This window comes from Tabrizicola thermarum (assembly GCF_003574395.1).
In the GTDB taxonomy this organism is placed as follows: Bacteria; Pseudomonadota; Alphaproteobacteria; order Rhodobacterales; family Rhodobacteraceae; genus Tabrizicola; species Tabrizicola thermarum.
The window spans coordinates 1-54,652 of sequence record NZ_KZ984534.1; the positions used below are offsets into that span (position 1 = coordinate 1).

Annotated in this window: 56 protein-coding genes and 2 pseudogenes (1 of these 58 cut by a window edge); 31 read left to right on the forward strand and 27 right to left on the reverse strand. The window is 66.8% G+C overall.

Translation table 11 applies throughout. The features are described from left to right. Positions 1-73 precede the first annotated feature (73 nt). Together D5084_RS00110 and D5084_RS00115 are read right to left on the reverse strand one after the other, a co-directional pair. Positions 74-356: pseudogene (locus tag D5084_RS00110) on the reverse strand (IS21 family transposase); the annotation flags it as partial. A 267-nt stretch (positions 357-623) separates the two neighbouring features. After that, positions 624-1,520 carry a DNA adenine methylase gene (locus D5084_RS00115; RefSeq protein WP_128513491.1) on the reverse strand — a complete coding sequence of 299 codons (897 nt, stop codon included), beginning with the start codon at positions 1,518-1,520 and terminating at the stop codon, positions 624-626. 21 nt (positions 1,521-1,541) lie between these two features. Here D5084_RS00115 and D5084_RS00120 point away from each other — a divergent pair. Beyond that, a pseudogene (locus D5084_RS00120) lies at positions 1,542-1,640 on the forward strand (IS5/IS1182 family transposase); the annotation flags it as partial. Positions 1,641-1,718: 78 nt separating this feature from the next. Here the strand turns inward: D5084_RS00120 and lepA are convergent. Further along, positions 1,719-3,518 (reverse strand): translation elongation factor 4, encoded by a 1,800-nt coding sequence (gene lepA / locus D5084_RS00125; RefSeq protein WP_128513492.1) that lies wholly within the window; start codon positions 3,516-3,518, stop codon positions 1,719-1,721. A gap of 252 nt (positions 3,519-3,770) precedes the next feature. Here lepA and D5084_RS00130 point away from each other — a divergent pair, with 252 nt between their 5' ends. Continuing rightward, positions 3,771-4,169 carry a hypothetical protein gene (locus tag D5084_RS00130; protein ID WP_238382461.1) on the forward strand — a complete coding sequence of 133 codons (399 nt, stop codon included), beginning with the start codon at positions 3,771-3,773 and terminating at the stop codon, positions 4,167-4,169. A gap of 155 nt (positions 4,170-4,324) precedes the next feature. Here D5084_RS00130 and rpmB read toward each other — a convergent pair whose 3' ends face one another. Together rpmB and meaB are read right to left on the reverse strand one after the other, a co-directional pair. Further along, positions 4,325-4,612, reverse strand: coding sequence for a 50S ribosomal protein L28 (rpmB, locus tag D5084_RS00135; RefSeq protein WP_128513493.1), 288 nt, complete (start codon positions 4,610-4,612; stop codon positions 4,325-4,327). A gap of 184 nt (positions 4,613-4,796) precedes the next feature. Further along, entirely contained in the window at positions 4,797-5,774 is a 978-nt protein-coding gene (gene meaB, locus D5084_RS00140) for a methylmalonyl Co-A mutase-associated GTPase MeaB (RefSeq protein WP_128513494.1), read from the reverse strand. Positions 5,775-5,869: 95 nt separating this feature from the next. Between meaB and hrpB the strand changes: the two genes are divergently transcribed. Then, positions 5,870-8,407 carry an ATP-dependent helicase HrpB gene (gene hrpB, locus D5084_RS00145; protein WP_128513495.1) on the forward strand — a complete coding sequence of 846 codons (2,538 nt, stop codon included), beginning with the start codon at positions 5,870-5,872 and terminating at the stop codon, positions 8,405-8,407. Positions 8,408-8,768: 361 nt separating this feature from the next. Then, positions 8,769-9,971, forward strand: coding sequence for an MFS transporter (locus tag D5084_RS00150; protein WP_238382462.1), 1,203 nt, complete (start codon positions 8,769-8,771; stop codon positions 9,969-9,971). 6 nt (positions 9,972-9,977) lie between these two features. Here D5084_RS00150 and D5084_RS00155 read toward each other — a convergent pair whose 3' ends face one another. The 3 genes from D5084_RS00155 to D5084_RS00165 form a co-directional block, all read right to left on the reverse strand. Further along, complete coding sequence (locus D5084_RS00155; RefSeq protein WP_128513496.1) at positions 9,978-10,472, reverse strand: DUF1993 domain-containing protein; 495 nt, start codon at positions 10,470-10,472, stop codon at positions 9,978-9,980. 138 nt (positions 10,473-10,610) lie between these two features. Continuing rightward, the gene (gene argF / locus D5084_RS00160) at positions 10,611-11,537 is read right to left on the reverse strand and encodes an ornithine carbamoyltransferase (RefSeq protein ID WP_128513497.1); all 927 of its coding nucleotides are present in this window, start codon (positions 11,535-11,537) and stop codon (positions 10,611-10,613) included. A gap of 80 nt (positions 11,538-11,617) precedes the next feature. Beyond that, positions 11,618-12,808 carry an aspartate aminotransferase family protein gene (locus D5084_RS00165; RefSeq protein WP_128513498.1) on the reverse strand — a complete coding sequence of 397 codons (1,191 nt, stop codon included), beginning with the start codon at positions 12,806-12,808 and terminating at the stop codon, positions 11,618-11,620. A gap of 349 nt (positions 12,809-13,157) precedes the next feature. Between D5084_RS00165 and D5084_RS00170 the strand changes: the two genes are divergently transcribed. Beyond that, on the forward strand, positions 13,158-14,093 hold the full coding sequence (locus D5084_RS00170) for a Hint domain-containing protein (protein ID WP_128513499.1): 936 nt from the start codon (positions 13,158-13,160) through the stop codon (positions 14,091-14,093). A 5-nt stretch (positions 14,094-14,098) separates the two neighbouring features. On the opposite strand, the gene D5084_RS00175 is transcribed toward D5084_RS00170, so the two are convergent. After that, the gene (locus D5084_RS00175) at positions 14,099-15,238 is read right to left on the reverse strand and encodes a serine hydrolase domain-containing protein (RefSeq protein WP_128513500.1); all 1,140 of its coding nucleotides are present in this window, start codon (positions 15,236-15,238) and stop codon (positions 14,099-14,101) included. Positions 15,239-15,493: 255 nt separating this feature from the next. Here D5084_RS00175 and D5084_RS00180 point away from each other — a divergent pair, with 255 nt between their 5' ends. The 4 genes from D5084_RS00180 to D5084_RS00195 all read left to right on the forward strand — a co-directional run bounded on the left by D5084_RS00180 (position 15,494) and on the right by D5084_RS00195 (position 17,838). Then, entirely contained in the window at positions 15,494-16,090 is a 597-nt protein-coding gene (locus D5084_RS00180; protein WP_128513501.1) for a GcrA family cell cycle regulator, read from the forward strand. Between the two features lie 103 nt (positions 16,091-16,193). Continuing rightward, complete coding sequence (locus tag D5084_RS00185; RefSeq protein WP_128513502.1) at positions 16,194-16,781, forward strand: DUF1285 domain-containing protein; 588 nt, start codon at positions 16,194-16,196, stop codon at positions 16,779-16,781. A 5-nt stretch (positions 16,782-16,786) separates the two neighbouring features. Then, the gene (locus D5084_RS00190; protein WP_128513503.1) at positions 16,787-17,566 is read left to right on the forward strand and encodes a hydroxypyruvate isomerase family protein; all 780 of its coding nucleotides are present in this window, start codon (positions 16,787-16,789) and stop codon (positions 17,564-17,566) included. Between the two features lie 86 nt (positions 17,567-17,652). Continuing rightward, entirely contained in the window at positions 17,653-17,838 is a 186-nt protein-coding gene (locus D5084_RS00195) for a zinc-finger domain-containing protein (protein WP_128513504.1), read from the forward strand. Here D5084_RS00195 and D5084_RS00200 read toward each other — a convergent pair. Both D5084_RS00200 and D5084_RS00205 read right to left on the reverse strand, forming a co-directional pair. Next, on the reverse strand, positions 17,835-18,161 hold the full coding sequence (locus D5084_RS00200) for a cupin domain-containing protein (RefSeq protein ID WP_128513505.1): 327 nt from the start codon (positions 18,159-18,161) through the stop codon (positions 17,835-17,837). The genes D5084_RS00195 and D5084_RS00200 overlap by 4 nt on opposite strands. Positions 18,162-18,325: 164 nt before the next feature. Further along, positions 18,326-18,787 carry a GNAT family N-acetyltransferase gene (locus D5084_RS00205; protein WP_128513506.1) on the reverse strand — a complete coding sequence of 154 codons (462 nt, stop codon included), beginning with the start codon at positions 18,785-18,787 and terminating at the stop codon, positions 18,326-18,328. A gap of 292 nt (positions 18,788-19,079) precedes the next feature. Here D5084_RS00205 and polA point away from each other — a divergent pair, with 292 nt between their 5' ends. Next, positions 19,080-21,911, forward strand: a complete 2,832-nt coding sequence (polA, locus tag D5084_RS00210; RefSeq protein ID WP_128513507.1) for a DNA polymerase I — start codon at positions 19,080-19,082, stop codon at positions 21,909-21,911. Beyond that, positions 21,911-22,270, forward strand: coding sequence for an MmcQ/YjbR family DNA-binding protein (locus D5084_RS00215; RefSeq protein WP_128513508.1), 360 nt, complete (start codon positions 21,911-21,913; stop codon positions 22,268-22,270). Before polA ends, D5084_RS00215 begins: the two co-directional genes overlap by 1 nt. A 174-nt stretch (positions 22,271-22,444) precedes the next feature. On the opposite strand, the gene D5084_RS00220 is transcribed toward D5084_RS00215, so the two are convergent. From D5084_RS00220 to D5084_RS00230, 3 genes are all read right to left on the reverse strand, one after another. Beyond that, on the reverse strand, positions 22,445-22,900 hold the full coding sequence (locus tag D5084_RS00220; protein ID WP_128513509.1) for a DUF1203 domain-containing protein: 456 nt from the start codon (positions 22,898-22,900) through the stop codon (positions 22,445-22,447). A gap of 83 nt (positions 22,901-22,983) precedes the next feature. Then, positions 22,984-23,355, reverse strand: coding sequence for an HIT domain-containing protein (locus D5084_RS00225; protein WP_128513510.1), 372 nt, complete (start codon positions 23,353-23,355; stop codon positions 22,984-22,986). A 5-nt stretch (positions 23,356-23,360) separates the two neighbouring features. Beyond that, positions 23,361-24,938, reverse strand: a complete 1,578-nt coding sequence (locus D5084_RS00230) for a DUF5928 domain-containing protein (protein WP_128513511.1) — start codon at positions 24,936-24,938, stop codon at positions 23,361-23,363. Between the two features lie 148 nt (positions 24,939-25,086). Between D5084_RS00230 and D5084_RS00235 the strand changes: the two genes are divergently transcribed. Both D5084_RS00235 and D5084_RS00240 read left to right on the forward strand, forming a co-directional pair. Next, positions 25,087-25,905, forward strand: a complete 819-nt coding sequence (locus D5084_RS00235) for a sulfotransferase family protein (protein WP_128513512.1) — start codon at positions 25,087-25,089, stop codon at positions 25,903-25,905. Between the two features lie 80 nt (positions 25,906-25,985). Next, complete coding sequence (locus D5084_RS00240; protein WP_128513513.1) at positions 25,986-26,387, forward strand: GFA family protein; 402 nt, start codon at positions 25,986-25,988, stop codon at positions 26,385-26,387. A 48-nt stretch (positions 26,388-26,435) separates the two neighbouring features. Here D5084_RS00240 and D5084_RS00245 read toward each other — a convergent pair whose 3' ends face one another. After that, positions 26,436-27,668 carry a urate hydroxylase PuuD gene (locus D5084_RS00245; protein WP_128513514.1) on the reverse strand — a complete coding sequence of 411 codons (1,233 nt, stop codon included), beginning with the start codon at positions 27,666-27,668 and terminating at the stop codon, positions 26,436-26,438. A 94-nt stretch (positions 27,669-27,762) separates the two neighbouring features. Between D5084_RS00245 and D5084_RS00250 the strand changes: the two genes are divergently transcribed. Further along, positions 27,763-28,674 carry a LysR family transcriptional regulator gene (locus tag D5084_RS00250; protein WP_128513515.1) on the forward strand — a complete coding sequence of 304 codons (912 nt, stop codon included), beginning with the start codon at positions 27,763-27,765 and terminating at the stop codon, positions 28,672-28,674. Between the two features lie 69 nt (positions 28,675-28,743). Here D5084_RS00250 and D5084_RS00255 read toward each other — a convergent pair whose 3' ends face one another. Together D5084_RS00255 and uraH are read right to left on the reverse strand one after the other, a co-directional pair. Further along, a complete protein-coding gene (locus D5084_RS00255) occupies positions 28,744-30,240 on the reverse strand; it encodes a DUF2125 domain-containing protein (protein WP_128513516.1) in 1,497 nt (498 codons plus the stop codon). A gap of 104 nt (positions 30,241-30,344) precedes the next feature. Next, positions 30,345-30,698, reverse strand: a complete 354-nt coding sequence (gene uraH / locus D5084_RS00260; RefSeq protein WP_128513517.1) for a hydroxyisourate hydrolase — start codon at positions 30,696-30,698, stop codon at positions 30,345-30,347. A 145-nt stretch (positions 30,699-30,843) separates the two neighbouring features. Here uraH and puuE point away from each other — a divergent pair, with 145 nt between their 5' ends. The 7 genes from puuE to D5084_RS00295 all read left to right on the forward strand — a co-directional run bounded on the left by puuE (position 30,844) and on the right by D5084_RS00295 (position 38,397). Beyond that, complete coding sequence (puuE, locus tag D5084_RS00265; protein WP_128513518.1) at positions 30,844-32,259, forward strand: allantoinase PuuE; 1,416 nt, start codon at positions 30,844-30,846, stop codon at positions 32,257-32,259. Continuing rightward, a complete protein-coding gene (locus D5084_RS00270) occupies positions 32,256-33,110 on the forward strand; it encodes a bifunctional allantoicase/(S)-ureidoglycine aminohydrolase (protein WP_128513519.1) in 855 nt (284 codons plus the stop codon). Before puuE ends, D5084_RS00270 begins: the two co-directional genes overlap by 4 nt. Before the next feature lie 82 nt (positions 33,111-33,192). Then, positions 33,193-33,669, forward strand: coding sequence for an ureidoglycolate lyase (locus D5084_RS00275; RefSeq protein ID WP_128513520.1), 477 nt, complete (start codon positions 33,193-33,195; stop codon positions 33,667-33,669). 84 nt (positions 33,670-33,753) lie between these two features. Next, positions 33,754-35,238 carry a nucleobase:cation symporter-2 family protein gene (locus D5084_RS00280; RefSeq protein WP_128513521.1) on the forward strand — a complete coding sequence of 495 codons (1,485 nt, stop codon included), beginning with the start codon at positions 33,754-33,756 and terminating at the stop codon, positions 35,236-35,238. A gap of 100 nt (positions 35,239-35,338) precedes the next feature. Then, the gene (locus D5084_RS00285; RefSeq protein WP_128513522.1) at positions 35,339-36,115 is read left to right on the forward strand and encodes an ion channel; all 777 of its coding nucleotides are present in this window, start codon (positions 35,339-35,341) and stop codon (positions 36,113-36,115) included. A 113-nt stretch (positions 36,116-36,228) separates the two neighbouring features. After that, positions 36,229-37,407, forward strand: coding sequence for a T6SS phospholipase effector Tle1-like catalytic domain-containing protein (locus D5084_RS00290; protein WP_128513523.1), 1,179 nt, complete (start codon positions 36,229-36,231; stop codon positions 37,405-37,407). Between the two features lie 117 nt (positions 37,408-37,524). Then, positions 37,525-38,397 (forward strand): SH3 domain-containing protein, encoded by an 873-nt coding sequence (locus D5084_RS00295; RefSeq protein ID WP_162302346.1) that lies wholly within the window; start codon positions 37,525-37,527, stop codon positions 38,395-38,397. Positions 38,398-38,429: 32 nt separating this feature from the next. On the opposite strand, the gene D5084_RS00300 is transcribed toward D5084_RS00295, so the two are convergent. Further along, positions 38,430-38,783: a cupin domain-containing protein gene (locus D5084_RS00300; RefSeq protein WP_128513525.1), complete on the reverse strand. Its 354-nt coding sequence runs from the start codon at positions 38,781-38,783 to the stop codon at positions 38,430-38,432. A gap of 143 nt (positions 38,784-38,926) precedes the next feature. Here D5084_RS00300 and D5084_RS00305 point away from each other — a divergent pair, with 143 nt between their 5' ends. Beyond that, positions 38,927-39,499 (forward strand): GNAT family N-acetyltransferase, encoded by a 573-nt coding sequence (locus D5084_RS00305; protein WP_162302347.1) that lies wholly within the window; start codon positions 38,927-38,929, stop codon positions 39,497-39,499. A gap of 168 nt (positions 39,500-39,667) precedes the next feature. Here D5084_RS00305 and D5084_RS00310 read toward each other — a convergent pair whose 3' ends face one another. Beyond that, positions 39,668-40,642 carry a type I glyceraldehyde-3-phosphate dehydrogenase gene (locus D5084_RS00310; protein ID WP_128513561.1) on the reverse strand — a complete coding sequence of 325 codons (975 nt, stop codon included), beginning with the start codon at positions 40,640-40,642 and terminating at the stop codon, positions 39,668-39,670. Positions 40,643-40,764: 122 nt separating this feature from the next. Next, positions 40,765-42,780, reverse strand: a complete 2,016-nt coding sequence (locus D5084_RS00315) for an AsmA family protein (RefSeq protein WP_128513527.1) — start codon at positions 42,778-42,780, stop codon at positions 40,765-40,767. Between the two features lie 151 nt (positions 42,781-42,931). Here D5084_RS00315 and rimO point away from each other — a divergent pair, with 151 nt between their 5' ends. After that, entirely contained in the window at positions 42,932-44,311 is a 1,380-nt protein-coding gene (gene rimO, locus D5084_RS00320; protein ID WP_128513528.1) for a 30S ribosomal protein S12 methylthiotransferase RimO, read from the forward strand. Positions 44,312-44,363: 52 nt separating this feature from the next. Beyond that, a complete protein-coding gene (locus tag D5084_RS00325; RefSeq protein ID WP_128513529.1) occupies positions 44,364-44,723 on the forward strand; it encodes a thiol-disulfide oxidoreductase DCC family protein in 360 nt (119 codons plus the stop codon). A gap of 1 nt (position 44,724) precedes the next feature. Here D5084_RS00325 and D5084_RS00330 read toward each other — a convergent pair whose 3' ends face one another. The 4 genes from D5084_RS00330 to D5084_RS00345 are packed head-to-tail and all read right to left on the reverse strand — an operon-like array spanning position 44,725 to position 46,592. Continuing rightward, on the reverse strand, positions 44,725-45,087 hold the full coding sequence (locus D5084_RS00330; RefSeq protein WP_128513530.1) for a diacylglycerol kinase: 363 nt from the start codon (positions 45,085-45,087) through the stop codon (positions 44,725-44,727). 55 nt (positions 45,088-45,142) lie between these two features. Further along, on the reverse strand, positions 45,143-45,499 hold the full coding sequence (locus D5084_RS00335) for a YigZ family protein (protein WP_128513531.1): 357 nt from the start codon (positions 45,497-45,499) through the stop codon (positions 45,143-45,145). 58 nt (positions 45,500-45,557) lie between these two features. After that, on the reverse strand, positions 45,558-45,833 hold the full coding sequence (locus tag D5084_RS00340) for a DUF6455 family protein (RefSeq protein WP_238382463.1): 276 nt from the start codon (positions 45,831-45,833) through the stop codon (positions 45,558-45,560). Positions 45,834-45,869: 36 nt separating this feature from the next. Continuing rightward, entirely contained in the window at positions 45,870-46,592 is a 723-nt protein-coding gene (locus D5084_RS00345) for a M48 family metallopeptidase (RefSeq protein WP_128513532.1), read from the reverse strand. Positions 46,593-46,715: 123 nt separating this feature from the next. On the opposite strand from D5084_RS00345, the gene D5084_RS00350 reads away from it, so the two are divergent. From D5084_RS00350 to yihA, 4 genes are all read left to right on the forward strand, one after another. Then, positions 46,716-46,955: a DUF8831 family protein gene (locus D5084_RS00350; protein WP_128513533.1), complete on the forward strand. Its 240-nt coding sequence runs from the start codon at positions 46,716-46,718 to the stop codon at positions 46,953-46,955. Positions 46,956-47,092: 137 nt separating this feature from the next. After that, complete coding sequence (gene yidC / locus D5084_RS00355) at positions 47,093-48,967, forward strand: membrane protein insertase YidC (RefSeq protein WP_128513534.1); 1,875 nt, start codon at positions 47,093-47,095, stop codon at positions 48,965-48,967. Next, positions 48,964-49,725 (forward strand): MOSC domain-containing protein, encoded by a 762-nt coding sequence (locus D5084_RS00360; protein ID WP_238382464.1) that lies wholly within the window; start codon positions 48,964-48,966, stop codon positions 49,723-49,725. The genes yidC and D5084_RS00360 overlap by 4 nt, the downstream gene beginning before the upstream one ends. Next, complete coding sequence (yihA, locus tag D5084_RS00365) at positions 49,725-50,375, forward strand: ribosome biogenesis GTP-binding protein YihA/YsxC (protein WP_128513535.1); 651 nt, start codon at positions 49,725-49,727, stop codon at positions 50,373-50,375. Before D5084_RS00360 ends, yihA begins: the two co-directional genes overlap by 1 nt. Positions 50,376-50,430: 55 nt before the next feature. Here the strand turns inward: yihA and yidD are convergent, their stop codons facing one another. The 3 genes from yidD to rpmH are packed head-to-tail and all read right to left on the reverse strand — an operon-like array spanning position 50,431 to position 51,248. Then, positions 50,431-50,679, reverse strand: coding sequence for a membrane protein insertion efficiency factor YidD (gene yidD, locus D5084_RS00370; protein WP_128513536.1), 249 nt, complete (start codon positions 50,677-50,679; stop codon positions 50,431-50,433). Continuing rightward, positions 50,676-51,083, reverse strand: a complete 408-nt coding sequence (gene rnpA, locus D5084_RS00375) for a ribonuclease P protein component (RefSeq protein ID WP_128513537.1) — start codon at positions 51,081-51,083, stop codon at positions 50,676-50,678. The genes yidD and rnpA overlap by 4 nt, the downstream gene beginning before the upstream one ends. A 30-nt stretch (positions 51,084-51,113) precedes the next feature. After that, the gene (rpmH, locus tag D5084_RS00380) at positions 51,114-51,248 is read right to left on the reverse strand and encodes a 50S ribosomal protein L34 (RefSeq protein ID WP_103259146.1); all 135 of its coding nucleotides are present in this window, start codon (positions 51,246-51,248) and stop codon (positions 51,114-51,116) included. 248 nt (positions 51,249-51,496) lie between these two features. Here rpmH and D5084_RS00385 point away from each other — a divergent pair, with 248 nt between their 5' ends. From D5084_RS00385 to D5084_RS00395, 3 genes are all read left to right on the forward strand, one after another. Then, positions 51,497-52,231, forward strand: a complete 735-nt coding sequence (locus D5084_RS00385; RefSeq protein ID WP_435532649.1) for a TVP38/TMEM64 family protein — start codon at positions 51,497-51,499, stop codon at positions 52,229-52,231. Continuing rightward, positions 52,232-53,647 (forward strand): dihydrolipoyl dehydrogenase family protein, encoded by a 1,416-nt coding sequence (locus D5084_RS00390; RefSeq protein WP_128513539.1) that lies wholly within the window; start codon positions 52,232-52,234, stop codon positions 53,645-53,647. A gap of 95 nt (positions 53,648-53,742) precedes the next feature. Next, a protein-coding gene (locus D5084_RS00395) for a sensor histidine kinase (RefSeq protein ID WP_128513564.1) crosses the window boundary here: on the forward strand, positions 53,743-54,652 show its 5' portion. 449 nt of this gene lie beyond the right edge of the window; only the first 910 of its 1,359 coding nucleotides appear in the window; the start codon lies at positions 53,743-53,745; its stop codon lies off the right edge, out of view.

Below are 54,652 nucleotides of genomic sequence, written 5' to 3' on the forward strand. Positions count from 1 at the left end.
GGTATCGAGAGCGCGCTCTCGATACCCGTTGCGCCAGGTCGTGCGTTCGCCGCTGCGCTCGTGCCGTCCAGCGCCGATGATAGGCACGGACGAAGAACATCCGGCTGTGGCAGAGCCGGACATGGGCTACCTTCACCGTCACGGTGACGCCGTCGATCAGCACCACCTCATGGCTCCAGTCGAACTGGTAGGCCTCTCCCGGCGCGAAGGTCAGCGGCACGAAGGCGGCTGCCGTGCCCGATCCCTGTGCCTGCTTCCAGGTCGAGGCATAGCGCCGAACGGCATCGTAGCCGCCCTCATACCCGTGCCCCCGAAGCTCTTCGAAAAGTTGCATCACGGTCAGCCGCTCACGGCTGNGACCGAAGTGCAGGCGCCTGATCTTCGCTATCGTCTCCACAACCAGCATCCCGCAAGACGTCCCCCGAATGTTCCCCGGGCAGACTATGGACCCATGCCACGCAGGAGGGGTCCCTTTTGGACGCCGATCACCCCGGTAGCGGGGTCAATATTGCGCGCCGATCAACATTATCGGGGTTCACAGCACGGTGTGTGAATCCCTTTTGTCAACACGGCCTAAGCCAATTGGCTGCCGAGCGCCCGACTTCGTGTCTCAGGTCGCAGGATCAATAAGTCAGCAGCAGCCTGTCTCTGACTTCCTCAGCCTCGCAGGTCTGCCCGCCCATTTGAAACCGCTTGAGCATTGACCGGCCTACGTTGACCATCAGCTCTCGCTCAAACAGGCCTTCCGGCAAGTCAATGTCACAGTAGTGGTTGCCGCTTTTCTTGGTCCCGTCGATGCTGAGCACGACATGGACGCCCCGGCGCTTGCAGTCCTCAATGGCTTCCATCAACTTCGCCAGGCTGAAACTCTGCGCCCCGTAAAGGATCGCCTGCGAGTGCGAATAGGGTGGGTCACAGTATACCAGATCGCCAGGTTTGGCCCGCGCCATCGCTTCGGCATAGTCGAGCTGGTGGAACTTCGCGCCTTTGAGCCGGTGGTGCCAGGTATCGACTCGCTTCGAAAAGGCGTCAGGGCTGATGGGTTGATGCGCCCCGATTGGCGTGGACATATACCCGTCATTCTTTCGGAACCGGACCACGCCGCCAAAGCATGACCGGGTAAGGAACAGGAAGTCAGCCCCGTTCGGGTTGGCGTTGTAGGATGCTTTGATCTTCTCGTATTGTTCTACCCGGTCGCCGGCCTGGAATGTCTCCCACCTGGAGGCATACCAGTGCTTCAATTCATCTGGACGTTCGGCAAGGGCAGCCCATATTTCAATTAACGGGGCAAAGACATCCGAGCCATATCCTTCGCCTGGCGCCAGGGTTGCCATTACACCACCAGCCCCGAGAAATGGCTCGTAATAGGCGCCGAATTGCGCTGGAAAGTGGCCAATGATCTCGTGGGCGAATTTCTGTTTATTGCCAATCCATTTCAAAAGCTGCGTTCTGAATGGTGCGGGCGAGCGCATCTTCACCGGTTCCGCGCGGTCTGACCCCGCAAGACGTGCATACTGCATCTGGTCCCTCTCTTGCCCTTCTTCGGCAGGCTGAAGGACTGGCGCAGAGTTGCCACCCGCTACGACAGAGGCGCAAAGATCTGCCTCTCCGCCGTCGCCCTCGCTGCCACCGTCATGTTCCGGCCTTGCCGATCCGCGAGTCCGGAGCCTGAAACATGTCAACAGGCAACGCTGGATGCTCAAACGTCCTGATTGCCCTCACCCATCCATCTTCAGCGCCGCGATGAACGCCTCCTGCGGGATCTCGACCTTGCCGAACTGGCGCATCCTCTTCTTGCCCGCCTTCTGCTTTTCCAGAAGCTTCTTCTTCCGGGTCGCGTCGCCGCCGTAGCACTTGGCGGTCACGTCCTTGCGCATGGCGGACAGCGTCTCGCGGGCGATCACCCTGCCCCCGATCGCGGCCTGGATCGGGATCTTGAACATGTGGCGGGGGATCAGGTCCTTCAGTTTCTCGACCATCGCCCGGCCGCGCGCCTCGGCCCGGTCGCGGTGGACCATCATCGACAGGGCATCCACCGGTTCCTCGTTCACCAGAATGGACATCTTCACCAGATTGTCCTCGCGGTATTCGCTGATCTGGTAGTCGAAGCTGGCGTAGCCCTTGGTCACGCTCTTCAGCCGGTCGTAGAAGTCGAACACGACCTCGGCCAGCGGCAGGTCATATTCGACCATCGCGCGGTTGCCGGCGTAGGTCAGGTTCAGCTGGATGCCGCGGCGGTCCTGGCAGAGCTTCAGAATGTCGCCGAGGTATTCATCGGGCACCATGATCGTAGCCTTGATCCGTGGCTCCTCGATATGGTCGACGTAGGTGAGATCCGGCATGTCGGCGGGGTTGTGCAGGTCGCGGACCTCGCCGTCCTTCATGTAGAGGCGGAACACGACCGAGGGCGCGGTGGTGATGAGGTCGAGGTCGTATTCGCGTTCCAGCCGGTCGCGGACCACCTCGAGGTGCAGAAGGCCGAGGAAGCCCATGCGGAAGCCGAAGCCCAGGGCCGCGCTGGTCTCCATCTCGTAGGTGAAGGAGGCGTCGTTCAGGGCGAGTTTCTCGATGGCGTCGCGCAGCGCCTCGAAGTCGTTGGCATCGACCGGGAAGAGCCCGCAGAAGACGACGGGAACCGAGGGTTTGAAACCCGGCAGCGGCTGGTCGCAGGGTTTCCTCTCGTGGGTGATGGTGTCGCCCACGCGGGTGTCGCGGACCTGCTTGATCGAGGCGGTGAATACGCCGATCTCGCCGGGGCCGAGTTCCGGGATGTCGACCATCTGCGGTTTCAGGACAGCCAGCTTGTCGATGCCGTAGACGGCGCCGGTCTGCATCATCTTGATGCGGTCGCCTTTCCGGACCACGCCGTCGACCACGCGGATCATGACGACGACGCCGAGGTAGGCGTCATACCAGCTGTCGACCAGCATCGCCTTCAGCGGCGCGTCGCGGTCACCCTTGGGCGGGGGCAGGCGGTGGACGATTGCCTCCAGCACGTCGGGGATGCCGAGGCCGGTCTTGGCGCTGATCGGGATCGCGTCACTGGCGTCGAGGCCGATCACGTCCTCGATGTTCTGCTTCACCCGTTCGGGGTCTGCCGCCGGAAGGTCGATCTTGTTCAGGACGGGGACGATCTCGTGGCCCGCGTCCAGCGCCTGATAGACGTTGGCAAGCGTCTGCGCCTCGACGCCCTGGCTGGCATCCACCACCAGCAGCGAACCTTCGACGGCGCGCATCGACCGGGAGACCTCATAGGCAAAGTCGACGTGGCCGGGGGTGTCGATCAGGTTCAGCACATAGGCCTTGCCGTCCTTGGCGACATAGTCGATGCGGACGGTGTTGGCCTTGATGGTGATGCCGCGTTCGCGCTCGATGTCCATCGAGTCCAGCAGCTGGGCCTGCATGTCGCGTTCGGCGACCGTGCCCGTCGACTGGATCAGCCGGTCGGCCAGGGTGGATTTGCCGTGGTCGATATGCGCCACGATGGAGAAATTGCGGATGCGGTCGAGCGTGATCATGGCGGCGCATATACCTTGTGCGGCGGGGGGCGGGAAGGGCTTATGCGGCGGGGAATGCCGTGGTTTCGCCTGCAACCGGGACAGCAGGCCTGTGGCGCCGGCCCAAGGTCTGCGGCACTTGTCTCACGTTTTCGTGGGTCGGCGCATTGCCGCGGCTGCGACCACAGCATCTTGTGGCGCCTCCGCATCCGGGCAGCGAGGTGTTGCGCGATTCGGCAAGAATCCGCCAAACCCCTGAACCACTTGAAAAAAATGCTTGGACGCGGCATGATGAAGGCCGGAAAACGACTGGCGAGGGAGATTGCATCGCGCAATCCCCGGACCGGCAAAGAGGCAGAGCAGATGAAATCCTTCCTGTTTGCGGCCGCAACGGCTGCGTCTTTCGTGGTGGTCCCGGGTGTGGCGGCAGCCGGTCCGATCGAGCGGGCCTGCATGGCCTCGGACCGGGGCGGCAACCGATCCTTGTGCGGCTGCATCCAGCAGGCGGCGGACATGACGCTGTCGGGCGGCGACCAGAAGCGGGCAGCGAAGTTCTTCAAGGACCCCGAGGCCGCACATGCCACCTGGGTGTCGCAGTCGAAATCCGACGATGCCTTCTGGGAGCGCTACAAGAGCTTTGGCCAGACTGCCGAAGCCTATTGCGGCGGCTGAGCAACGACCGGGCGGTCGGCGGATCGCCCGCCCGGTGGGCGCAAGCAGGGTGAGCAATCTGCCCACTCGCCCGCTGAAAACGCAAAAGGCCCTGCCGTCTTGACGAAGGCAGGGCCTTTTTCACATGTGTCGCAGTTCACAAGGCTCGCAGACGGTCAGGCGGCTGCCTGGGCCTTGGCGATGTCCTTCTTGATCTTCAGCGCGGCGGCGGACAGTTCCTCGTCCTTGGCCTTGGCCAGGTAGGCGTCAAGGCCCCCGCGGTGGTCGACCGAACGCAGCGCGGCTGCGGTCACGCGCAGCTTGAACGACTGGCCGAGCACGTCGGAGATCAGGGTCACTTCGTTCAGGTTCGGAAGGAACCGGCGACGTGACTTGTTGTTGGCATGGCTGACGGTGTTGCCGGACATCGGCCCCTTGCCGGTAAGTTCGCAGACGCGCGACATTCTGGTGTTCCTTCGATTCGTCCAAAGCGGGGGAAGGCGGGGAATCCCCAGCCCTCGAATTCGATTGGGGGCGTGTAAGGGGAATCCCCGGCGGCGTCAAGCGGTCTGGGCAGCGGCAGGACGGAGGCGTGGGCAGATTGCCCACCCTACGGACGCGCGGCCTGGGGTGGGCAATCTGCCCGGGTCATGACGCGCGCCCGAGCAGGCGCAGCATTTCGGCGGCGGCGGCCTCGGGGGTCAGGTCGCCGGCGGCCACGCGGTCGCCGAGGCTGGCCATCAGCCCCTTCTGCGGTTCGCGGGCCAACGCGGCCAGAAGGCCCTGGCGCACCTCTTCCTCGAACCAGTGGCGGGCCTGCGCGGCGCGGGTGCGGGCCCAGTGGCCGTGCCGGCGGCGCCAGGCGACCAGGGCCTGCATCTCCTCCCAGGCCCGGGTCAGGCCTTCGTCGGCCAGGGCCGAGACGGGCAGCGCCTTCGGAAAGCCCTCGGGGTCCTGCGGGCGGCGGCGCAGAAGTTGCAGCGCGCCCGCGTAGTCAGCCACGGTGCGCAGCGCGGCGGGCTTCAGGTCGCCGTCGGCCTTGTTCACCAGGATCAGGTCGGCCATCTCCATGATGCCGCGCTTCACGCCTTGCAACTCGTCTCCGCCGGCGGGGGCGAGGAGGAGGAGGAAAAGGTCGCTGAGTTCCGCCACGACGGTTTCGGACTGCCCGACGCCGACGGTTTCGATCAGCACCACGTCGAATCCTGCGGCCTCGCACAGGGTGACGGCCTCGCGGGTGCGGCGGGCAACGCCGCCGAGCTGGCTCTGGCTGGGCGAGGGGCGGATGAAGGCTGCGGGGTCGCGCGAGAGGCGTTCCATCCGGGTCTTGTCGCCAAGGATCGAGCCGCCGGAGCGGGCCGAGGAGGGATCGACGGCCAGGACGGCGACTTTCAGGCCCTGCCCGGTCAGCATCAGACCGAAGGCTTCGATGAAGGTGGATTTGCCGACGCCCGGCGTGCCCGACAGCCCGATGCGCAGGGCCTGCGGCGCATCACGCAGCGCGTCCAGAAGCGCCAGCGCTTCGGCACGATGGTCGGGGCGTGCGCTTTCGACAAGGGTTATGGCGCGGGCGAGGGCCCGGCGGTCTCCGGCACGGATGAGGGCGGCGCGTTCGGTCGTGTCCATGCCAAACTTGTGCCGGATCGGGGCAGCCTTGGCGAGAGGCCGGGCGAAAATTCTTGGGGCTTCCGGTTGGGCGGGCTGCGCGCGATAAGCGGGGCATGACCCCTCTGCCCGTCTCCCATGTCCTGCCCGAGCTTGCCCAGGCGCTGGCCTTGCGCGGGGTGGCGGTGTTGCAGGCGCCGCCCGGTGCGGGCAAGACGACGCTGGTGCCGCTGGATCTGCTGGCGCGGGGGGTGGTGGCGGGCCGCATCGTGATGCTGGAGCCGCGCAGGCTGGCGGCGCGGGCAGCGGCCGAGCGGATGGCGGAAACCCTGGGCGAACCTGTGGGGCGGACGGTAGGCTACCGCATAAGGGGCGAGGCGAAAGTCTCGGCGGCCACACGGATCGAGGTGGTGACGGAAGGCATCCTGACCCGGATGATCCAGTCGGACCCGGAGCTTGCGGGCGTCGGTCTGGTGATCTTCGACGAGTTCCACGAGCGGTCCCTGAACGCCGATCTGGGTCTGGCGCTGTGTCTGGAAGTGCGCGGCGCGCTGCGCGAGGACCTGCGGATTCTGGTGATGTCGGCGACCCTGGACGCGGGGCCGGTGGCCGCTCTGATGGGGGGCGCGCCGGTGGTGACGTCCGAGGGCCGGGCCTACCCGGTCGAGACGCGGTGGTTGCCGCGCCCGCCCGACCCGAGCCTGCGGTTCGAGGCGGTGGTCGCGGGCGCGGTCAAGGCTGCGCTGGAGGAGACCGCCAGGAATTTCGGCGGCGGGATCCTGGTCTTTCTGCCGGGCGAGGGGGAAATCCGGCGGGTCGAGGGATTTTTGCAGGGCGTGCCAGGGGTGGTGGTGCGGCCTCTGTTCGGGGCGATGGACTTTGCGGCGCAGCGGGCGGCGCTGGCCCCGGTCGAGGGGCGCAAGGTGGTGCTGGCGACCTCGATTGCCGAAACCTCGCTGACCCTGCCGGACATCCGCGTCGTGGTGGATTCGGGCCGCGCGCGAAGGGCGCGGTTCGATCCGAACTCGGGCATGTCGCGGCTAGTGACCGAACGGGTGACGAAGGCCGAAGCCGAGCAGCGCCGCGGTCGGGCGGGGCGGGTGGCGGAAGGGGTCTGCTACAGGCTGTGGACCAGGGGAGAGGAGGGCGGTCTGGCCCCCTACCCGCCCGCCGAGATCGAGGTGGCGGATCTGGCGGGCCTTGCGCTGGAGCTGGCGCTGTGGGGGGGTGCGGACCTGCCCTTCCTGACTCCGCCCCCGGCGGGGCCCCTGGCCGAGGCGCGCAGCCTTCTCATGGACCTTGGGGCGCTGGACGAGAAGGGCCACATCACCGCGCATGGGCGCGTGCTGGCCGGGCTGCCCCTGCACCCCCGGCTGGGGCACATGCTGGCGGTGGCCGGGCCGGAGGCGGCGGAGCTGGCCGCGCTTCTGGCCGAGCGCGACCCGCTGCGCGGGGCGGGGCCGGATCTGGCGCTGCGGATGGCGGCGATCCGGCGCCCGGGGCCGGAGGCCGACCGGGGGGTGGTCGAGCGCATCCGGGCCGAGGCAAGGCGGCTGGCGGCGGCGGCGAAGGCTCTGGCAGGAAGCCCCCCACCCCCATCCCCTCCCCACGGGGGGGAGGGGAAGCGCGATGCGGAGACGTCGGGCAAGGGTGGACCCCTTCCCCCTGGTGGGGGAGGGATGGGGAGGGGGGGCCATGCCGGCGCCTTTTCGCTGGCCGAGATGGCGGCGCTGGCCTATCCCGACCGGATCGGCCTGCGCCGCAAGGGCGAGGCGCCGCGCTGGGTTTTGTCGGGCGGCAAGGGGGCAGCGATGGCGCCGGTGCTGCCGCTGTCGGGCGCGCGGCTGATCGTGGCCACGGACCTCGATGGCGATGCGCGCGAAGCGACCGTGCGGCAGGCAGTGGCCATTTCCGAGGCCGAGGTGCGCGGGCTTCATGCCGACCGCATCGCCTGGGTCGAGGTCTGCGAATGGTCGCGGCGCGAGGGGCGGGTCGTCTCGCGCCGGCAGGAACGTCTGGGGGCTCTGGTGCTGGAGGACCGCCATTGGGACGCCCCTGCAGAGGCGGTGGCGAAGGCGGCGCTGGAAGGCGTGCGGGCGCTGGGGCTGCCGTGGTCTCCGGCAGCGCGGCGGCTGCGCGCGCGGGCGCGGCTGGCGCGGGGCGAGGGCTGGCCTGGGGTGGAGGATGCCGAGCTTCTGGCCACGGCCGAGGACTGGCTGCTGCCGCATCTGACGGGGATCAGGACCGAGGACGACATCCGGGGTTTCGACCTCGTGCCCGCGCTTCAGGGCCTTCTGGGCTGGGACCGGCTGGCCGAGATGGACCGGCTGGTGCCGGGAAGTTTCGAGACTCCGCTGGGTCGGAAGATTCCGATCGACTACGAGGGCGAGGTGCCCGCGATCGAGGTCAGGTTGCAGGAAATGTTCGGGGTCACACAGCATCCGGTGGTCGGGGCGGCGCGGATGCCGGTCAGAGTGACGCTTCTGTCCCCGGCCCGGGCCCCGGTCCAGGTGACGACCGACCTGCCTCGGTTCTGGGCGACCTCCTATGCCGATGTCCGCAAGGACATGCGCGGGGCCTATCCGCGGCATCCCTGGCCCGAGGATCCCACGGTGGCCGAACCCACGCTGCGGGCAAAGCCCCGGGGGACCTGAGGGCACGCCTCCGGCCGACATGGGGCGTGAGGGTGCCCCCTCTCCCGCAGCCGGCCCGAATCCTGAACGATGGCGAAGCAGGCTTCCCGGCCCTGGAGTCTTCGCAGACAGGGCAACCCAGGGCATCGGTCTTCATGGCATGGCAAATGGCGCGCGGGCGCTGGGGCACAAGCTGGTGGTGAAGATCGACGGCGAGGTCGCGGCCGGGGCGAAGGAAGCCTGTTGCGCAAGGGCAGGCCGAACCGGCTTGTCATCTCCGGCGGCGCGGAAATCCTTTCAACGCTGCAACACGGATTGATTGCCGGGTCCTTCCTGTCGCTCTGCGCCCGATCTATGACCGGCGCCAGCAATCGAGGGGCGGATGATGCAGGTCGATGAACAGGCCCGGCGCGCGCGGTGGGCAGTGGCGGCGATGTTCCTGGCCAACGGCTTTGTCATGGGGGCCTGGGCGCCGCAGATCCCGCTTCTGATGCCGCGCCATGCGGTCGCCGAGTCGGCCCTGGGTCTTCTGATCCTGGTGCTGGGTCTGGGGGCAGTGACCGCCATGCTGTTTGCCGGGCGGCTGATCGGGCGCTTTGGCGGACGACGGGTGCTGTCCCTGTTCTCGCTGGCGCTGATCCCCGCGCTGCCGATGGTGGTCTTTTCGCCCAACCTCTGGCTTCTGGCGCTGTTCATGGCGGTGTTCGGCGCGATGGCAGGCTGCATGGACGTGGCGATGAACGCGCAGGCCGTGGTGATCGAGCAGCGGCTGAACCGGGCGATCATGTCGTCCTCGCACGGGTTCTGGAGCCTTGGCGGCTTCGTCGGTGGCTCGTTCGGGGCCTGGGTCATCGCGCATTGGGGATCTGAGGTGCAATCGCTGCTGACCGCCGGAGTGGTCGCGGTGATCGTGATATCGGCCATGCCGTTCCTGCTGCCGGAAGAGCCGAAGCCCGTGGTGGTTGACGCGGCGCCCGCCCCCAGGACCAGGCTTTTCCCGAAGGACGTTCACGTCTGGCTGCTGGGCTTCCTCGCGCTGGCCTCGATGGTGCCCGAAGGGGCGGTGCTCGACTGGGCGGCGATCTACATGCAGAAGGAACTCGGCTCGGATGTCTTCGTCTCGGGCCTGGGCTTCGCCCTCTTTGCCGGAGCCATGGCGCTGATGCGATTTCTGGGCGACACGGTGCGCAACCGGTTTGGCGCGGTGCGGACGCTGCGGATTTCGGGTTGGCTCGGAGCGGCGGGCATGATGGGCGGCGCGGTGGCGACGGAAAGCTGGATGGTGATCGTCAGTTTCTTCGTCGCGGGCCTCGGCATCGCCAACATGGTGCCGATCCTGTTCTCGGCGGCCGGAAACCACCCGCGCCTGCCCTCGGCCAGTGCGATTTCCATCGTCACGATGGTCGGATATTGCGGCATCCTGGTCGCGCCTTCGACCATCGGCTTCGTGGCCGAGCATTTCGGCTTCCGGCCGACCTATGCCGGTCTGTCGCTGGTGCTTGTCCTCGTGGTGCTGCTGGCGGCGCGGGCGGCGGATGCGGACGGGGCCAGATCGGTCGAGCCTGTGGGCGCAAAGGTCGCCTGACGGACCCTACGGCGCGCCCATGTAGTCGCGCTTGCCAAGCTCCACCCCGTTCGCGCGCAGGATGTCATAAGCGGTGGTCAGGTGGAAGAAGAACTGCGGCAGGGTGTAGAAGGACAGGAATTCCTCCCCCTTCAGCACCATGTCGCGGCCCCCGGCCTTGAAATGGATGTCGCGGGTGTCGGCATGGGCGAAGTCTGCAGCCTGGAACGACCCCATGTAGCCCCGCGCGGCACTGATGCGGTCCTTCAGCTCGGCGAAGGTCGTCTCGGTGTCGGGAAAACTCTTCGGCTCGACCCCCGCCAACCGGGCGGTGCCGCGGGTGGCGAAATCGCAGGCCAGCTGGACCTGACGGGTGAAGGAGAACATGTCGGGGAAAAGCCGGGCGGCAAGGATCACCTCGGGCTTGATCTTCCTGGCCTCGCAATGCGCCTCGGCCTTGTCGAGGATGGCGGAAAGGGCGGACAGGAAACGGTCGAAGACGGCGACGGAACGGCGATGCATGGGGGGTCTCCTTTCCGGCACAGGCTCGGAACTACCGGTGCCTCTGTCAAGCCATCGGCAGGGTCTGGGGGCGGAATTCGACGCGAATTCCGGCCCGGTTTCCGGGTCGGAAACCGGCGTCGCATCAATTGGCGCGCGTCAGACCCCGAGGCACCAGCGCATGATGGCCTTCTGCGCGTGCAGGCGGTTTTCGGCCTCGTCGAAGATCACCGAATGGGGACCGTCCATCACCGCACTCGTCGCCTCGTCGTTGCGATGCGCGGGCAGGCAATGCATGAACAGCGCGTCGGGCCTGGCGCGGCTCATCAATTGTTCGTTCACCTGATAGGGGCGCAGCTGGTTGTGACGGCGTTCCTTGGCGCTTTCGGGATCGTGCATCGACACCCAGGTGTCGGTGACCACCAGATCGGCGCCTTCGACAGCCGTAAAGGGGTCGCGCTGGATGGTGACCTTGGAGCCCTTGTCGCGGGCGAACTGGACGAACTTCTCTTCGGGGTCCAGCGTTTCGGGGCCGGTGAAGGTGAAATCGAACCCGAACTGGCCCGCCGCGTGCAGAAAGCTGGCGCAGACGTTGTTGCCGTCGCCGCACCAGACCACCTTTTTCCCTGCGATGGGCCCGCGCTGTTCCTCATAGGTCATGACGTCGGCCATGATCTGGCAGGGATGGGTCCGGTTAGTCAGGCCGTTGATGACCGGGACCGTGGCATGTTCGGCCATTTCCAGAAGCGTCGCCTCCTCGAAGGTGCGGATCATGATGAGGTCCACATAGCGCGACAGGACGCGGGCGGTGTCGGCAATCGTCTCGCCGTGACCCAGCTGCATTTCCTTGCCGGACAGCACCATGGTCTCGCCGCCCATCTGGCGCACGCCCACGTCGAAGGACACGCGGGTGCGGGTCGAGGGTTTCTCGAAGATCAGCGCGACCATGTGGCCCTTCAGGGGCTGCTCGTCATCGGGCGCGCCTTTCGGGCGACCGTTCCGCGCGGTCTTCATCGCCTGGGCGCTGTCGATCATGGCCCGCAGCTGGGCGGGGTCGGTCTTGTGGATGTCGAGGAAGTGGTTCATGGCGTTTCGCTTCTTGGCTCCGGTCGGACCGGGGGTTTCACACCCCCGGACCCCCGTGGAGTATTTGGAAAAAGAGCAGGTCAGGCGGCCTTTTCAAGGGTCGTGGCGGCCTGGTCGAGGCGGGTGAGCGCCTCGGCGATGTCGGCGTCGGGGATGTTCAGCGCGGGCAGCAGGCGCAGGACGTTGTCGGCGGCGGCGACGGTCAGCACGCCGGCCTCGTAGCCCGCCTTCACCACGTCTGCCGGGGCGGGCTTGCATTTCAGGCCCAGCATCAGGCCCTCGCCCCGGACGGCCTCGAACACCTGCGGGTGGCGGGCGACGAGGGATTCGAGGCCCTGGCGCATGAGGGCGCCCTTGCGGGCCACCTCGGCCAGGAAGGCAGGGTCGGAGATCAGTTCGACGACCTTGGCACCCACCGCACAGCCCAGGGGATTGCCGCCGTAGGTCGAGCCGTGAGTGCCCGCCGTCATGCCGGAGGCGGCGCGTTCGGTGGCCAGCACCGCGCCCAGCGGGAAGCCGCCGCCGATGCCCTTGGCGACCATCATGATGTCCGGCGTGACGCCCGCCCATTCATGCGCGAACAGGCGCCCCGTGCGGCCCATGCCGCATTGCACCTCGTCGAAGATCAGAAGGGTGCCGGTCTGGTCGCAAAGGTCGCGCAGGCCCTTCAGGCACTGGTCGGGGACCACGCGGATGCCGCCTTCGCCCTGGATCGGCTCGACGATCACCGCGCAGGTCTTGTCGGTGATGGCAGCGCGGATGGCAGCGTGATCCTCGTCCGAGGTCGGCCATTTCAGATGCCTGAAGCCGGGCATCAGCGGGCCGAAGCCCTTGACCATCTTCTCCGACCCCGCCGCCGCGATGGCACCTGTGGAGCGGCCGTGGAAGGCGCCCTCGAAGGCGACGATCTCGATCCGTTCGGGGTGGCCCGCGTCGTAATGGTGCTTGCGCGCCATCTTGATCGCCAGCTCGGCCGTTTCGGTGCCCGAGTTGGTGAAGAAGACGGTATCGGCGAAGCTGTTTTCCGTCAGCAGCCGCGCCAACCGCTCCTGTTCGGGGATCGTGTAGACGTTCGAGACGTGCCAGAGCTTCTGCGCCTGATCCGTCAGGGTCTGCACCAGCGCCGGATGCGCGTGGCCCAGCGCGTTCACCGCGATGCCCGAGCCGAGGTCCAGATATCGGTGGCCGTCCTCGGCGATCAGCCAGCTGCCCTCGCCCTTCACGAAGGACAGGGGCGCGCGGTTGTAGGTCGGCAGGACGGAGGGGATCATGGAACGGGGTCCTTCGTGTGAAAGCCAATGGGTGCCCGAGGGCTGGCCGTGTGTCAACGTGGGGAAGGAATGGCGCGGGGGCGCGCACGGGACGGCAGGACAGGCTTCAGACGCGGCGAAGTCGGCGCGAAGCGGGGGTGCGATGGGGTCCAGCGGTCATGCCGGGCGGCATAGCGGGAATGTGACCCCCGGTAAAGCGGATTTCTGCGGGTCCGGGGTCTGGCCCGGCATTCTGCAGATTTTCGCTGGAAATGACCTGTAAACGCTGGCAAGGCAGAATGGGGAGAGGCGGGGGCGCACAAGACCTGCGCAAGACTGGCCGACGAGAAGCCGAGGATCCGGTACAGGTATGAGTGCACCGCGCATCACTGTCAGCGTCTTTGCGCTGGACCAGTTGCTGCTGCCGAAGGCCGCAGGGGCGAAGGGCTGGTCCGCCCGCCTGGCCGAAGCCACTCCGCGTCTGATCCCAGGCGCCCTGCCATGCACTCTTTGCCTTGCCGACGGACCCGAGGGCCTGACCCTTGCGAGCCCGGTGGTGCTGTCGGGGACAACCTGGGAGACGGGCAGCAAGGCACAGATCGAATCGGTGCCGCGCCACCGCGGGTTGTATCTGGTGCGGATCGGGGGCAAGCCCGCGGCTCTGGCATGTGACGACACCTGGGTCGAGGGGGACATCCCCGCGCCGGACCGGCCCGAGGCGCCCGAGGCGCTGGCGGCCTATGCTGCGGAGACACTGATCGACACGCCGGACGGGCCAAGACCTGCCGGCAGTCTGGTGGCCGGCGACCTGATCACGACATTGGCCAATGGCTCGCGCCCCCTGCGCTGGGTCGGGCGGCGGGCGGTCACTGCGCTGGACCTGCTGGCGCATCCCGGACTGCGCCCGGTGGAATTCGCGCCGGGGACCATCGGCAACGACCGGCCGCTCGTCGTGTCGCCGCAGCAGCGGATGCTGATCGACGACTGGCGGGCGGCAGTCTATTTCGGCGAGGACCAGGTGCTGGTCTCGGCTCAGGCGCTGGTCGATGACCACGGTGCGCGGCTGGTGCTGCCCGAGGCGGGACTCGACTATGTGATCCTCCTGTGCGACCGGCATGAGGTCCTGCTGGCCGAAGGGGCCTTGTCGGAAAGCTTTCATCCCGGGCCGACGGGCCTTGCCGGGCTGACCAGGGCCGAGCGGGCGGCTCTCGCCGATGCGGTGCCGGAAGGCGACCTGATCCGGCGGCGCGCGGCCTTTCCCATCGTCCGCAATGCCGAGGCGCGGGCCTTGCGGTTGCAGGGTTAGGGGCCTCAGCGACCAGCGCAGATCCCGGTCAGCATGGCAATGACGGGCGGATACCAGTCCGGGTCAAAGCCATGCGCGTCCTGCAGGACCGACAGGAAGCAGGCGACGCGGCCCGTCTCGGGGTTCGCCACCAGATACTGCCCGCCATAGCCCCCGTGCCCGACCCAGGTGCCATCGGTGTTGGTCTGGTTCGAATAGTGCAGCCGGTCGCGCGGGGCAGGCATCGGGACGCCGCCCTTCAGGGTCCGGTCCAGAAACGCGGCCGAACCGAAGGCGGCGCCGTTCACCCCCTGTCCCCTGCGGGCGAAAAGCGCGCCATAGCGGCAAAGGTCGCGCGCCGTCAGGCAAAGCCCGGCCGAGAAGATCGGCGTGCCCGCCCGGTCCGAGCCCATGTGCAGCACGCCCTCGACGCCCGCCGCATCGGCAAGGTCCGCAACCCAGGCCCGCAGGGGCCGCCCGCCCCGCGCCAGGGCCGCCTGCATCAGGACATCGGTATTGGCGCTTTTGTACAGGCTCGCGCCGCTGCGGTTGACCGTGTCCGATGCGCCCGGCGCCAGGCCGATCCCGGCCAGAAGCTCGACCATCAACGGCTCGCGACCCTCCGGCAATCGCATCCCCATTGCCACCTCGTGCTGGAAGACGGTGGTGTGCGGGTCGGTGTAATCCTCGTTGAAACCGTTCTGGACGTTCATGTCCAGGATGTCCTGGATCCGGGCCGCCTGATAGCCCGGGCCGATCCAGGGCAGGATCTCGCCCATCGGCTGGTCGAGGTCCAGCAGACCATCCTCCCACAGCCGCCCGACGATCAGGTTCGCGGTCATCTTGGTGATCGACATGATCGCATGTGGCTGATCGGGGCCGAAATCCGGGGCATAGGCCTCGAACAGAAGCCGGTTGCCCTCGGTCACCGCCATGGCCGAGAACCAGGGGCTGGTGGTCAGCCGCTGCACATCCTCGCGCGCCGCGATCGCGGGGTCGGCGTCGGGCCGCAGGTCCAGCACCGAGGCCGCGCGGAAGGTCTGGGTGTAGCGGGCGATCCGGTGCAGGTGGTGGAACCCCTGCCGACGATGCGCGGGGCTGTTCCAGCGCGGATGCAGGTCGGGACCGACGGTCAGGTCGGGATTGGGATGGACAGTCAGAGGCATCGAGAACTCCTTTGCCAAAGGGTAGGCCGAGGCGGGAGGGGCGCAAGTCAGGCAAACCCCCCGCCTCAGGCCCCCCACCTCGCCCTGGGCCGGGCCAGACTGATCGGGCCCGGAGTCGGCAGGATGACAGGGGCCGCCCCCCGGCCACGGGACGCGGGCGCAAACAGCGATCGGCAACGCCGAAGTCAGCCGCCCTTGCGGCCCCCCGTCCCGAACGGATAGAATGGCGCGGCAATCAGACAGGCGGAGAACGGGATGTCCTGGACGGACGAGCGGGTCGAGACGCTCAAGCGCATGTGGAACGAGGGCCAGTCGGCCAGCCAGATCGCCAAGGAGCTGGGCGGTGTCACCCGCAACGCGGTGATCGGCAAGGTGCACCGGCTGGGCCTGTCGAACCGCGTCGGCAAGGAAGAGGAGGAGGAGGCGACTTCAACCCCTGCACCGGTCGCCGCTGCCAAGCCCGAGCCCGCAGCCCGCCCCGACCCCGCCCCACGGGCCGAGGCTCCGCGCCAGGCCGCCCCGGCCGCGCCTGCTGCGGCACCCTCCTCGAACGTGACCCCCCTGCCCGTGCGCAAGGCGATCATCCCGGCGGGCCAGCCCCTGCCGCCGCAGCCCAGCCTGAACGAGATCAGCCCCGAGGCGCTGGCCTCGGTCCGCGAGGTGGAAAAGCGCGCGCGCAAGCTGACGCTGATGGAACTGACCGAACGCACCTGCAAATGGCCGATCGGCGACCCCGCGACCGACGATTTCTGGTTCTGCGGCCTGCCCTCGCTGCCCGGCAAACCCTATTGCGAGGCGCATGTCGGCGTGGCCTTCCAGCCGATGAGCGCCCGGCGCGACCGCCGCCGCTAGCGGGCCGCCCGGGTCCCTCGACCACAGGCCGGGCGGACGGGGTTGACCCGGCCCCGGCCAGGTGCCCAGCTTCTCGCGGACCCCCGCCACCGGAGTATCGCCGATGCCCGCACCCACCGCCGATACCCTTGCCGCCGCCGCCAGGGCCGCAAGCGGCAAGGGACTGCCCCCCGTGCATCTGTGGAACCCGCCCTTCTGCGGCGACATCGACATGCGCATCGCCCGGGACGGGACCTGGTTCTACCTCGGCACTCCCATCGGCCGGGCGCCGCTGGTCAAGCTCTTCTCCTCGATTCTCCGGCGCGAAGGCGACGACTACTTTCTCGTCACCCCGGTCGAGAAAGTCGGGATCAAGGTCGACGATGCCCCCCTGCTGGCGCAGGACTTCGACGTCACGGGCACGGGCCGCGACCAGACCCTGACCTTCACCACCAGGACCGAGGACGTGGCCGTGCTCGGCCCCGACCATCCCCTGCGCATCGAACGCGATCCGGTCACGGGCGAACCTTCGCCCTACATCCTGATCCGCAGCAATCTCTGGGCGCGGATCGACCGGAAATCCTTCTACCGGCTGATCGATCTCTGTTGCCATCACGACCACGAAGGGCAAAGGTGGTTCGGCCTGTGGTCCTCGGGGCAGTTCTTCCCGGTCATCCTGTCGGCCGAATTGCCTAACCCGGAAATGCCCTGATCGACATGCCCCGCTTCGCCGCCAATCTGACCTACCTCTTCACCGAAGTCCCGATGCTCGACCGCCCCGACTGGGCGGCACGCTGTGGCTTTGACGGGGTCGAGGTGCTGTTTCCCTACGACCAGCCGATGGCAGATTGGGAGCGCGCGCTGAACGGCATCCCGCTGGCTCTCATCAACACGCCGCCGGGCGACTGGGCCAGCGGCGACCGCGGTTTCGCCGCCGTCCCGGGAATGGAGTTGCGCTTCCGTGACAGCTTTCTGCGCGCCGCCGAATATGCGACCCGGCTGAACGCGGCTTCCGTCCATGTGATGGCGGGGGTCGCCAAGGGCCCGCAAGCCGAACAGGCCTATGTCGAGAACCTGTCCTGGGCCCTGGCCCAGGCGCCGGAGCTGTCGCTGACCATCGAGCCGCTCAATCCCGACGACATGCCGGGCTATTTCCTGAACGACTACGACGATGCGGCGCGCATTCTGGACGACATCGCCAATCCCCGGATCGGCATCCAGTTCGACCTCTGGCATGCCGCCCGGCTGCACGGCGATGCAGCCCAGGTCTGGCAGACGCATTGCCACCGGATCAGCCATGTCCAGATCTCCGGCTTCCCGGGCCGCAACGAACCGGGTGGAGGCGGCTTCTCGCTGCCCGATCTCTGCGATGCCGTCGATGCCCGGTTCCCCGACCTGTGGATCTCCGCTGAGTACCGCCCGGCCAAGGGCACAGCGCAGGGGCTCGGCTGGCTGACCGCGCTGAAATCGCGCGGGGCGCTGCTGATAGGCGGATAGGCTGCGGCAGCCCCCCTCGCACGCCCTCTTGTGTCGCCCGCCCCTCGCCCGCTAAAAGGCAACCAAGCCAGCACAGGAAGCCACCCATGCCGATCGAAGCACCGGAAACCCAAGTTGTCACCACCTGGAAAGTGGCCTGCGACGGGGGTGAAGGCGCCCTTGGCCATCCCCGCGTCTGGCTGACCATTCCGCGCGACACGGGCTGGGTCGAATGCGGCTATTGCGACAAGCGGTATGTCATCGACCGCGAGCACGCCCACGACGACCACTAGGCAAGCGACGGCCTTACCACCTGCATCCCGTGCCTCGACGACAGCTCGGCAAAGGCGAAAGGGGTCAGTGGGCCAAGCCGGCTGCCTTCGACGAAGAAGTCTTCCATCGTGCCCGCAGGCTGAAATGCCAAAAGAATCCGACCGGTCCCGGTCGTATTGCGGAAGGCGTGCGGGATACCGCGCGGCGCCAGAAGGCTGTCACCCGGCATCAGCCGGTGCAGCACCTCGCCGACCCTGATCTCGAACTCGCCGTCGGAGACCAGAAACCACTCGTCCCGAGCGGCATGGACATGCATCGCCGGCCCGCCCGGCGCGCTGCGCACCGTGTCGTAGATGCACAGACCACCCCGTCATGGCAGCGGACAGCTTGAGATGGAACGTCCCGTTCAGGAACCCGAAGGAATGGCCATCCAGCGCAGTATCGTTCCGCACCACGGACGGTGGGCGGCCAGTCACCCTTGCGCAAGGCCCGACCCCAGGCTTCCGTTCATTCGGCCGCAAAGCGCGGCCGGGCCGCGTCCATCTCCAGCCCCAGCGCCCGGTAGCCCAGGGCCGACCCGTCGGTCTCGGGGCGGCTGCTGACGGTCACTCCCGCACAGCCCGCCGCCAGCGCCTCGGCGCGCGCGGCGGCCAGAAGCGCCCGGCCGATGCCCTGCCCCCGGTCCGGCGCCTGGACATAAAGCTGTTCGACAAAGCCCCAGGTCGCGCCCGCCACCATGTTGCGCCCCAGGATCAACAGGGCATGGCCCACGGGATGGCGCTGCGGGCTGTCGGTCCGGTGCGCGACCAGAAGCCGCGCCGCGGGCCCGTCCAGCGCGATCCGGGCCAGGACCCGCGGGGTCAGCGTGGCAGGCAACCCATGCTGCGCGCCAAGCGCGATCATCATGCGGTGGGTTTCTGGCAGGTCCTCTGCCGTGGCGCGGCGGATCGTGACAGTGGGGGTCGACATCTTCGGTTTCCTTCGCTGGGGCGGCCCGGCGAGGGGAACCTTGTGAACCAACCGGCCTGACCCTCGCGGGCGGCTTTCTGGGGTTTGCTTCGGTTGTGAAACGCTGCCCGGCCGCCTATGTGGCGTCGGTCCAATAAAACGACTGGTAGGTCATCTGGCACAGCATGGCGTGACATTGCACCGCCCTTTCGCCCGGGTCAAGCCCGCCTGTGCCCCCCGCAGCATGCCGTACCGGGTGGCCCTTTCGTCGGCCTTCTGCCAATAATCCTCTCCAGGCGACGGGAGACGACCCATGACTTTCGGCAAAGGCCACCATCTGCATCTCATCGACGGCTCGGCCTATATCTTCCGCGCCTATCACGCGCTGCCGCCGCTCACCCGCAAGTCCGACGGGCTGCCGGTGGGTGCCGTCGCGGGCTTCTGCAACATCCTGTGGAACGAACTTTCCCGCGCCACCTCGAACGGCAAGGCCGCGACGCATCTTGCCGTGGTCTTCGACCATTCGGCCGAGACCTTCCGCAACGCGATCTACCCGGACTACAAGGCCAACCGCCCCGAGCTACCCGAGGACCTGCGCCCGCAATTCCCGCTGACCCGCGAAGCCACCCGCGCCTTCAACGTCGCCTGTCTGGAAACGGAAGGGTTCGAGGCCGACGACATCATTGCCACCCTGGCGAAACAGGCGGTCGAGGCGGGCGGGACCTGCACCATCATCTCCTCGGACAAGGACCTGATGCAGCTGATCCGCCCCGGGGTGGACATGTTCGACCCGATGAAATCCCGCGTCATCGGCCCCGAGGAGGTGATCGAGAAATTCGGCGTCCCCCCCGAAAAGGTGATCGACGTGCAGGCCCTTGCGGGCGACAGCGTGGACAACGTCCCCGGCGCGCCGGGCATCGGCCTCAAGACCGCCGCGCTGCTCATCAACGAATACGGCGACCTCGACACACTTCTGGCCCACGCCTCCGAGATCAAGCAGCCCAAACGCCGCGAGGCGCTGGTCGAGAATGCCGAGAAGATCCGCATCTCCCGCGAGCTTGTCACGCTGAAGGACGACACGCCGCTGGACGTGACGCTGGACGATCTGGAAATCCGCCTGCCCGAACCCGACAAGCTGATGGAGTTCCTTACGAAAATGGAATTCCGCACCCTGACGAAACGTGTCGCGGAAAAACTCGGCATCACCACCCCCGCCCTGCCAGAGGTCTCGCAGCTCACCGTCGCCCGCGAGGAGAAGCCACAGCCGCAGGCCGAACAGCCCCCCTTCGACCACGCCGCCTACGAATGCATCCGCACCCGCGACGCCCTCGACCGCTGGATCGCCCGCATCCGCGATCTGGGCCATGTCGCCATCGACACCGAAACGACAAGCCTGAACGAGATGCAGGCCGATCTCGTCGGCATCTCGCTGTCGGTCGATGCCGGGAAGGCGGCCTACATCCCTGTCGGCCACACCACGGGCGGCGGCGATCTGTTCGGGGCCAAGGCCCTTGCCCCCGAACAACTGCCGCTGGACGAGGTTCTGGCCGCGCTGAAGCCGATCCTCGAGGATCCCGCGATCCTCAAGATCGGCCAGAACATGAAATACGACTGGAAGATCTTCGCCCGTCCGGGGCTGCGCATCGCCCCCATCGACGACACGATGCTCATGTCCTACGCGATGCACGCAGGGCTCCACAACCACGGCATGGACGAGCTTTCCGACCGCTACCTCGGCCACCAGCCGATCCCGATCAAGTCCCTCCTCGGATCGGGCAAATCCCAGATCACCTTCGACAAGGTCGCCATAGACGACGCCGTGAAATATGCCGCCGAGGACGCCGATGTGACTCTACGCCTCTGGCAGACCTTGAAGCCGCGCCTGCACCGGGCGAAGGTCACCACCGTCTACGAGACGCTCGAACGCCCCCTCGTCCCCGTCCTCGCCGACATGGAGATGACCGGCATCAAGGTCGACCGCGACGTCCTGCGCGGCATGTCCAACGTCTTTGCGCAGAAGCTGGTCCAGCTCGAAGAGGAAATCCAGGACATCGCCGGCGAGAAGTTCAACGTGGGCTCCCCCAAGCAGCTGGGCGAGATCCTGTTCGATCGCCTGGGCGTTCCCGGCGGCGAAAAGGGCAAGACCGGGGCCTATGGCACCGGCGCCGACATCCTCGAGGACATCACCACGCTGGAGGACAGCCACCCGCAGGGCGCGCGCCTCGCCGCGCGCATCCTCGACTGGCGGCAGATCGCCAAGCTGAAATCCACCTACACCGACGCGTTGCAAGAGGCGATCAACCCCGAAACGGGCCGCGTCCACACCTCCTACTCCATCGCGGGGGCCAACACCGGCCGCCTCGCCTCGACCGACCCCAACCTCCAGAACATCCCCGTCCGCACCGAGGAAGGCCGCCGCATCCGCGAGGCCTTCGTCGCCCCCGAAGGCCGGGTCCTGGTCAGCCTCGACTATTCCCAGATCGAACTGCGCATCCTTGCCCATATCGCCGACATCCCCGAGCTGCGCCGCGCCTTCGAAGAGGGGATCGACATCCACGCCCTGACCGCGTCCGAGATGTTCAACGTGCCCCTGGACCAGATGACCCCCGACATCCGCCGCAAGGCCAAGGCGATCAACTTCGGGGTGATCTACGGGATTTCCGGCTTCGGCCTCGCCCGGAACCTCCGTATTCCGCGGGCCGAAGCGCAGGGTTTCATCGACCGCTATTTCGAGCGATTTCCCGGCATCAAGGGCTATATGTCCGATACTGTAAAGTTCGCTCAGGAAAACGGGTACGTTCAGACGCTTTTCGGTCGGAAAATTCATACTCCCGAAATCAACGCCAAGGGCCCCGGCGCCGGTTTCGCCAAGCGCGCCGCGATCAACGCACCCATCCAGGGCACCGCTGCCGACGTCATCCGCCGGGCGATGATCCGGATGCCGAAGGCCATCGAGGGGCTGGACGCGAAGATGCTGCTGCAGGTCCACGACGAACTTCTGTTCGAGGTGGCAGAAGCCGACGCCGACCGCCTGATCCCCATCGCCAGGGAGGTGATGGAACAGGCTTCCGCCCCCGCCGTCGCCCTGAACGTCCACCTCGCGGTGGAAGCCGGACAGGGCAAGACCTGGGCCGAGGCGCATTGATGATCATGACCTACGCCGAGTTGAAAGCCCTCGCCCTTGGCCTCAACCTGCCCGAGGTCACGGACACCACGGCCTGGGGCAACCCCTGCCTCAAGGCGCATGGCAAGATGTGGTGCTGGTGGTCGCCTTACGTCGATGCTGCCGTCTTCAAATGCGGCAAGGACGAACGCGAGATGCTCTTGGCCGCAGACCCCAAGACCTTCGCCCTCCATCCGCATTACGAACCCCACAACCTGATCCTCGTCCGCGCAGGCCGCATCGACGAAGCCTGGGCCACTGCCCGCCTCATCCGACACTGGCGCGACGCCGCACCGAAACGCTGGCTCAGGGCCTGGGATGCGATCAACCCGCCAGCCTGATCCAGACCTGTCTCTTCCCCCCGGATATCCCGGGGTGGCCGAATGGCATCGCCACTGGTCCGAAAGGCCATCGGGATGGAAGGGGCAGCACCCCGCCTCAGCCGGGGATGAGGCGAAGGCCGACGACAAGACAAAAGACCCGCGCGTCCGCGCCCATCTGAAAACCGCCCCGCTCTAGCGGTCGATCCGGCATTGATAGCAGTTGTTCCGCGCCGATCGGACATGCACATAGGCCACCCGCGCATCGCCGAACACCTCGCCCGCCCGCGCCAGGATCGCCCCCGTTGCGACCACCCCGCCGGTGCCATAGACGATCCGGTCGTCAGGCCCATAGCCGCGAACGATGTAATCGGGCGAGTCCAGAACCTCGGGCAGCGCCTCACCACCGCCCGCTTCGCAAGGGTCCGCACACAGGAAGATCGGCCCCACCTCGGCATAGGGCTGCAGGTTTGGAAAGGGTCGGTGCGCCAACACCAGCATTCCTGCGCCCGCGGGGATCATCTTCAGGCAATGCCTGCAAGGATTGCCGCCCCCGTCCGAGACCATCCGCTCGGGCACCTGCCCATTCGCGTCCGGCCCCCCGGCCTGATAGCCCCGCACCACCGTCGTCGGTATCGCCACAAATCGCATGTCATCCTCCGCCTTTCCCGGAAGATGCCAGCGACCAGGGCCCCGCACGACCCGAAGCTTGCGGTTTCAGGCGCGCCCCGACTTCACGTCCGCTCGACCAGACGCCCCAGAGGACGACCGCCCAGGATGTGCAGGTGGAAATGCGGCACTTCCTGATGCCCATGCGCCCCGGCATTGGTGATCGCGCGGAACCCTTCCGGCCCGGTCAGCCCCAGGATCTCGCAGGTCTTGGCGACGGTGCGGTGGAAATCGACCAGTTCCTCGGCCGAGGCTTCGGCTGCGAAATGGTCGAACGAGACATAGGCCCCCTTCGGCACCGCCAGCACATGCACCGGGGCTTGCGGGTGGATGTCGTGGAACACCAGCGTATGCGGCGTATCCATCACCGTCTTGTTCGGAATCTCTCCGCGCAGGATGCGGGCGAAGATGTTGGTGGGGTCGTAAGTCCAGCTCATGCGTCTCAATCCACGAATAGGTACTCGGTTGCGGCAATCTCCCGCGCGGTCTCGACCGGGATCTGAAGGAACCCCGCCAGGGCGGCCGCGTTTTCCGCGATACCGGCAGTCTGGCGCATCCGGTAATGCGCCGCCAGATCAAGATCGCGCAGCCGGTCGCTTTCGAACCTCACATCGTAGCGGATCGTCGGCAACAGCTGCTCCACCGCGCTGACCGGGGTGTGCGGCCCGGCCAGACCGACACGCCGCGCATGGCCGATCAGATAGTCGTCGGTGAACTGGCAGTCGATCTCCAGAAGCCGCAGATGCGACTTGTCGTTGCCGAAGTCCTGGATCAGCTCGATGCTGCCGGGATCGACGCAGACCACCAGCCGGTCGGTCTGCCAATGGTCGAACAGCATCCTGACCAGCGCCCGGCGGTGGCGCATCCGCTTGTCCAGCCGCGATTCGATGCCGCCCAGATCGGGCAGCGGCGTCGCTTCCTCGTTGAAAAGGTATTCCACCGCCGGAACCCCGGTCACGCTGCGCAGCCGTTCCACCAGCCGCTTGGCGACATGCCATTTCTTGCAGGCCACCATCAAGAGCGTCCGGTTGCGGCCAAGGCTCGTCTCCGCCTCCCAGAACCGCCGGGCAAAGCGCCGCCCCTCCCGCCCGCGCGAGGTGAGATAGGCAAACTGCCGCCGCCCCTCGTCCGAGATCGCGAACGTCCGCCCCGTCTCGGCATAAAGATCCCCCAGCTGCTGCTTCAGCCGCCTTGCCTCGGGGCTGATCTTGCGCGCGAAGAGATAGCCCTGCGCCAACAGAAGATCGTAGTGGTCGTCGTAGAAGGTCACCGGCATGCCGTAGTCGGTGAACATCAGGAAGGTCAGCGTGCGCGACCGGATTTCCCGATCCGGCACCAGATGGGCGACAAGCGTCTGGAAAAAGGTCTCGTCCGGGATCCAGGTCGTCGAGAAGAACCGCTGGATGTCACGGCGGCGCGCCACGAAATCAAGCACCGCCTCGACCGTGCGCCGGCGCAGGCACCACCACTGGCTGCCGATCCGCATCTGCAGATCCTCGGGAATCCTGCGCGACAGGCCGAATTTCTTCTGCAATTCCAGCGAGGTATAGAACAGCCATCTCCTCTGCCGTTCATTGAACCAGTGGCGATAGATCAGCCGTTCCTCCTTGATCCCGGTCTTGATCCAGTCCGATCCGAAGAAATCGAAACTTTCGATGTAGTCGGCATCCTCGCGTTCCAGGAAGGCGTGCACATATTCCGCCGTCTTGATCGGCATGCAGTCGCCCGACAGCATGTAGAAATGCGTGGCCCCGGGGAACTCCGTCAGCGCCGCCCGCAGCCCCGCCAGAGTGGCCGCCACCAGGCTCCATTCCCCCCAGCCGCATCTGACCCGACGGCGGGCGAAAGTCACCTGCGGATTGCCCGCCAGCGCCGCCCGGATGCGGGCATAGTCGACCTGCGGCGCGCGGGCGTCGAAATGGATCGCCACACAATCCCCCGTCGCCGTCAGCCGCAAGGCCTGCGCAATGATGCCTTCGGGGTCCTTGTGGCAAAGCAGGATGAAGGCGATCTGCGTCATCGGTCCCGTGCATGTCCGCCAATGCGTGGTTCTGCCTGACTAGACTGCCGGGTGCTTCCTTGAAAAGCCCGAATATGTCTGCTTGAGTGCCGCAATCGTGCGTCACTTGTCTGGTTCACGTCTTTGGGCTGAAGAAGGACCTTGGGTCATGGGTTTTCCCGGAACATGGATGACGGAGAGCGAAAGCGTCGTCTACCGGGTGGTGCCGAAATGCGCCTGCTCGACCATCGGGCAGATCATGTATTACTCCGACCACGGCCGGTTCTTCGACGGCGACATCCACGATGCGACCACCGGCCTGCACAAATGGGCGCAAGAGGCCAGCCAGCCGATCATCGAACGCAGCGTGCGGGCACGGCAGGTCTATGCCTTCACCTGCGTGCGCAACCCCTATACGCGGATCCTGTCCTCGTTCTTCGACAAGATCTGCGGCATCCAGCGCAACGGCAAACGCTACCGCGGGAACCTCGTGCCGCTTCTGATCCAGAAATACGGGATCGAGGTCGGCGGCGAGGACGGCAAGCAGGAGTTCGACCAGATCGCCAGCTTCCGCCGCTTCCTTCTGTTCGCCCGCGACACGATCCGCTGGAAGAAACCGATGGAGCCCGACATCCACTGGTCGGCGGTGGCCGGCCATGTGTCCACCTTCATCGTCAACGGCGGGCGCTACAACCACATCTTCTTCACCGAGGATTTCAATGCCGGGATGCAGGTGGTGCTGGACAACATCCAAGTGAAGCACCCGGTCGATCTGGCGAAAATCCCCCGCTTCAACGAAAGCGAAGGCCATGGGCCCAAGCGGGCGCATCCGGTCGAGGCCTATTTCGACGACCTCTCGATGCATCTCATGTGGGAAATCTACAAACGCGATTTCCAGCTTTTCCGCTATGACTTCGACAATCCCGCGAACAAGATGCCGAAAGGCCCGGTTGATCTGGACGAGGTTCACGCCAAGCTGGGCGACTGACGCCTCCTCGTACGCCTTCGCCGTCTCGTCGGGGGGGCGCAGCGAGGAGTGACGCAGTCCACGACGAGCGGGAGGGTTCAATGGACAAAGTCACCGGTGGTTGCCTCTGCGGCGCTTTGCGGTTCACGGCGACAGGCCGGCCTTACCGCGTCGGCCTCTGCCACTGTATGGATTGCCGCAAGAACCACGGCACGCTGTTCCACGCCTCGGCGATCTTTCCCGAAACCGCCGTCACCCTTTCGGGCGAAGTTCGAACCTACCGCGACCGCAGCTTCTGCCCGACCTGCGGCTCGCCGGTCTATGCCCATATCGGTGACGAGATCGGCATCAACCTTGGCTGCCTCGACGATCCTTCGGTCTTCCGCCCGACCTATGAGCTGTGGACGATCCGGCGCGAGGATTGGCTGCCAGAGTTCACGGGGATGCGGCACTACGAGAAGAACCGCGAAAACCCTGCCCGCGAGGAGCCCCAAAATCCTTAAGCAAGGATTCTGACAAATTTCTTGCTTAAGAAATTTGGCTTCCTGCCTTCACACCGGGTCCTCCGACCCCGCCTTGCGGAACCACTCCACGATCGCCGCCCGTTCCTGCGGCTCCATATAGCTCAGGTTCCCCGGCGGCATGGCATGGGTGACACCTGCCTGCAGATAGATCCGCCGCGCCTCATGCGCGATCTGGGCGGGGGTTTCCAGCACCACGCCCTTCGGCGGCCAGTGCAGGCCCTCCCAGCCGGGCTCCTCCGCATGGCACATCGAACAGCGGCCCTGCACGATGCCGACCACCTCCTCGAAGCCGGGGGCCGAGGCATAGACCAGCGCCGCGCCTTGCAACCTGGCCTCGCCGTCAACCACCCGCATCGGGGCGGTGGACAGCCAGGCGATGACAAGGAACAGGATCACCGTCAGCCCCCAGGTCCAGTGCGGATTGCCCTTCCGCGCGTGACGGGTGTTGAACCAGTGCCGGATCGTCACGCCCATCAGGAAGACGAGGCTGGCGATCACCCAGTTCCATTCCGTCGCAAAGACCAGCGGATAATGGTTCGACAGCATCAGGAAAACGACCGGCAGCGTCAGATAGTTGTTGTGCGTGCTGCGCTGCTTGGCGATCTTGCCATACTTCGGGTCGGGCTTGCGGCCCGCCTTCAGGTCGGCCACCACCACGCGCTGGTTCGGCATGATGACGAAGAACACGTTCCCGGTCATGATTGACGCCGTGAACGCCCCCAGATGCAGCATCGCCGCCCGGCCGCTGAAGACCTGCGTGTAGAACCAGGCCATCCCCACCAGCACCACGAACAACGCCACCATCAGCGCTGTCTGGTTCGCGTTCACGAAAACCTTGCAGATCGTGTTGTAGGCCACCCAGCCGAAGGCCAGCGAGGCCAGAGAGATGCCAACCGCCTGCCAGACCTGCAACTCCATCACCGTCGGGTCGATCAGGTAAAGCTCGGCCCCCAGGTAATAGACCAGAACCAGCATGGCAAAGCCCGACAGCCAGGTCGCATAGCTTTCCCATTTGAACCAGACCAGGTGGTCGGGCATCGCGGCGGGGGCCACGAGGTATTTCTGGATATGGTAGAACCCCCCGCCATGGACCTGCCATTCCTCGCCATCCGCGCCGCTGGCCAGGTTCCGGTCGCGGTGCAGCCCGAGGTCCAGCGCGATGAAATAGAAGCTGGAGCCAATCCAGGCGATGGCGGTGATGACATGCAGCCAGCGCGCCGCGATCTCCACCCATTCCCACAGAACGACCCAGTCATACATCGCGCGCCCTCCCGGTTTGTCGAAACGCTATCCCGCTTGCCACCTTTCTGTTAATCCATGGAATGCCCGCATCACTTTCAAGCATGGACGAACAATGTCCTATGTGAACAACATCCGCATGTTCGTCCGCGTCTACGAATTGGGCAGCATGTCGGCGGCTGCCCGCGATCAGCGCACCTCGCCCGCCGTCGCCTCGGCCCGGATTTCCGAACTGGAAAAGCACCTCGGCGTGCGCCTGTTCAGCCGCACCACCCGGTCGCTGCAACCCACTGAAAACGGACGCATCTTCTATGACGGCGCCCGCCGCATCCTCGAGGCGATCGACGAGGCCGAAGCCGCCGTGATGGACGTGACGCAGAACCCGCGCGGCACGATCTTCGTCGCCGCCCCCCTGGGCATCGGCCGCAGGCTCATCGCGCCCCGGGTGCCCGCCTTCAAGGACCTGTATCCCCAGATCGACGTCCGCCTGCGCCTGTCGGACCGTGGCATCGACGTTGTGGCCGAAGGCATCGACGTGGCCTTCCACCTTGGCCTTCTGGAGGATTCCACGCTCAAGGTGCGCACCATCGCCGATTGCCCGCGCTTGCTCTGCGCCGCCCCGGCCTATGTCGCCCGCCGGGGGATGCCCGAAGACGGCGAGGCTCTGGTCCGCGACCGGCACGACTGCCTGAACCTGCGCTTCCCCGGCGCCAAGGAGTTCCAGTGGACCTTGCAGACCCCCGAAGGCCCCCGCCGGTTCGAGATCACCGGCCCGTTTGAGTCCGACGACGGCGATGTCCTCACCGGCTGGGCACTGGACGGGCGCGGGATCGTGCTGAAACCGGTGTTCGAGGTCGCCGACCATCTGCGCGAAGGCCGCCTGATCCCAGTCGCCACAGCCTCGCCGCCGCTGCCGATCCAGCTGTCGGCGCTCAGCCAGCACCGCAGGCTGAAGGACCCCAAGGTCCAGCTGTTCACCGATTACATGGCCGCGCAGATTCGCGACGACCTTCGGCGCACGAAGTAGGGTGTGCCACAGCGCACCAATGAAAAGGGCGGGACCGAAGCCCCGCCCTCAGAGCCTAAAGGGCCAATGTCACATCGGCAGCGGCTGGCCGTTCACCAGGATCTGCATCCCTTCCTTCGCCTCGATCTTCGAGGTCAGCGTATCCTCGCCCGCCGGGACCATGAACATGCCCATCATCATGCGCGCGCCCATCGCATCCTCCTGGGTCAGAAGCCCCGTCGCGATCAGCCCGTCGATCAGCTTGTTCGCACCCGTGACGGTGACATTCGCCTCGCCCAGCGGCATCGGCATGCCCATCGAGTTGTCGAAGGTGAAGGCCCCCGTCGCATCCAGCGCAGCACCCGCCACCTTCAGGCCCAGCTGGGTCAGGTTCAGGCTTTCCAGCGCCGGGACGTAAGGCACCCCGGTTTCCTCGGCCGCAACCAGCGCCGGCAGGTCCATCTTGGTCTTGCCCGAAATGTCGATGGCGATCTGCGCGGCATCCCGCGGCAGCGTGCCCTGCGGGTCGAACATCGCCCAGGCTTCCTCGTTGACGCTGAAATCGGCCAGTTTCAGGACGAACCCGTAGTCCCCCGCCGCTTCGGTCGCGATCACCGGAGAGGTCAGGCCGAATTCCATCGGGCCGCTCGTCACCTTCACCGGCACCGGCATCGCGCCCGCGCCGGATTCGATGTCCAGCCCGGCGGCCATCGACTTGAGCGAGAGGCTGTCCTTGTTGAAAACGGCAGAGCCTTCACCCCCGCCCGCCTTCATCACCAGGTCCATCGGCATCATGGCATTTTCCTGCTTCATGGTGCCCGAGGACTCACCCTGCCTGGTCGACAGCGTGACGGCCAGACCCTCGTTCAGCGCCTTGGTGAAATCGGCGGGCGACTGAATGTCGGCCAGCGCAATGGTCGAGGGCAAGGCAAAGCTGAACGCCAGGTCGATATCCTGGGTGGTGCTGGTCGAGGTCTGCTTCAGCTCCATCCCCGGATCGTCGGACCTGGTGGTATAGGCCAGCGTGTCGGCCTTCAGCGACCAGCCGAAGGTGCGGTTGGTGCCGGGGGTATCGGAATAGGTGCCCGACAGGTTCGCAAGGCTGACATCGCCCGAAGACGAAACCTTGGGCGCTTCGCTGCCGTCAAGGGACATGCCCGGATAGGTGCTGTCGTAAACCACATCCAGCTTGGCCGCCGCATAGTCATAGGCCACGCCGCCATCGGCCTCGCGCGCGGTGATGGTCAGACCGTCATGGGTCAGCTTGACCGAGCCCTCCGTATCTCCGGTCATCGTCACGCCGATATCCGCACCGGGGGCGATGGTCACCGATCCGTCCGACTGTTCGGTCAGGGTCATGTCCGAAATCGTCAGTCCCGCAGCACCCTCCGGCGCAATCGAAACGCCGTTCAGCGTCAGGACACCGCCGGACTTGTTCTCGGTCGCAGCCGAAATCGTCAGGCCGACAGCCGCACCGGCATCCTTCCAGGACTGCCAGACCTGATCGGCGGTCAGCGCGGCATGGGCGGTGCCGCAAAGCAGCAATGCAAGACCCGGGGCAGCAACGAAACTTTTCATCCGAAACATGTGGTTCTCCTTGAGCCGAATAAATTTGACCCAGCCACATAATGCCGGACAGACGGATGACGCAAGTGACGGTTTCACGACCCCTTTCGGGCCGGTCTGCGCCGTCAGGACCCCCGGTAGGTCGAATAGCCGAACGGCGAGATCAGAAGCGGCACGTGATAATGCTGGCCCGCGTCCGGCACGCCGAAACGGATCGGAATTTCATCAAGGAAAAGAATGCCTTCGCCTGCCTGGCCCGAGGCCCTCAGATAGTCGCCCGCGCAGAAGACCAGTTCGTAGCTGCCTGCCTGCAACGCCTCGCCTTCCAGAAGCGGCGCGTCCGTGCGCCCGTCGGCATTGGTGACGACCTCCTTCAGCTTCCGGTGATTTTGTCCGGAAATCCGGTACAGCGTGATCCTGACGCCCGCCGCGGGCTTGCCCCTTGCCGTGTCCAGCACATGCGTCGACAGCCGTCCCATCGTGATCCTCCCTCGCGTTTGCGCCATCAGACCACGAAATCCGGCCCGGCGCGACCCGGCGTTGCGCGCATATGACCTTTCGTGAAATCCTGAAAATATCTTCCGCGAATTTCCCCTAGTCTCACCCCAAAAAGGAGACGCCCCCGTGAACCGCTATCCCCGCGACTTCCGTGGCTACGGCCCCAATCCCCCCGACGCCCGCTGGCCGGGCGGCGCGAAGATCGCCGTCTCCATCGTCCTCAACTACGAAGAGGGCGGCGAGAACAACATCCTGCACGGCGATGGCCAGTCCGAGGCCTTCCTCTCCGACATCGCCGGCGCCGCCCCCTGGCCCGGTCAGCGCCACTGGAACATGGAATCGATCTACGACTACGGCGCGCGGGCCGGGTTCTGGCGGCTGCATCGCCTGTTCACCGGGATGGACATCCCCGTCACCGTCTATGGCGTCACCTCGGCGCTGGCGCGCAACCCCGAACAGGTCGCCGCGATGAAGGCCGCCGGGTGGGAGATCGCCAGCCACGGCCTGAAGTGGATCGACCACCGCGACATGCCCGAGGCCGAAGAGGCCGCCCAGATCGCCGAAAGTTTCCGCCTGCACGAGGAAGTCGTGGGCGAACCGCCGCAGGGCTGGTATACCGGCCGCTGCTCGATGAATACCGTGCGCCTCACCGCCGAGACCCGGCGGCTTGCCTGGATTTCCGACACCTACGACGACGACCTGCCCTATTGGCGCGAATTTGGCGACCACGACCAGCTGGTGATCCCCTACACTCTCGAAGCCAACGACATGCGCTTTGCCACGGCCCCCGGCTACATCACCGGGGAACAGTTCCACCAATACCTGAAGGACAGCTTCGACACCCTTTACGCCGAAGGCGCGGCGGGGGCGGCAAAGATGTTCTCCATCGGCCTGCACAACCGACTGATCGGCCGCCCCGGCAAGATCGCGGGGCTCAAGCGTTTCCTGGACTATGCAAGATCCCATGCGGGCGTCTGGTTCCCGCGCCGGATCGACATTGCCGAGCATTGGCGAAAAACCCATCCGCACAAGCGGTTCGAGCGTCCAAGCCAGATGACGCGCGAAAGGTTCGTGGAGCGTTTCGGTTCCATTTTCGAACATTCCCCCTGGATCGCCGACCGCGCCTTCGACCTGGAGCTTGGCCCCGCCCATGACAGCGCCGCGGGCCTCCACAACGCCCTGACCCGCATCTTCCGCTCCGCCTCGCCCGAGGAACGGCTGAAGGTCCTCAAGGCCCACCCCGACCTTGCCGGCAAACTCGCCGCAGCCAGGCGCCTGACCCCGGAAAGCACCGCCGAACAGGCCTCCGCCGCCCTCGACGCGCTCACCGACGAGGAACGCAGCACCTTCCAGCGCCTGAACGAGGCTTACGTCGCCAAACACGGCTTTCCCTTCATCATCGCCGTGCGCGACCACACCAAGGCCTCGATCCTGGCGGCTTTCCAGACCCGCATCGACAACGACACGCCCTCCGAATTCGCCACCGCCTGCAAACAGGTGGAACGCATCGCCGAACTGCGCCTGAAGGACCAACTGCCATGACAGACAAGCACTCGGCCTACTACACCCCGCCCGGCGGCCTGCCTCCGCAAAGCGCCCTCATGACCCAGCGCGCGGTCTTCACCGGCAGCTATTGCGTGATCCCCAGGGGCTGCTTTTCCGACATCGTCACCAGCTTCCTGCCCGGCTGGACGAAGACCAGGCTCTGGATGATCGCGCGGCCGATGACCGGCTTTGCCGAGACCTTCTCCCAATACGTGATGGAAGTCGCCCCCGGTGGCGGCTCCGACGCGCCCGATGCCGAGACCGGCGCCGAACACTGGCTGTTCTTCACCGGCGGCCTCGCGACCCTCACGCTCGACGGCACGGGGTATGAGATGGAGGAAGGCTCCTACGCCTACCTGCCGCCCGGCACCCGCTGGACCCTCCTCGCCGAAGGCAGCGCCCCCGCCCGCTTCCACTGGTTGCGCAAGCTCTACGAACCGGCCCCCGGCACGCCTGCGCCCGAACCCTTCGTCATCAACGAACGCGACGTCCCCGTGCGCTGGATGCCCGACACCCAGAACCGCTGGGGCACCACCCGCTTCGTCGAACCCGACGACCTGCGCCACGATGCCCATGTCAATATCGTCACCTTCCAGCCCGGCGGCGTGATCCCGTTCGAGGAAACCCATGTGATGGAACACGGCCTCTATGTCCTGGAAGGCAAGGCCGTTTACAAGCTGAACCAGGACTGGGTCGAGGTCGAGGCGGGCGATTTCATGTGGCTGCGCGCCTATTGCCCGCAGGCCTGCTACGCTGCCGGTCCCGGCCCTTTCCGTTACCTGCTCTACAAGGACGTGAACCGCCACGCCAGACTGCGCGGCCCCGGCGCTTTCGGCCCCCTGCGCTGATGGCTTGCTCTTTTCCCAAATACTCCGCGGGGGGTCCGGGGGGCGCGAAGCCACCCGGCGGCCAGTCACGGGGCGCTGTCGGATGAGAACGCTCACCCCCGCCCCCCTCACGGCCGACGCCTTCGCCTCCTTCGGCGATGTCCTCGACGCCACCGGCGATTTCCGCCTCATCAACGCGGGCCTCTGCCGCCGCCACCATGACCGCGCCCACCTCGATTTCGGCCCCGAAGGCCGCGCCGGCATCTCGATCTTCCACGCCCGGCCCCGAAGCCTGCCCTACAGCTTCGACCTGATCGAGCGTCACCCCGAAGGCTCCCAGGCCTTCATCCCGATGACGCAGCATCCCTTCCTCGTCATCGTCGCGCCCGATCCGCAGGCAGAGCCGCGCGCTTTCCTCACAAACGGGTCGCAAGGCATCAACCTGCACCGGGGCACCTGGCATGGCGTGCTGACCCCCCTTTCCGCCCCCGGCCTCTTCGCCGTGGTGGACCGCATCGGGACGACCCCGAACCTCGAAGAACACCGTTACACCGAACCGTGGACGGTCCTCGCCCCCTGAGGGGCACCTAACCGGAGCGCATGCAGGGGCAATGTGCAGACGGCGCGAACACAATGAAGCCCCAAGGGAAAAGGACAGAATCGAATGACCACCACGCATCCCGTGGACGAAATGCTGCCACCGCCCAAGCTCTTCACGCTTGGCCTGCAACACGTCCTTGTCATGTATGCCGGCGCCGTCGCCGTGCCGCTGATCGTCGGCCGCGCGCTGAAGCTGGAGCCCGCCGACGTCGCCTTCCTGATCTCGGCCGACCTCTTCGTCTGCGGGCTTGTCACCCTGATCCAGAGCCTGGGCGCGACCCAGTGGTTCGGGATCAGGCTGCCCGTGATGATGGGCGTCACCTTCGCTGCCGTGGGCCCCATGGTCGCCATGGCCAACGCCAACCCCGGCCCCGAAGGCGCCCGCGCCATCTTCGGCGCGATCATCGCCGCCGGGGTGATCTCGATCCTCATCGCGCCCCTGGTCAGCCGGATGCTGCGCTTCTTCCCGCCCGTGGTGACCGGCACGATCATCCTCGTGATCGGCGTCAGCCTCATGCGGATCGGCATCAACTGGATCTTCGGCAACCCCGTCGGTCCCACCGCCCCGATGATCGTCGATCCCGCGCACGCCGACTGGCTGAAGGCCGTGACCGAAGGCACCGCGGCCGGCACGGTGACCGGCGTCCCCGAACTGCCGCCGAAATTCGCCCCCGCCGCGGGAATGATGAACCCGGCCTATGCGCCGCTCGGCAACATCGGCATCTCGGCAATCGTGCTGGTCTCGATCCTGCTGATCGCCCGCTTTGCCCGCGGCTTCGTCGCCAACATCTCGGTGCTTCTCGGCATCATCATCGGCGCGGTGATCGCGGTGGCCCTTGGCAAGATGACCTTCGCCAAGGTCGCCGAGGCATCCTGGTTCGGCCTCATCACGCCGTTCCACTTCGGGATGCCGACCTTCGACCTTGTCATGATCGTCACCATGACCCTCGTGATGATCGTGGTGATGATCGAATCCACCGGCATGTTCCTTGCCCTCGGGGACATGACCGGCAAGCCCGTCACGCAACCGATGCTCTCCTCGGGCCTGCGCACCGATGGCCTTGGCACGCTGATCGGTGGCATCTTCAACACTTTCCCCTACACCTCCTTCTCCCAGAACGTCGGCCTTGTCGGCGTGACCGGGGTCCGCTCGCGCTTTGTCTGCGTGGCAGGCGGGATCATCCTGATCGTCCTCGGACTGGTGCCGAAGATGGGGGCGCTGGTGGAATCCGTGCCCACCATGGTCCTGGGTGGAGCAGGCCTTGTCATGTTCGGCATGGTCGCCGCCACCGGCATCCGCATCCTGGCGGGCGTGGACTTTGCCCGGAACCGCAACAACCTCTTCATCGTCGCGGTGTCGCTGGGCATGGGGATGATCCCGCTCGTCGCGCCGAACTTCAAGCAATGGATGCCCCACGACATCCATCCGCTGATCGAAAGCGGCATCCTGCTCGCCTCGATCACCGCCGTGATCCTGAACGCCTTCTTCAACGGGACCGAGGATCAGACCGACGCGATCAAGGCCGCCGCCGCGCAGGCCGACCACTAGACCCATCGGGCGCGGGTCCTGACGGGGCCGCGCCCGCTTTCCCCCTGACAGCCTGCCCGGGCCCGGCTAAGGTCAGCCGACCGGCCACACCAGGACCCGAATGACCGCAGTTTCCCTCCGCACCCGCCTCCGCGCGCTCTATGAAGGCGCGGGTCCCACCGGCGACCGTTTCCGCTATGCACTGCTGGCCTTCGACCTGCTCACCGTGGCCTGGCTTGTCGCCTCGTCCTTCTTCCCGCGCGGGCCGCAGCATGTCTGGATCGACGTCGCCATCGGCTGTGTCTTCCTCGCCGACTTCCTGGCCCGGCTCTACATCTCCCGCCGCCCGCTGAGAGACCTTGCCAGCTTCTGGGGCATCACCGATGTGCTGGTCATCATCTCGCTCCTGTTCCCGATCTGGGGCGAGGGGCTGGCCTTCCTGCGCGTGCTGCGGCTTTACCGCGTCTTGCACTCACCCCAGACGCTCGACCAGCTGCGCGACGACATCACCGGCTTCCGGCGGCACGAAACGACGATCCGCGCGGCGCTGAACCTGGTGATCTTCCTCTTCGCGATGACCTCGCTGGTCTACCAGACCCAGGTCGCCCGCAACCCCGACATCCGCAACTATGTCGATGCGCTTTACTTCACCGTGACCACGCTGACGACGACGGGGTTCGGAGACATCACGATGGTCGGCAGCGACGGACGCCTTCTGGCCGTGGTCATCATGATCTTCGGCATCAGCCTGTTCCTGCGGCTGGTGCAGGTCGTCCTGCGGCCCGCGAAGGCATATTTTCCCTGCCCGGTCTGCGGCTTGCGCCGCCATGACCACGACGCGGTGCATTGCAAGGCCTGCGGCACCGTGCTGAACATCCCCGACGACGGTCTGGATTGACGGATCGCTCACGGGAACGGCGTTGACAGCCCCCCGGCCCGGGCGCAGCATTCCCTCAGGTCCGCCCGGTATTTCGCGGCCCTTCGACGCCATTTCAGCGAAGGATTTCAGCCATGCACAAACGCCTTGTCGTCTGCTTCGACGGAACCTGGAACGCCGCCGACAGCGAGCGGTCCGAAACCAACGTCGTCCGCCTCTCCCGCGCCGTCCGCGCCAATTCCGGCACCGACGGGGTGCCGCAGCTCTGCATCTATCTGCGCGGCGTCGGCACCAGCGGCTCGCAGCTGGAACGTCTCGTCGCCGGGGCCACCGGCGCGGGAACCGAGGACATCATCCGCACTGCCTACCTGTTTCTGGCCCAGAACTACGTCCCGGGGGACGAGATCTTTCTCTTCGGCTATTCGCGCGGGGCCTTTGCGGCGCGGTCGCTGACGGGGCTTCTCGGCTCGGCTGGTCTGCTCAAGCGGCAAAGCCTCGGCCATCTCGACACCGCCTGGGCCTACTACCGCGACTTCAAGAAGCGTTCGCCCGCGGATTTCCTGAACCGCTACGCCAAGCGCAACGTCGAGACGCACACCGACGTCACCGTCACCTTCCTCGGCGTCTGGGACACCGTGGGCGCGCTTGGCATCCCGGTGGGCTTCCTTGCCGAAGTCTCCGGCATCGTCCACGGCTTCCACGACACCTCGCCCTCGAAGATCGTCAGGCACGGCGTGCAGGCCCTGGCCATCGACGAACACCGCGACGAATTCGTGCCCACCCTCTGGACCGGCGAGGCGCCTGCGGGCTCGACCATCGAACAGGTCTGGTTCGCGGGTTGCCACGGCGATGTGGGCGGCGGCTATTCCGACCGTGAACTGGCCGACATCCCGCTCTTGTGGATGATCGACCGGGCCAAGTCCGCGGGCCTCCAGATCGACGAGACCTCGCCCGGTCTCCTGCCGCAGCCGGCCGCGATCAATGTCCTTGGCCCCACCCACGATTCGCGCCAGGGCTGGTCGATGAAGGACCGCCTGACGCCCACGATCCGCAGCGTCTGCGAACAGAACGTGGCGGTCGACCTGCTGGAGCGCCTCTACCGCCCGCTTGGCCCGAACGGCAAGCCGATCAGGACCATCAACGAGATGATCCACTGGAGCGTCGTGGAACGCTACGGCAAACCCGGTCTCATCTCGCCCGACGACAGGGTGACGACCCGCAAGCGGATGAAATACGCCCCGAAAAGCCTGAAACCCCTGTTCGATGCCACCGACCAGCCGCTGCCCGGCACGAAAGTCTGGACCGGCAGCTAGGCCACGGCGGAAATCGGGGCGGGCGCTTCGGGAAACCCTGCCGCCCCGGTGTCGCGCCGTGCTATGCTCCCGACTCTGCGCCGTACACGATCGGGGGCCAGATCGGGAAGATGTCTCATGCCGTCACCAGCTTCAATCTTCGCCAGGCTTCGCCTTGCCCTCCTTGCCGCGGCCGTGATCGCCGTGCAGGGCCTTGGCGCGCCGCAGGCCCTCGCCCAGACCTCGGGTCGCGCCGAGCCGGTGACCGGGCCGGGGGTCACGACCATCGGCGGGATCGGGCCCGGCCAGAGGATCAACGTCCGGCAAGGTCCCTCGGTGCTGTTTCCGGTGGTCGGCTCGCTGGGCTACGGCACGCGGGTCGACAAGGGCCTCTGCATCGGCGGCGGCAGCGCGCGCTGGTGCGAAGTCACCACGCTGGACGGCAACGTGTCGGGCTATGTCTCGGGACGCTTCCTGGTCGAAGGCGCGGCGCCGCCCTCTGACGACGACCTTGCCGGGGGGCCCGACTACTGGGTCGTGCGCGGCCTTGCCGCGAACGAAAGGCTGGGCGTCCGGCTGGAGCCGAAGTCGGGGTCAAGGGTCCTCGCGACCCTGCGCAACAACGAGATCGTGCGCAATCTCGGCTGCCGGATGACCGGCTCGACCCGCTGGTGCAGGATCCGCTCGACCACCGGCATGGATGTCACCGGCTGGGTGACGGCGCGCTACCTGCGCGAATCCGGCGCTCCGCCCGTGGTCGTGCCGCCGCCGGGGCCGGATGATGGCGGCCCGGACTTCTATGTCGTGCGTGGGCTGGCTGCCGGGGACACGCTGAATGTCCGGTCAAAGCCCTCTGCGCAGGCCGCAATCCTGGCCCGCCTGACCCAGGGCACACGAGTGCGCAACCTGGGGTGCGAGACCTCCGGTCAGACCCGCTGGTGCAGGATCCGCACGACCGGCGGGGTCGAGGTCACGGGCTGGGTCAACGGGCGCTATCTGCGCGAGGGCTGACCGGGCGCGGTGCCGAAGGCCCGGCCCTCAGGCTACTTCAGCTTGATGCAGAAGTGTTTGCGGACCGGCGCCTCGATGGTCCAGGTGCCCCTGAACGTCGGCTCCACCACGAAGGCATCGCCGGGGCGCAAGGTGACGGGCTTGCCCCCGTCCGGGGTGATGGTGACCTGGCCCTCGATCAGGTGGACGAATTCGTAGAACTTGTAGGTCGCGTGCCACGAGCCCACCGTCGCCTCCCAGGTCCCGCTGATCACGCTGCCATCCGCTGACGTGTGCTGCACCCAGGTCTTCATCGACGGGTTGCCGCCGGTCTTCACCCAGCCTTCCAGGTCCGTCGTCATCGGCTCCGGTCCGGGGGCGGGAAAGCGGAAAACGGTGTCGGTCATGCTGGGTCTCCCTGTCGTTGACCCTTGGTAGGACCCTGACGGGGCCCATGCAAGGCCGGGACGCGCCAAGTCCCGCCGCCGGTTTCCGCCTTGCGCCCTCGCGCCCGGTCTGGTTCATCCTTCGCAAGACAGGAGGTGCCCCCATGCTGATCCGCGACGCCGAAGCCCGTGACGCCGACCACCTCGTGCGCTTCATCAACATGGCCGCCGACGACCTGCCGCTGCATTTCTGGAGAAAGTCCGCCGGTCCCGATGGCGACCCCATCGCCCTTGGCCGCGAACGTGCGGCGCGCGAGACGGGCAATTTCTCGTACCGCAACGCCTGGCTGGCCGAGGTGGACGGAGAGGTTGCCGCCTGCCTTCTGGGGTATCCTGCCGCGATGGAGCCGGAGGCGATCGAACCCGACACCCCGCCGCTTTTCGTGCCGCTCCTGGAGTTGGAGAACATGGCACCAGGCTCGTGGTATCTGAACGTTCTGGCGACCTACCCGCAGCATCGCGGCAAGGGTTTGGGGTCGGCATTGCTGACGAAGGCTGAAGAGGTCACGCGTGCCGCCGGCCGCAGCTCGATCAGCCTGATCGCCGAGGATACGCACGCGGACGCCCTGCGCCTTTACCGCGCGAAAGGCTTCACCGAAATCGCCCGACGCCCCCTGGTGAAAGAGGACTGGGCGGTCGATGCCTCCGAATGGATCCTCTTCACCAAGTCCGTCTGAACACCGCCCGCCATCGACTTCCTCGCTCCCCGCCGGGTTGCTCCGACAAGGAGACGAAGTCGGAGGATGAGGTTTTCGGGCCTGCGGCCAATACTTGCCAAATCCTTAACGCTCACAACCAAGTGACTGAAATCATTGACCCGGAAAATCTGTCCGCGCGTGGCGCGCTCATCCCATCCGCAGGGCCATGTCCAGCATCCGGTTGGAAAAGCCCCACTCGTTGTCGTACCAGCCGAAGACCCGCAGCATCCCCCCTGCGGTCACCTTCGTCTCCGGGCAGGCCATCACCACCGACTCCGCCCGCGCCCTGAGGTCGGTCGAGACCAGCGGTCGGTCCGTCGCCCCGATCACGCCCCCCGCCGCCCGGAAGGCCGCGTTGACCTCCTCGACCGAGGGGCGGGCCTCGGTGACGAGATGGAAGTCCACGCAGGACACGCTGGCGACCGGCACCCGCACCGCCTGCGCGACGATCCGCCCGGCGATCTCGGGTAGGACCCCGTCCAGCAGTCGCGCGGCGGAGGTCGTGGTCGGCACCATCGACAAGGCCGCCGCCCGGCTGCGTGGGTAGTCGGCGGCCGGGGCATCCACCGTCGGCTGGCTGCCGGTGTAACAGTGGACGGTCGTCATCGACCCCGTCACGATCCCCCATCGCTGATGGATCAGCTTCGCCAGCGGCGCCAGCGCGTTGGTCGTGCAGGACGCGTTCGAGACGATCCTCTGCCCCCTCAGCGCCCCGTCATTCGCCCCCAGCACCACCGTCGCATCCGCCGCACCCGACGGACCCGAGACCAGCACCCGCGCCGCCCCCGCCCGCAGGCCCCGCTCGGCCACCTCGCGCGTCTCCGCACGGCCGGTGCATTCCATCACCAGGTCCACCCCCGTCAGGTCCAGAGTCGAAAGATCCGCCGTCCGATGCAGGGGCACCCGACGCCCATCGACGACCAGCGCCCCGTCCTCCAGAGCGACCGTCCCCCTCCACGGCCCGAAGACCGAGTCGTATTCGAAAAGATAGGCGCACATCTCGGGTGCGGCGATGTCGTTGATCCCGACGATCTCCACCCCCGGCCAGCGCGCCGGCGTCTGAAGGAAGGCGCGCAGGACCGACCGCCCGATCCGCCCGAACCCGTTGATGAAGACCCGCATCCGCCCTGCTCCGCGCTTGGTTCCATGCAGTCTCAGCACGGGCCGGGTGCGGCATCAACAGGGTCTTGATCAAAACTTGTGCCCGGCACAATCGCACCGGGCCCGGGTGACAAAGCCGGGCGTCAGTTGCCGCCGAGGATCTCTTCCAGCGCCCGCCGCGCCTCATCCTCCAGCGCCTTCGTCGCCCCGCGTTTTGCCGCGTCACCAAGCGCTTCATCCGGGGCAACTTCGACCCCCAGCTCTTCCTTCAGGCGCCGCTCCAGTTCGGCCTTGGCGGCGGCTTCGGCGGCCTTCGCTTCGGCTTGCAACCGTTCGGCAGCGGCCTTGGCCTCGGCCTCCATCTTTTCACGCGCGATCGATTCCAGATCCAGCCGGAACCGCGGCTTTGCCCAGGGACCGGTGATGAGCAGCGGCACCATCACCCCACCCGTCCCATCCCCGGACGCAAGTGCCGTCGGCCGCAGCCGATAGTCCAGGGTCCGCGCGCCGAGCCCGATCTCGCCCGAGCCCGAGGCGGTAAAATAGGGGGCCACCAGCTTCAGGTCGCTGTTCGACAGAACCCCGCCCGCGATCGAGAAGGTGCCCGCAAGCCCGTCGAACACCGTCTTCTGGCCCTCGCCGACATAGCCGAGGTCCAGGGTCCGCAGCATCCCGGCGATGTCCAGCCCGCGCAACTCGCCCTTGCCAAGCTCCAGCACCCCCTTGCCTTTCAGACTGTTCATGATCGCCGCGACCGAGTTGCCGACACCCAGAAACTCGATCTCGAAATCTCCGGTCGAGATCAGCCGGTCCCAGCCCGCCAGATCGGAGAACAGCGGCTGGGTCTGGAGACCCGCAAAGGACAACCGCCCCCCGACCGACAGGCCGCCCCGACCATTCACCACGAAATCGCCGGTGATCAGGCCGCCATAGGCCTGCATCTCGCGGATTTCGGTGACGGCCCGGGCGCGGTCGATCGTGACGAGGACGCGCGTCTGCCCCAGCTTCAGCACCCCAAGATCGACCGAAGGCGCCGCCAGGGCAATTTCGGCATCCATCGCCCCCAGGGCGCTGACGTCTATTGCGCCATCGGGCCAGCCTTCGGCCTGCATCCCCCCGGCCCCGCCACCGCCCATCTCGCCATCGGGTCCGGTCGCCATGGTGATCGGCCCGGCGGCCAGTTGCGCCTTCAGCAAGGGCCGCGCTTTGCCCGGCGCAAGATCAAGGTCGCCCGTGATCCGGTTGCTATCCGCGACGATCTCGGCCCCGCGCAGGAAGGCCGCGCCGGTGCCGTCCAGCGTCAGTTGGCCAGAGACCGTCAGACGATCGCTGCCAAGGCCCGCAGAGGGTCGGGACAGCTTGCTGCCGATCAGGGCGCCCAGCGCGGGAAGATCGGACAGATCGGCGACCAGCGCACCTTCCGCGGCAAGCGGCGCATAGCCGCCGCGCCCCTCGAAGCCGATCTTCGTGCCGCCCGCGACCAGACTGGCCTTGACCGGAACGACGCGCCCCATGGCAAAGGCCGAGAATACCTCGCCGGACAGATCCAGCGCCACCTTCTGCCCGCTGGAGAGTGCGGTTGCGGTCAGCGCGAAGGGGCCGGTGAAATCCGGGATCGACAGGCTGGCATCCACCTCGTCCAGCGTGACGGACCGACCGGACTGCCTGTCCAGATAGACCAGCCGCCCGCCCGCAATCGACCCCTTGTCCAGCGTGAACCCGGTGGCCGGAGGCGGCACCGCACCCGCGCCTCCGGCCTCGCCCGCGGCACTTGCGGCAAAGACCCAATTCGCCCGCCCGTCTTCCGCGCGCTCCAGGTTGAATTCGGGGCGGTCGGCCGTCAGGCCCAGGATCTTCACCTCGCCACCCAGAAGGGCGCTCAGATTGACGTCGACCGACAGGCTCTGGGCGCGGAACAACGGCTGGTCGCTGGTGGACCATTCGGCATTGGCGATGCTGACCGGGCCGGTGGTGACGCCCAGGCTTGGCCAGATCCGGGGTTTGATCTCGCCCAGCATCTCCAGCTTGCGGCCGGTCATCGTCTCGAACTGGCCCGAGACCGCCTGCGCGATGCGTTCTGACGGCACCGTGGCGAGGAGTGCGAAGGCCAGGACGACAACGACCACCAAGGCAGCCCCGACCCGGACGATCCAGCGCATGCTCACCTCCTCGGATTTTCTTGTTTTGCGACAGCTTATGCCCCCCGGCGCCGGGTTGCCAAGTCAGGGTGGCCCGACTGGCATCAAATGGCCGAGAGGACCTTGCCGCGTTGGGCTTTCCTGAACCGCCCCGGCACGGTATAGGGCGCGAATGTCGCAGAACCCGCCGCTCCTTCGCCCCGACCTTGCCCGCGCGCTTGTCCCCGACAGCCGGAGAGAGGGCCAGCCGACCATCGGCATGGTCTCGCTGGGCTGTCCGAAGGCGCTGGTGGACAGCGAGCGCATCCTGACGCGCCTGCGCGCCGAGGGCTATGCGATCAGCCCCGACTACAAGGGCGCGGATGCGGTGATCGTGAACACCTGCGGGTTCCTGGATTCGGCGAAGGCCGAAAGCCTGGAGGCGATCGGCGAGGCCCTGCAGGAAAACGGTCGGGTGATCGTGACCGGATGCCTCGGGGCGGAACCGGAGTATATCACCGGCGCGCATCCGAAGGTGCTGGCGGTGACCGGCCCGCATCAGTACGAAGCGGTGCTGGACGCCGTCCACGGTGCCGTGCCCCCCGCGCCCGACCCGTTCATCGACCTGCTGCCCGCCACGGGGGTTTCGCTGACGCCCCGGCACTACAGCTATCTGAAGATTTCCGAGGGCTGCAATCACAAGTGCAAGTTCTGCATCATCCCCGACATGCGCGGGAAGCTGGTCAGCCGTCCCGCCCATGCCGTCCTGCGCGAGGCGGAAAAGCTGGTCGAGGCCGGGGTGAAGGAACTGCTGGTGATCTCTCAGGACACTTCGGCCTACGGGGTGGACCGCAAGCATGACCTGTCGCCCTGGAAGGGCGGCGAGGTGCGCGCCCATATCACCGACCTTGCGCGCGAGATGGGCAAGCTCGGCGCCTGGGTTCGGCTGCACTACGTCTATCCCTATCCGCATGTGCGCGACCTGATCCCGCTGATGGCGGAGGGGCTGGTGCTGCCCTATCTCGACATTCCCTTCCAGCACGCCCACCCCGACACGCTGAAACGCATGGCCCGCCCGGCAGCGGCGGCGCGGACGCTGGACGAGATCGCCGCCTGGCGCGCGGTCTGCCCGGACCTCACGCTTCGGTCCACCTTCATCGTGGGCTACCCGGGAGAGACCGAGGCCGAGTTCCAGACGCTGCTCGACTGGCTGGACGAGGCGCAGTTGGATCGGGTGGGCTGCTTCCAGTACGAAAACGTCGCCGGTGCCCGGTCGAACGACCTGCCCGACCATGTGCCTGCGGAGGTGAAGCAGGACCGCTGGGATCGCTTTATGGAAAAGGCACAGGCGATTTCTGCTGCAAAACTGTCCGCGAAGGTTGGAAAAGTGCTGGATGTCATCGTGGACGAGGTCGACGAAGACGGCGCCACCTGCCGCACCAAAGCCGACGCGCCCGAGATCGACGGCAACCTCTTCATCGACGACGGCTTCGAGGAGCTGGCCCCGGGGGATATTGTCCGGGTCGAGGTGGATGAGGCGGGGGAGTATGACCTGTGGGGGCGGCGGGTCTGACCTGCGGCAGCCTGTCGCCTGACTTCGGCGCATGCGAGCCTATTTTCCGGGGATGACCCACGAAACCCGCGTCCTTTACAACGACTCCTGTCCGGTCTGCCGGTTCGAGATCGACGCCTACCGCCGCCGCGCGCAGGCCGAGGGGCTGCCGATCCGCTTCGACGCGCTTGACCGCGCCGGGGACTGGGGGCTGACGCCGGATCAGGCGGCGCGAAGGCTGCATGTCTGGCACGATGGCCGGGTCCTGTCCGGGCTGGCGGCGTTCCGGGCGCTGTGGTCGGCGATGCCGCGCTGGCGTTGGCTGGCCCGCATGACGGGCTTGCCGGTCATCCGGCCGCTGGCCAATCTTGTCTACGACCGGATCGCCGCGCCGCTCCTTTACCGTGCGCATCTGCGGCGGCAGCGCCGGTAGGCTACCCCGCCAGCACCACGACCCAGGCCACCCCGGCCCCAAGCGCCGCAAGGGCCACGCAGGCGGACCCGCAGTCCTTGGCCTTCTTCGCGCGGGGGTCCTGGCCGGGAGAGATCATGTCCACCACCTCTTCGACCGCGGTGTTGACAAGCTCTGCCGCCAGCACCACGAGCCCCAGCGCCAGGATCAGCCCCCGCTCTCCTGGCGTGAGGTCCAGCGAAAACGCCAGAACGGCGGACAACACATTGGCCAGCGTCCATTGCCGCAGCGTCTTTTCCGTGGCCCAGGCAGCGCGGAAGCCGTCCCAGGACCAGATCACCGTATTGGCCAGCCGCCGTCCCTCGGCCCGCAAGGCGTCAAGCATGTGTCCCCCCGTTTTCCCGGAAGGTTAGCTCCGCAGGGCTCTCGCGCCAAGCGGATCAGCCACGCAGCGCAGCAAGAGCAGCGCGCGTGCAGGTGACGATATGGGCAAAGCGGTCGCCGCCCAGATGCACCCCGCCATACCAGCGGGTCACGACGACGATCCGGTCCGGCACGCCTTCGCGTTCCAGCATCTTCAGGATCACCGCCCCGGCACCGCTTTCGCCGTCGTCGTTCTTCAGCGGGCCGCCGTCAGCCAAGAGGGCCGCCCAGCTATGGTGTGTCGCCTTGTCGAACTTGCGGCGCTGGCGCAGCGTTGCAAGGAAGGCGTCGATCTCGGCCTTGCTGCGCACGCTCCCCACGGCAGCCGCATAACGCGAGCCGCGGTCGCGGATAAGGTCTTCCAGAATGATCATGAGTTCAGGCTAAAGGACAGCGCAGCGCGCGCCCAGAGCCATCCGCCGTCGCCGCGCCTCAGCCCAGCGCCTCGATCCCGGCCTTGTTGGGGCAGAAGTCCGGCATCGCACGGGCCGCACCGGACTTGCCCAGCCAGGCCTCGCATATCTTGCCCTGGTCGCAGGCGGCGCAGCGGGCGATCAACTCCTCCAGTTCGTCGCGTTGCAACCAGCCTTCCACCACGGCACGCGGCAGGTTGACACCCGACAGTCGCGCCATCCCGCGCGTCAGCCACCAGGCCCGCGGCGCCTCTGGATACCCGATCATCGTCTTCACCTCCGGTCCATGCCTCATGCTGCGCAAGGCGCGACCGGACCGCCTTGACGCAGATCAATACCCGCGCAGGCGCCGCACGGTCTGGGCCACCAGCGCCTTGCGTTCGGCGTTCGGCGGGTGGCTGCCCAGGAACCTGTCGCCCGGATCGGGCAGCCGGTCGAAAAAGCCCGAGCCCAGCACCGGATCATATCCCGCGCGCAGGGCGATCTCGGCCCCCAGCGCGTCGGCCTCCAGCTCGAACTCGCGCGAATAGCTGCGCGCGGCGACTTCGGCGCCGATGTTCTGCGCGGCGCGCACCTCTTCGGGGGACAGACCGCTCGCCTGCGCCAGCACCCCGGCCAGAACCGCGCCGGACAGCGCCTGATCCTGCCGCTTGGGGATATGGCCCGAGATGTGATGCGCTGCCTCGTGGCCAAGGACAAAGGCCAGTTCATCGGCATTGCGCGCATCGGCGATCAGCGCCAGCGTGAAGCCGATCACCGGGCGGTTGAACCTGTCCAGCGTCTGGAAAGCGTTCGGCGGCTGGCCGGGTCGGTCGTCGACCACGATGCGGAAATCGCAGTTCTGCGCGACACCCCGGCTGCGGCAATAGCTTTCGGCCACCGGCTCGACCTGGGCCACGACGGCCAGGAAGGTCTCGGCGGCGGCGCGCGCCACGGGCGGCGGCGCGGTCGCGGGGACTGGCGCGACGGGCGGCAGGGCCGGCGTCGGCGCGACGCAGCCGCCAAGGACCAGGGCAATGGCGGTCGCATGGACCAGGATCAGGGGAAAGCGCATCCGTTCGCCTACATGACAAGTGGCAAGGGTAGCAAATCGGCGGACAAGGGAAAGGGTGGCTCACCAAGCTGTCATCCTGCCTTTGCCGTTGCCGAAGCCGGTCGCCGCGGCTAGCCTGTGCCCATGTTCACCATCGAGCACACCTTCGACGCCACCGTGATCACCCTGGTCGACGAGGGCGGCGACCTTCCCCTGATGGAAGACGTCGTCATCAATGCCTTCGAGGATTGCGTCACGGTCGAACAGGCCGATCCGCAGACGGACGAGGTGCTGCGGATCACCCTGTCGCTGAGCCAGCTGCGCGATCTGGCCGCCGCGCTGAACCTGCCCGAAGGCAGCTACCGGCTGGAGCGCAAGGGCTGACGGCCCTGGCCGGACCCCGCCGTCCCGGCCTCAGATTTGATCGGCCAGCCCGGCCATTCCGGGCGAAACTGCTTGACCTTTGCCCGGGGCTGTCGTTGAAGCACCGCTGATCCGAAGATCGGCATGGTGGCGGACAGATGGAAGAGCAGAACAACAAGAACCTCATCCTGGCGATGGTTCTGAGCGCGGCGGTGATGATCGTCTGGTTCGTGCTGTTCCCGCCGCCCGAGGTCCCGGTTGACGCCACCGTTCCAGCAACGGCAGCGCAGGACGGGGCGCCCGTCCAGGCCCCCGCCGCGACGGCCGCCGATGCCACCACCGGCACCCCTACCCCGGCAGAAGCCAATGCTGTCGCCAGCGCCCCGCGGGTGGCCATCGACACGCCGAAACTTTCGGGCAGCATCTCGCTTGTCGGCGCGCGGATCGACGATCTTTCGCTGAAGACCTACCGCGAAACACTGGAGGCGAACTCGCCGAACGTGCGCCTTCTGTCGCCGGTCGGCGAGGATTTTCCCTACTACGCCCTGATGGGCTGGGCCCCTGGCGCGGGCACCGACGCCGCCGATCTGCCGGACGCCCGCACCCAGTGGTCCTTGACCAGCGGTGGCCCTCTGGCACCCGGCAAGCCGGTCGTCCTCAGCTGGACGAACAGCAAGGGCGTGACCTTCAGCCGCGAGATCTCGGTCGACGACAACTTCCTGTTCACCATCGCCGACAGCGTGAAAAACGCCGGGGCCGCCCCCGCCGCGATGTATCCCTATGGCGTTATTGCCCGACATGGCCTGCCGAAGATGCAGAACATCTTCGTCGTGCACGAAGGCATGGTCCGCAGCGCCGATGGCACGCTGGAGGAAATCCGCTACAAGGACATCGTCAAACTTGACCAGGTCCCCGCGGAACAGGCCGCTGCCGAACTGGTGCAGGTGGACGGCAAGGGCTGGATCGGCTTCACCGACCACTACTGGATGACGACGCTTGTTCCGCAACAGGGCCAGCCATTCACCGAAGTGACCAAGCATGTCGCCTCGGCCGACATCTACCAGACCGAAATTCGCCAACCGGTCCAGACCCTTGCCCCCGGGGCCGAGATCAGGAACACCATCCAGCTTTTCGCCGGCGCCAAGGAATGGGCGACGATCAAGGCCTATGACGACAGCGGCGTGGTCCCCGGCTTCATCGATTCCATCGACTGGGGCTGGTTCTTTTTCCTCACGAAGCCGATCTTCGCCGTCCTTCACTGGCTGCACGGCCTGATCGGCAACATGGGCCTCGCGATCATTGCGCTGACCTTCTTCCTCAAGTTCCTGGTGCTGCCCCTGGCCTACAAGTCCTACGCCTCGATGGCGCGGATGAAGGAATTGCAACCCGAGATGGAGGCGCTGAAGGAACGCGCGGGAGAGGACAAGCAGAAGCTCCAGCGCGAGATGATGCAGCTTTACAAGGACAAGAAGGTGAACCCCGCTGCGGGCTGCCTGCCGATCCTGATCCAGATCCCGATCTTCTTCAGCCTCTACAAGGTGATCTTCGTCACCATCGAGCTGCGCCATGCGCCATTCTTCGGCTGGCTCAAGGACCTTTCGGCGCCTGACCCGTCCTCGCTCTACAACCTGTTCGGCCTTCTGCCCTGGGACGCGCCGCCGACCGGCAGCCTTCTGCATCTGATCTTCATCGGTGTGCTGCCGATCCTTCTGGGCATCACCATGTGGCTTCAGCAAAAGCTGAACCCGGCCCCGACCGACCCGGTGCAGCAGCAGATCTTCGCCTGGATGCCCTGGGTGTTCATGTTCATGCTCGGCGGCTTCGCCTCGGGCCTGGTGATCTACTGGATCACGAACAACACGATCACCTTCATCCAGCAGTATCTCATCATGTGGAGCCACGGCAAACGGCCGGACATCTTCGGCAACATCCGGTCGGCAAAGCTGGCCCGGGCCGAGGCAAAGGCCAACACGCCTTCGGCGGCCAACACGCCCAAGGCTCCGACGACCACGCCAAGGAAGGGCAAGAAGTGACAGGGCCTGCGCGGGGGCACATCGCGCAACTGGTGCGCCACCCGATCAAGTCCGCGGGCCATGAGACCGTGGCCGAGGCCTTGCTGACCGAAGGCGCGGCCTTTCCCTTCGACCGGGTCTGGGCCGTAGCCCACGCCGCCGCCCGCCTGACCGAGCCGCCGACATGGGCCCCGAAGCTGCACTTCCTGCGTGGATGGGGCTCGGCCGAGCTTATGGCGATTTCCTGCACATCGGACGCTGCAACAGGAACCGTCACCCTCAGCCATCCGCGCCGCCCGACGACCAGCTTCCGGCCCGACGACGCCGCCGATGCCGCACGACTGATCGACTGGCTGCGCCCCCTCTGGCCCGAGAACCGCCCCGAACCCGCCCGGGTGGTCCGCGTGCCCGGCCAGGCGCTGACCGATCAGGATCAGCCGTTTGTCTCGATCAACTCCGTGGCCTCGCTGGCGGACCTGTCGGCCCGGATGGGCACCAACCTGTCACCGCACCGCTTTCGCGGCAACATCTGGGTTGCCGGCTGGGCCCCCTGGGCAGAGCTTGACCTGATCGGCCAGGAGATCACGGTCGGCCGGGCCCGCCTGCGCATCGAGGAACCGATCGGCCGCTGCCGCGCGACCGGGGCGAACCCGGAAACCGGCCTGCACGATGTCGACACGATGGGCGCGCTGGAAACGGGCTACGGCCATACCGATTTCGGCGTCTTCGCCCGGGTCATCGCCGGTGGCCGGATCGCCGTGAACGACGAGGTGCGCTGATGGCCATGACCTTCACTCTGACCCCCGAGCCCGAGGACGCGGCGCGTGAACAGGGCAGGCTCCTGTTCGCCGGTCCCGTGACCTTCGTGAAGGGTGTGGTTGCGATGTCCGGCCTGCCCCCGGCGGATCGGGTGGAGGTCTGCTTTGCCGGTCGGTCGAACGTCGGCAAGTCCAGCCTCATCAACGCGCTGACCGGCCGCAAGACGCTGGCCCGGGCCTCGAACACGCCCGGCCGGACGCAAGAGATCAACTATTTCGCCCTGGGCGAGGAACGGTATCTCGTCGACCTGCCGGGCTATGGCTTTGCCGAGGCTCCGATGGCGGTGGTGGCGAAGTGGCAGGCGCTCTTGAAGCAGTATCTTTCCGGCCGCGCGACGCTGCGCCGGGCCTTCGTTCTGATCGACGCGCGACATGGGGTCAAGGCGGTGGACGAAGAGATCCTGACGCTTCTCGACCGCTCTGCCGTGACCTTTCAGGCGGTGCTGACCAAGGTCGACAAGATCAACCGGGTCGAACGCGAGGCGGTGATCGAACAGGTCAAGGGGGCCCTTGGCAAGCACCCGGCAGCCTATCCCGAGATCGTGGTCACAAGCTCCGAAAAGGGCGAAGGCATCGAAACCCTGCGCGCCGTGATCGCGACCCTGGAATAGAGCCACGATCCTTCGAAGGATCTTGCAAATCGCCTGGGAAAGATTTGTCCCGGCGCTACCGGCCCGCATCATGCTCCGGGTCGGCTCCGGGCACCGGGTCATAACCGTGCCCGCCCCAGGGATGACAGCGGCAGATGCGATGCGCCGCCAGATAGCTGCCCTTCACCGCCCCGTGCCGCTCCAGCGCCTCAAGCGCATAGGCCGAACAGGTGGGCTGGAACCGGCAGCCATGCCCGACCCAGGGCGACAGGACAAGCCGATAAGCCCGTACCGGCAACGCGACGAGATGGGCCAGAGGCGTCATGTCCGGCCCCGGTGGACCGACGCCACCGCCTGCCTCAGATCGGCGCAGAGCTCGGCATAGGGACGCGAGACGGTGGCCTCGGGCCGGGCGACCAGCACATAGTCCCACCCCGCCCGCGCCTCCGGGGCAAGCACCTCGCGCGCCAGCGCCCGCAGCCGGCGCTTGGCCCGGTTGCGCAGCACCGCATTGCCGATCTTCTTCGACGCGGTAAAGCCCACCCGCACCTGCGGATCCCCGTCCGCGCGGTCGCGGGCTTGCAGGAGGAACCCGTTCGTCCCCTGCCGCCGGGCAGAGGCGGCCTTCAGGTAATCGGCCCGCCTGGCCATCACGCAAAGCGAAACCGCCGGAGGCCTTTCGGGCGCTTCGGCGACGATGCCTTGGCCCTGGGTCTCCGGCGGTGTCATTCGCAAACCGACGCCCTTGCGGGCGCTAGATCAGGCGGTCAGCTTGTGACGGCCCTTGGCGCGGCGGGCAGCCAGGACCAGACGGCCGTTCTTGGTGGCCATGCGCGCACGGAAGCCGTGGCGGCGCTTGCGAACCAGGTTCGACGGTTGAAAGGTGCGCTTCATCGCGGCTCTCCATCAGACTGGACCCGAACCCCGAATGGATTCGAGGGCCCGTAACTTGAAGCCCGTCCTTTACGGGTGGTCGGGACCCAAGTCAACGTCATGGGGCAGGATTTCCTGCAACATTTCTGCCGCGGGGGCCGGGAAATGTTTCACCTCGGCGAAGATGAGCCCCCGATGGATCAAGGCCGCGTGAAACCCCTGTTGCCAGGCCCTCTCCTGCGTCATGGTCGGCGGCCTAGCAAGGATGCATGATGACGCCCGCCGAATCCTCTCCTCCCCCGACACGGACATGGCTCCGGCGCCTGCCGATACTGGTGATTCTGGCCGCTGCGGTCATCGGCGCCATCGCCTTTCGCGACGCCCTCAGCTTCGAAACGCTCGCCCGCCACCGCGAAACGCTGCTGGCCTTCCGCGATGCCCATTACCTGTGGTCCGTTCTGGCCTTCCTGGCCGCCTATGTCGCCATCGTGGCGCTCAGCCTGCCCGGCGGGACAGTGGCGACGCTGGCCGGAGGCTTTCTATTCGGGCTGTTCCCCGGGGTGTTCTACAACGTCCTCGGCGCCGGAACCGGAGCGGTCCTGGTCTTTCTTGCCGCCCGCACCGGCTTTGGCGACGCGCTGTCGCGGCGGCTGGATGGCGCGGGCGGCAAGGCGGCGCGGCTGCAGGCGGCACTCCGCGAAAACGAATGGTCCGTCCTGTTCCTGATGCGCCTCGTGCCGCTGGTCCCCTTCTTCATCGCCAACCTGATCCCGGCCTTCGTCGGCACCAGCCTTGCGCGGTTTGCCGTCTCGACCTATCTCGGAATCATCCCCGGCGCCCTGGTTTTCACCTCGGTCGGCTCTGGCCTGGGCGAGGTCTTCGCCCGGGGCGAGGCACCGGACCTCGGGATCGTCTTCACCCCTCCCGTCCTCTTGCCGCTTCTCGGGCTTGCCGCCCTTGCCGCGCTGCCCATGCTGGTGCGCGCCTTCAAGGGAGACCGCTGAATGCCACGGATCGACACGGACATCTGCATCATCGGTGCCGGGTCGGGCGGCCTGTCGGTTGCCGCCGGGGCGGTGCAGATGGGCGCGCGGGTCGTGCTGATCGAAGCCGGAGAGATGGGCGGCGACTGCCTGAATGCGGGCTGCGTGCCGTCGAAGGCGCTGATCGCTGCAGCCAAGGCCGCCGAGGCGCAGCGACGCGGCTTTCGCGGGGTCGCCCCGGTTCAGCCGCAGGTCGACTTCGGCGCGGTCAAGGACCACGTCCAGGCCGTGATAGCCCAGATCGCCCCCGTCGACAGCCAGGAACGGTTCGAGGGCCTCGGCTGCACCGTCATCCGCGCCTTCGCCCGCTTTACCGGCCCGCGCGAGGTTCAGGCGGGCGACCGGACCATCCGCGCCCGCCGCTTCGTCATCGCCACCGGCTCGCGTCCCCTTGTCCCTCCTATCCAGGGCGCGGACTCCGTGCCCTTCTTCACCAACGAGACGATCTTCGACCTGCGCGAGAGGCCGTCGCATCTGATGGTCATCGGCGGCGGGCCGATCGGCCTGGAAATGGCCCAGGCGCATCGTCGGCTGGGGTCCGAGGTCACGGTGATCGAGGGCGCAAAGGTCCTCGGGCGCGAGGACCCGGAGCTGTCGCAGGTGGTGATCGAGGCGCTGACGGCGGAAGGCATCCGGCTTGTCGAGGGCAAGCCCGTGGTAAGGCTGTCAGGCGCGGCGGGTGCGGTCGAGGTGACACTGGGCGACGGGCAGCAGATCACCGGCTCGCATCTGCTGATGGCGGTCGGCCGCAAGGTGGCACTTGAGGGGATGAACCTCGAGGCGGCCGGGGTGGACTATACCGCAAAGGGCGTCACGGTGGACGCAAGGCTGCGCTCCTCGAACCGGCGGGTCTATGCCGTGGGCGATGCGGCGGGGGGGCTCCAGTTCACCCATGTCGCGGGCTGGCACGCGGGCATCGTGATCCGGCAGGCCGTGCTGGGCCTGCCCGCGCGCGCCGACCCCCGCGCCATCCCCCGCGCGACATACACCGACCCCGAACTTGCCCAGGTCGGCCTGACCGAGGCCGAGGCCCGCGCGCAGCATGGTGCCGCGCTGACCGTGGTCCGGGCCGAGTTTGCCCACAACGACCGCGCCATGGCCGAGGCGAAAGCCAGGGGCCTGGTCAAGGTCATGGTGGTCAAGGGCCGCCCGGTCGGCGCCTCTATCGTCGGGCCGCAGGCGGGCGAGCTGATCGGCCTCTGGGCACTGGCGATCTCGGCCCGGCTGAAGCTGTCGGCCGTGGCTGGCATGGTCGCGCCCTATCCGACTCTGGGAGAGGTTTCCAAACGCGCGGCGGGCGCCTATTTTGGGCCCAAGCTGTTCGAGAGTGCAGCCCTGAAGCGGCTGGTGCGATTCGTGCAGCGCTGGCTTCCGTAACGCGGGGCACAAGGAAGGTTCGGGTGACGGAAAGACGCAAGCGCTTTCTGAACACGCTTTCAGGGCGTTTTCTGATCCTTACGGTCATCTTCGTGATGCTGGCCGAAGTGCTGATCTTCGTGCCCTCCATCGCGCGGTATCGGGCCGATTTCCTGCTGACCCGGCTCAAGCAGGCCCAGATCGCCGCCCTGACCCAGCTGGCCGCCGATGACATGGTCTCGCCCGAACTGGAGGCCGAGCTTCTGAAGAACGCCGAGGTCTTCAACGTCGTCCTGCGCCGCGACGAGGTGCGCCAACTGGTGCTGTCCTCGCCAGTGCCCGGGGAAATCCACGACTCCTTCGACCTGCGCATGGCGGGTCCCTGGGAACTGATCCGCGACGCCTTTGCCTGTTTGCTTGACCCCGAGAACCGGATCGTCCGGGTGATCGGCTACCCGGTCAAGGACGCGGGCACGCTGATCGAGGTGACGATGGAGACCCGACCGCTGCGCGCTGCGATGATCGAATACGGCCTGCGCATCCTGATCCTCTCGGCGCTGATCTCGGTAGTGACGGCCTTCCTTCTGTTCCTGGCGGTGCAGAGGCTTCTGGTGCTGCCGATCCGCCGCGTCGTGCGCCACATGCAGACCTATGCCGAAGCGCCCGAGGATGCCCGCCGGGTGATCGCGCCCGAAGCCAATGTCGAAGAATTGCGGATGGCCGAAGAGGCGCTGCAATCCATGCAGACCCAGCTAACGAACGCCCTGCGGCAGAAGGAGCGGCTCGCCCAGCTTGGCGCCGCTGTCGCCAAGATCAGCCATGACCTGCGCAACATCCTGACCACGGCGCAACTCTTTGCCGACCGGATCGAAGGCAGCGCCGACCCGGTCGTCGCGCGCTCGGCCCCGAAGCTGGTCAATTCGATCAGCCGGGCGGTTTCGCTGTGCGAGGCGACGCTCGCCTTCGGCAAGGCCGAGGAACCTCCGCCGCAACTGCGCCGTCTCAACCTGGCGCAGCTTGTGGGCG

Coding starts and splice junctions, on each gene's coding strand:
- D5084_RS00325 (WP_128513529.1), top strand. CDS start 44,364: ATGACCCACGAAACCCGCGTCCTTTACAACGACTCCTGTCCGGTCTGC.
- D5084_RS00150 (WP_238382462.1), top strand. CDS start 8,769: ATGATGCAGGTCGATGAACAGGCCCGGCGCGCGCGGTGGGCAGTGGCG.
- polA (WP_128513507.1), top strand. CDS start 19,080: ATGACTTTCGGCAAAGGCCACCATCTGCATCTCATCGACGGCTCGGCC.
- D5084_RS00170 (WP_128513499.1), top strand. CDS start 13,158: ATGAGTGCACCGCGCATCACTGTCAGCGTCTTTGCGCTGGACCAGTTG.
- yihA (WP_128513535.1), top strand. CDS start 49,725: ATGGCCATGACCTTCACTCTGACCCCCGAGCCCGAGGACGCGGCGCGT.
- D5084_RS00240 (WP_128513513.1), top strand. CDS start 25,986: ATGGACAAAGTCACCGGTGGTTGCCTCTGCGGCGCTTTGCGGTTCACG.
- D5084_RS00235 (WP_128513512.1), top strand. CDS start 25,087: ATGGGTTTTCCCGGAACATGGATGACGGAGAGCGAAAGCGTCGTCTAC.
- D5084_RS00310 (WP_128513561.1), bottom strand. CDS start 40,642: ATGCGGGTCTTCATCAACGGGTTCGGGCGGATCGGGCGGTCGGTCCTG.
- D5084_RS00225 (WP_128513510.1), bottom strand. CDS start 23,355: ATGAGCTGGACTTACGACCCCACCAACATCTTCGCCCGCATCCTGCGC.
- D5084_RS00345 (WP_128513532.1), bottom strand. CDS start 46,592: ATGCGCTTTCCCCTGATCCTGGTCCATGCGACCGCCATTGCCCTGGTC.
- D5084_RS00205 (WP_128513506.1), bottom strand. CDS start 18,787: ATGTCGACCCCCACTGTCACGATCCGCCGCGCCACGGCAGAGGACCTG.
- D5084_RS00245 (WP_128513514.1), bottom strand. CDS start 27,668: ATGTATGACTGGGTCGTTCTGTGGGAATGGGTGGAGATCGCGGCGCGC.
- meaB (WP_128513494.1), bottom strand. CDS start 5,774: ATGGACACGACCGAACGCGCCGCCCTCATCCGTGCCGGAGACCGCCGG.
- yidC (WP_128513534.1), top strand. CDS start 47,093: ATGGAAGAGCAGAACAACAAGAACCTCATCCTGGCGATGGTTCTGAGC.
- D5084_RS00155 (WP_128513496.1), bottom strand. CDS start 10,472: ATGCATCGCCGTTCCGTCGCCGTCTTCGACCGTTTCCTGTCCGCCCTT.
- D5084_RS00295 (WP_162302346.1), top strand. CDS start 37,525: ATGCCGTCACCAGCTTCAATCTTCGCCAGGCTTCGCCTTGCCCTCCTT.
- D5084_RS00185 (WP_128513502.1), top strand. CDS start 16,194: ATGCCCGCACCCACCGCCGATACCCTTGCCGCCGCCGCCAGGGCCGCA.
- D5084_RS00350 (WP_128513533.1), top strand. CDS start 46,716: ATGTTCACCATCGAGCACACCTTCGACGCCACCGTGATCACCCTGGTC.
- uraH (WP_128513517.1), bottom strand. CDS start 30,698: ATGGGACGGCTGTCGACGCATGTGCTGGACACGGCAAGGGGCAAGCCC.
- rnpA (WP_128513537.1), bottom strand. CDS start 51,083: ATGACACCGCCGGAGACCCAGGGCCAAGGCATCGTCGCCGAAGCGCCC.
- D5084_RS00255 (WP_128513516.1), bottom strand. CDS start 30,240: ATGTTTCGGATGAAAAGTTTCGTTGCTGCCCCGGGTCTTGCATTGCTG.
- D5084_RS00115 (WP_128513491.1), bottom strand. CDS start 1,520: ATGCAGTATGCACGTCTTGCGGGGTCAGACCGCGCGGAACCGGTGAAG.
- D5084_RS00305 (WP_162302347.1), top strand. CDS start 38,927: ATGCTGATCCGCGACGCCGAAGCCCGTGACGCCGACCACCTCGTGCGC.
- D5084_RS00270 (WP_128513519.1), top strand. CDS start 32,256: ATGACAGACAAGCACTCGGCCTACTACACCCCGCCCGGCGGCCTGCCT.
- D5084_RS00165 (WP_128513498.1), bottom strand. CDS start 12,808: ATGATCCCCTCCGTCCTGCCGACCTACAACCGCGCGCCCCTGTCCTTC.
- yidD (WP_128513536.1), bottom strand. CDS start 50,679: ATGACGCCTCTGGCCCATCTCGTCGCGTTGCCGGTACGGGCTTATCGG.
- rimO (WP_128513528.1), top strand. CDS start 42,932: ATGTCGCAGAACCCGCCGCTCCTTCGCCCCGACCTTGCCCGCGCGCTT.
- D5084_RS00300 (WP_128513525.1), bottom strand. CDS start 38,783: ATGACCGACACCGTTTTCCGCTTTCCCGCCCCCGGACCGGAGCCGATG.
- rpmB (WP_128513493.1), bottom strand. CDS start 4,612: ATGTCGCGCGTCTGCGAACTTACCGGCAAGGGGCCGATGTCCGGCAAC.
- D5084_RS00340 (WP_238382463.1), bottom strand. CDS start 45,833: ATGAGGCATGGACCGGAGGTGAAGACGATGATCGGGTATCCAGAGGCG.
- argF (WP_128513497.1), bottom strand. CDS start 11,537: ATGAACCACTTCCTCGACATCCACAAGACCGACCCCGCCCAGCTGCGG.
- D5084_RS00335 (WP_128513531.1), bottom strand. CDS start 45,499: ATGATCATTCTGGAAGACCTTATCCGCGACCGCGGCTCGCGTTATGCG.
- D5084_RS00290 (WP_128513523.1), top strand. CDS start 36,229: ATGCACAAACGCCTTGTCGTCTGCTTCGACGGAACCTGGAACGCCGCC.
- D5084_RS00390 (WP_128513539.1), top strand. CDS start 52,232: ATGCCACGGATCGACACGGACATCTGCATCATCGGTGCCGGGTCGGGC.
- D5084_RS00195 (WP_128513504.1), top strand. CDS start 17,653: ATGCCGATCGAAGCACCGGAAACCCAAGTTGTCACCACCTGGAAAGTG.
- D5084_RS00180 (WP_128513501.1), top strand. CDS start 15,494: ATGTCCTGGACGGACGAGCGGGTCGAGACGCTCAAGCGCATGTGGAAC.
- D5084_RS00275 (WP_128513520.1), top strand. CDS start 33,193: ATGAGAACGCTCACCCCCGCCCCCCTCACGGCCGACGCCTTCGCCTCC.
- rpmH (WP_103259146.1), bottom strand. CDS start 51,248: ATGAAGCGCACCTTTCAACCGTCGAACCTGGTTCGCAAGCGCCGCCAC.
- D5084_RS00220 (WP_128513509.1), bottom strand. CDS start 22,900: ATGCGATTTGTGGCGATACCGACGACGGTGGTGCGGGGCTATCAGGCC.
- D5084_RS00130 (WP_238382461.1), top strand. CDS start 3,771: ATGCTTGGACGCGGCATGATGAAGGCCGGAAAACGACTGGCGAGGGAG.
- D5084_RS00315 (WP_128513527.1), bottom strand. CDS start 42,780: ATGCGCTGGATCGTCCGGGTCGGGGCTGCCTTGGTGGTCGTTGTCGTC.
- D5084_RS00280 (WP_128513521.1), top strand. CDS start 33,754: ATGACCACCACGCATCCCGTGGACGAAATGCTGCCACCGCCCAAGCTC.
- D5084_RS00215 (WP_128513508.1), top strand. CDS start 21,911: ATGATCATGACCTACGCCGAGTTGAAAGCCCTCGCCCTTGGCCTCAAC.
- lepA (WP_128513492.1), bottom strand. CDS start 3,518: ATGATCACGCTCGACCGCATCCGCAATTTCTCCATCGTGGCGCATATC.
- hrpB (WP_128513495.1), top strand. CDS start 5,870: ATGACCCCTCTGCCCGTCTCCCATGTCCTGCCCGAGCTTGCCCAGGCG.
- D5084_RS00230 (WP_128513511.1), bottom strand. CDS start 24,938: ATGACGCAGATCGCCTTCATCCTGCTTTGCCACAAGGACCCCGAAGGC.
- D5084_RS00385 (WP_435532649.1), top strand. CDS start 51,497: ATGATGACGCCCGCCGAATCCTCTCCTCCCCCGACACGGACATGGCTC.
- D5084_RS00285 (WP_128513522.1), top strand. CDS start 35,339: ATGACCGCAGTTTCCCTCCGCACCCGCCTCCGCGCGCTCTATGAAGGC.
- D5084_RS00330 (WP_128513530.1), bottom strand. CDS start 45,087: ATGCTTGACGCCTTGCGGGCCGAGGGACGGCGGCTGGCCAATACGGTG.
- D5084_RS00250 (WP_128513515.1), top strand. CDS start 27,763: ATGTCCTATGTGAACAACATCCGCATGTTCGTCCGCGTCTACGAATTG.
- D5084_RS00190 (WP_128513503.1), top strand. CDS start 16,787: ATGCCCCGCTTCGCCGCCAATCTGACCTACCTCTTCACCGAAGTCCCG.
- D5084_RS00175 (WP_128513500.1), bottom strand. CDS start 15,238: ATGCCTCTGACTGTCCATCCCAATCCCGACCTGACCGTCGGTCCCGAC.